The sequence below is a fragment of the Telluribacter sp. genome, from assembly GCF_035998675.1.
In the GTDB taxonomy this organism is placed as follows: Bacteria; Bacteroidota; Bacteroidia; order Cytophagales; family Spirosomataceae; genus Telluribacter.
In genome coordinates, this window is sequence record NZ_DASYHI010000016.1 from 1 (window position 1) to 57,319 (window position 57,319).

The 57,319-nt window shown below is 49.9% G+C and carries 55 protein-coding genes (1 of these 55 cut by a window edge); 24 read left to right on the forward strand and 31 right to left on the reverse strand.

All coding sequences use genetic code 11. From position 1 onward, the window contains the following. A partial coding sequence (locus tag VGN67_RS09700; protein WP_327486615.1) for a choice-of-anchor Q domain-containing protein occupies positions 1 to 628 on the forward strand: 628 nt, incomplete at its 5' end. A 33-nt stretch (positions 629 to 661) separates the two neighbouring features. Continuing rightward, entirely contained in the window at positions 662 to 994 is a 333-nt protein-coding gene (locus tag VGN67_RS09705; protein ID WP_327486616.1) for a LytTR family DNA-binding domain-containing protein, read from the forward strand. 562 nt (positions 995 to 1,556) lie between these two features. On the opposite strand, the gene VGN67_RS09710 is transcribed toward VGN67_RS09705, so the two are convergent. After that, a complete protein-coding gene (locus VGN67_RS09710) occupies positions 1,557 to 1,961 on the reverse strand; it encodes a PEGA domain-containing protein (protein ID WP_327486617.1) in 405 nt (134 codons plus the stop codon). A gap of 386 nt (positions 1,962 to 2,347) precedes the next feature. Here VGN67_RS09710 and VGN67_RS09715 point away from each other — a divergent pair, with 386 nt between their 5' ends. Continuing rightward, on the forward strand, positions 2,348 to 2,815 hold the full coding sequence (locus tag VGN67_RS09715; RefSeq protein WP_327486618.1) for a hypothetical protein: 468 nt from the start codon (positions 2,348 to 2,350) through the stop codon (positions 2,813 to 2,815). 83 nt (positions 2,816 to 2,898) lie between these two features. On the opposite strand, the gene VGN67_RS09720 is transcribed toward VGN67_RS09715, so the two are convergent. After that, on the reverse strand, positions 2,899 to 4,434 hold the full coding sequence (locus VGN67_RS09720; protein ID WP_327486619.1) for a malate:quinone oxidoreductase: 1,536 nt from the start codon (positions 4,432 to 4,434) through the stop codon (positions 2,899 to 2,901). Positions 4,435 to 4,715: 281 nt separating this feature from the next. Here VGN67_RS09720 and VGN67_RS09725 point away from each other — a divergent pair, with 281 nt between their 5' ends. Further along, complete coding sequence (locus tag VGN67_RS09725) at positions 4,716 to 5,195, forward strand: metal-dependent hydrolase (protein ID WP_327486620.1); 480 nt, start codon at positions 4,716 to 4,718, stop codon at positions 5,193 to 5,195. A gap of 318 nt (positions 5,196 to 5,513) precedes the next feature. On the opposite strand, the gene VGN67_RS09730 is transcribed toward VGN67_RS09725, so the two are convergent. Further along, the gene (locus VGN67_RS09730) at positions 5,514 to 5,750 is read right to left on the reverse strand and encodes a hypothetical protein (RefSeq protein WP_327486621.1); all 237 of its coding nucleotides are present in this window, start codon (positions 5,748 to 5,750) and stop codon (positions 5,514 to 5,516) included. Positions 5,751 to 6,069: 319 nt separating this feature from the next. Here VGN67_RS09730 and VGN67_RS09735 point away from each other — a divergent pair, with 319 nt between their 5' ends. Continuing rightward, entirely contained in the window at positions 6,070 to 6,384 is a 315-nt protein-coding gene (locus tag VGN67_RS09735) for a hypothetical protein (RefSeq protein WP_327486622.1), read from the forward strand. 259 nt (positions 6,385 to 6,643) lie between these two features. Here the strand turns inward: VGN67_RS09735 and VGN67_RS09740 are convergent, their stop codons facing one another. Continuing rightward, entirely contained in the window at positions 6,644 to 7,387 is a 744-nt protein-coding gene (locus VGN67_RS09740; protein WP_327486623.1) for a hypothetical protein, read from the reverse strand. 252 nt (positions 7,388 to 7,639) lie between these two features. Between VGN67_RS09740 and VGN67_RS09745 the strand changes: the two genes are divergently transcribed. Both VGN67_RS09745 and VGN67_RS09750 read left to right on the forward strand, forming a co-directional pair. Further along, the gene (locus VGN67_RS09745; RefSeq protein ID WP_327486624.1) at positions 7,640 to 8,605 is read left to right on the forward strand and encodes a nucleoside hydrolase; all 966 of its coding nucleotides are present in this window, start codon (positions 7,640 to 7,642) and stop codon (positions 8,603 to 8,605) included. A gap of 43 nt (positions 8,606 to 8,648) precedes the next feature. Further along, a complete protein-coding gene (locus VGN67_RS09750; RefSeq protein WP_327486625.1) occupies positions 8,649 to 9,848 on the forward strand; it encodes an AGE family epimerase/isomerase in 1,200 nt (399 codons plus the stop codon). Between the two features lie 52 nt (positions 9,849 to 9,900). Here the strand turns inward: VGN67_RS09750 and VGN67_RS09755 are convergent, their stop codons facing one another. From VGN67_RS09755 to VGN67_RS09770, 4 genes are all read right to left on the reverse strand, one after another. Beyond that, a complete protein-coding gene (locus VGN67_RS09755) occupies positions 9,901 to 12,102 on the reverse strand; it encodes a S9 family peptidase (RefSeq protein WP_327486626.1) in 2,202 nt (733 codons plus the stop codon). Positions 12,103 to 12,255: 153 nt separating this feature from the next. Then, a complete protein-coding gene (gene dinB, locus VGN67_RS09760; RefSeq protein WP_327486627.1) occupies positions 12,256 to 13,347 on the reverse strand; it encodes a DNA polymerase IV in 1,092 nt (363 codons plus the stop codon). A 9-nt stretch (positions 13,348 to 13,356) separates the two neighbouring features. Beyond that, positions 13,357 to 13,743, reverse strand: coding sequence for a VOC family protein (locus VGN67_RS09765; protein ID WP_327486628.1), 387 nt, complete (start codon positions 13,741 to 13,743; stop codon positions 13,357 to 13,359). Positions 13,744 to 13,804: 61 nt separating this feature from the next. Further along, positions 13,805 to 14,500, reverse strand: a complete 696-nt coding sequence (locus VGN67_RS09770) for a LexA family transcriptional regulator (RefSeq protein WP_327486629.1) — start codon at positions 14,498 to 14,500, stop codon at positions 13,805 to 13,807. A gap of 270 nt (positions 14,501 to 14,770) precedes the next feature. Between VGN67_RS09770 and VGN67_RS09775 the strand changes: the two genes are divergently transcribed. Together VGN67_RS09775 and VGN67_RS09780 are read left to right on the forward strand one after the other, a co-directional pair. Further along, complete coding sequence (locus VGN67_RS09775; protein ID WP_327486630.1) at positions 14,771 to 15,058, forward strand: hypothetical protein; 288 nt, start codon at positions 14,771 to 14,773, stop codon at positions 15,056 to 15,058. A gap of 74 nt (positions 15,059 to 15,132) precedes the next feature. Continuing rightward, the gene (locus VGN67_RS09780) at positions 15,133 to 15,540 is read left to right on the forward strand and encodes a DUF4890 domain-containing protein (RefSeq protein WP_327486631.1); all 408 of its coding nucleotides are present in this window, start codon (positions 15,133 to 15,135) and stop codon (positions 15,538 to 15,540) included. Positions 15,541 to 15,622: 82 nt separating this feature from the next. Here the strand turns inward: VGN67_RS09780 and VGN67_RS09785 are convergent, their stop codons facing one another. The 10 genes from VGN67_RS09785 to VGN67_RS09830 form a co-directional block, all read right to left on the reverse strand. Further along, a complete protein-coding gene (locus VGN67_RS09785) occupies positions 15,623 to 17,218 on the reverse strand; it encodes a peptide chain release factor 3 (RefSeq protein ID WP_327486632.1) in 1,596 nt (531 codons plus the stop codon). A 178-nt stretch (positions 17,219 to 17,396) separates the two neighbouring features. Next, positions 17,397 to 18,008, reverse strand: coding sequence for an inorganic pyrophosphatase (locus VGN67_RS09790; protein ID WP_327486633.1), 612 nt, complete (start codon positions 18,006 to 18,008; stop codon positions 17,397 to 17,399). 113 nt (positions 18,009 to 18,121) lie between these two features. After that, positions 18,122 to 19,903, reverse strand: coding sequence for a hypothetical protein (locus VGN67_RS09795; RefSeq protein ID WP_327486634.1), 1,782 nt, complete (start codon positions 19,901 to 19,903; stop codon positions 18,122 to 18,124). Positions 19,904 to 19,997: 94 nt separating this feature from the next. Next, positions 19,998 to 21,023, reverse strand: coding sequence for a substrate-binding domain-containing protein (locus VGN67_RS09800; RefSeq protein WP_327486635.1), 1,026 nt, complete (start codon positions 21,021 to 21,023; stop codon positions 19,998 to 20,000). Between the two features lie 244 nt (positions 21,024 to 21,267). Next, positions 21,268 to 22,296 (reverse strand): ABC transporter permease, encoded by a 1,029-nt coding sequence (locus VGN67_RS09805; RefSeq protein WP_327486636.1) that lies wholly within the window; start codon positions 22,294 to 22,296, stop codon positions 21,268 to 21,270. 5 nt (positions 22,297 to 22,301) lie between these two features. Continuing rightward, positions 22,302 to 23,768, reverse strand: coding sequence for a sugar ABC transporter ATP-binding protein (locus tag VGN67_RS09810; protein ID WP_327486637.1), 1,467 nt, complete (start codon positions 23,766 to 23,768; stop codon positions 22,302 to 22,304). A gap of 100 nt (positions 23,769 to 23,868) precedes the next feature. Beyond that, positions 23,869 to 24,885 carry a Gfo/Idh/MocA family oxidoreductase gene (locus tag VGN67_RS09815; RefSeq protein WP_327486638.1) on the reverse strand — a complete coding sequence of 339 codons (1,017 nt, stop codon included), beginning with the start codon at positions 24,883 to 24,885 and terminating at the stop codon, positions 23,869 to 23,871. A gap of 112 nt (positions 24,886 to 24,997) precedes the next feature. Continuing rightward, positions 24,998 to 26,368, reverse strand: a complete 1,371-nt coding sequence (locus VGN67_RS09820; protein WP_327486639.1) for a glycoside hydrolase family 140 protein — start codon at positions 26,366 to 26,368, stop codon at positions 24,998 to 25,000. Between the two features lie 154 nt (positions 26,369 to 26,522). Further along, a complete protein-coding gene (locus VGN67_RS09825) occupies positions 26,523 to 27,362 on the reverse strand; it encodes a phosphogluconate dehydrogenase C-terminal domain-containing protein (RefSeq protein ID WP_327486640.1) in 840 nt (279 codons plus the stop codon). A gap of 93 nt (positions 27,363 to 27,455) precedes the next feature. Further along, positions 27,456 to 28,268 (reverse strand): sugar phosphate isomerase/epimerase family protein, encoded by an 813-nt coding sequence (locus VGN67_RS09830; protein WP_327486641.1) that lies wholly within the window; start codon positions 28,266 to 28,268, stop codon positions 27,456 to 27,458. A 129-nt stretch (positions 28,269 to 28,397) separates the two neighbouring features. Here VGN67_RS09830 and VGN67_RS09835 point away from each other — a divergent pair, with 129 nt between their 5' ends. Next, positions 28,398 to 29,267 (forward strand): AraC family transcriptional regulator, encoded by an 870-nt coding sequence (locus VGN67_RS09835; RefSeq protein ID WP_327486642.1) that lies wholly within the window; start codon positions 28,398 to 28,400, stop codon positions 29,265 to 29,267. A gap of 124 nt (positions 29,268 to 29,391) precedes the next feature. Here VGN67_RS09835 and VGN67_RS09840 read toward each other — a convergent pair whose 3' ends face one another. The 5 genes from VGN67_RS09840 to VGN67_RS09860 form a co-directional block, all read right to left on the reverse strand. After that, positions 29,392 to 31,278, reverse strand: a complete 1,887-nt coding sequence (locus VGN67_RS09840) for a malate synthase (protein WP_327486643.1) — start codon at positions 31,276 to 31,278, stop codon at positions 29,392 to 29,394. Between the two features lie 261 nt (positions 31,279 to 31,539). Then, positions 31,540 to 32,124 (reverse strand): LutC/YkgG family protein, encoded by a 585-nt coding sequence (locus VGN67_RS09845; RefSeq protein WP_327486644.1) that lies wholly within the window; start codon positions 32,122 to 32,124, stop codon positions 31,540 to 31,542. Between the two features lie 4 nt (positions 32,125 to 32,128). Then, complete coding sequence (locus VGN67_RS09850; protein WP_327486645.1) at positions 32,129 to 33,517, reverse strand: lactate utilization protein B; 1,389 nt, start codon at positions 33,515 to 33,517, stop codon at positions 32,129 to 32,131. Continuing rightward, positions 33,514 to 34,251, reverse strand: coding sequence for a (Fe-S)-binding protein (locus VGN67_RS09855; RefSeq protein ID WP_327486646.1), 738 nt, complete (start codon positions 34,249 to 34,251; stop codon positions 33,514 to 33,516). Before VGN67_RS09855 ends, VGN67_RS09850 begins: the two co-directional genes overlap by 4 nt. Positions 34,252 to 34,327: 76 nt before the next feature. Continuing rightward, a complete protein-coding gene (locus VGN67_RS09860) occupies positions 34,328 to 36,091 on the reverse strand; it encodes a lactate permease LctP family transporter (protein WP_327486647.1) in 1,764 nt (587 codons plus the stop codon). A 254-nt stretch (positions 36,092 to 36,345) separates the two neighbouring features. Between VGN67_RS09860 and VGN67_RS09865 the strand changes: the two genes are divergently transcribed. The 5 genes from VGN67_RS09865 to VGN67_RS09885 all read left to right on the forward strand — a co-directional run bounded on the left by VGN67_RS09865 (position 36,346) and on the right by VGN67_RS09885 (position 39,708). After that, positions 36,346 to 36,927: a DUF2867 domain-containing protein gene (locus VGN67_RS09865; protein WP_327486648.1), complete on the forward strand. Its 582-nt coding sequence runs from the start codon at positions 36,346 to 36,348 to the stop codon at positions 36,925 to 36,927. 168 nt (positions 36,928 to 37,095) lie between these two features. Beyond that, on the forward strand, positions 37,096 to 38,064 hold the full coding sequence (locus tag VGN67_RS09870; protein ID WP_327486649.1) for a DUF1080 domain-containing protein: 969 nt from the start codon (positions 37,096 to 37,098) through the stop codon (positions 38,062 to 38,064). Between the two features lie 111 nt (positions 38,065 to 38,175). After that, positions 38,176 to 39,015, forward strand: coding sequence for a PDDEXK nuclease domain-containing protein (locus VGN67_RS09875; RefSeq protein WP_327486650.1), 840 nt, complete (start codon positions 38,176 to 38,178; stop codon positions 39,013 to 39,015). Continuing rightward, positions 39,008 to 39,229, forward strand: coding sequence for a PDDEXK nuclease domain-containing protein (locus VGN67_RS09880; protein ID WP_327486651.1), 222 nt, complete (start codon positions 39,008 to 39,010; stop codon positions 39,227 to 39,229). The genes VGN67_RS09875 and VGN67_RS09880 overlap by 8 nt, the downstream gene beginning before the upstream one ends. Positions 39,230 to 39,369: 140 nt before the next feature. Continuing rightward, entirely contained in the window at positions 39,370 to 39,708 is a 339-nt protein-coding gene (locus VGN67_RS09885; protein WP_327486652.1) for a hypothetical protein, read from the forward strand. Positions 39,709 to 39,861: 153 nt separating this feature from the next. On the opposite strand, the gene VGN67_RS09890 is transcribed toward VGN67_RS09885, so the two are convergent. Beyond that, complete coding sequence (locus VGN67_RS09890; protein ID WP_327486653.1) at positions 39,862 to 41,913, reverse strand: alginate lyase family protein; 2,052 nt, start codon at positions 41,911 to 41,913, stop codon at positions 39,862 to 39,864. A gap of 256 nt (positions 41,914 to 42,169) precedes the next feature. Here VGN67_RS09890 and VGN67_RS09895 point away from each other — a divergent pair, with 256 nt between their 5' ends. The 7 genes from VGN67_RS09895 (at position 42,170) to VGN67_RS09925 (ending at position 47,757) form a co-directional block, all read left to right on the forward strand. Continuing rightward, positions 42,170 to 42,631, forward strand: coding sequence for a hypothetical protein (locus tag VGN67_RS09895; protein ID WP_327486654.1), 462 nt, complete (start codon positions 42,170 to 42,172; stop codon positions 42,629 to 42,631). 130 nt (positions 42,632 to 42,761) lie between these two features. Continuing rightward, on the forward strand, positions 42,762 to 42,941 hold the full coding sequence (locus tag VGN67_RS09900) for a hypothetical protein (RefSeq protein ID WP_327486655.1): 180 nt from the start codon (positions 42,762 to 42,764) through the stop codon (positions 42,939 to 42,941). A gap of 57 nt (positions 42,942 to 42,998) precedes the next feature. Next, complete coding sequence (locus VGN67_RS09905; protein ID WP_327486656.1) at positions 42,999 to 44,186, forward strand: hypothetical protein; 1,188 nt, start codon at positions 42,999 to 43,001, stop codon at positions 44,184 to 44,186. 60 nt (positions 44,187 to 44,246) lie between these two features. After that, positions 44,247 to 44,783, forward strand: coding sequence for a dihydrofolate reductase family protein (locus VGN67_RS09910; RefSeq protein ID WP_327486657.1), 537 nt, complete (start codon positions 44,247 to 44,249; stop codon positions 44,781 to 44,783). A 296-nt stretch (positions 44,784 to 45,079) separates the two neighbouring features. Beyond that, positions 45,080 to 46,414, forward strand: a complete 1,335-nt coding sequence (locus VGN67_RS09915; RefSeq protein ID WP_327486658.1) for an SBBP repeat-containing protein — start codon at positions 45,080 to 45,082, stop codon at positions 46,412 to 46,414. Positions 46,415 to 46,801: 387 nt separating this feature from the next. Then, positions 46,802 to 47,227 (forward strand): SRPBCC domain-containing protein, encoded by a 426-nt coding sequence (locus VGN67_RS09920; RefSeq protein WP_327486659.1) that lies wholly within the window; start codon positions 46,802 to 46,804, stop codon positions 47,225 to 47,227. Between the two features lie 44 nt (positions 47,228 to 47,271). Continuing rightward, a complete protein-coding gene (locus VGN67_RS09925) occupies positions 47,272 to 47,757 on the forward strand; it encodes an SRPBCC domain-containing protein (RefSeq protein ID WP_327486660.1) in 486 nt (161 codons plus the stop codon). 61 nt (positions 47,758 to 47,818) lie between these two features. On the opposite strand, the gene VGN67_RS09930 is transcribed toward VGN67_RS09925, so the two are convergent. Continuing rightward, positions 47,819 to 50,593 (reverse strand): outer membrane beta-barrel protein, encoded by a 2,775-nt coding sequence (locus tag VGN67_RS09930; RefSeq protein ID WP_327486661.1) that lies wholly within the window; start codon positions 50,591 to 50,593, stop codon positions 47,819 to 47,821. Between the two features lie 324 nt (positions 50,594 to 50,917). On the opposite strand from VGN67_RS09930, the gene VGN67_RS09935 reads away from it, so the two are divergent. Continuing rightward, positions 50,918 to 51,865 carry an alpha/beta hydrolase family protein gene (locus tag VGN67_RS09935; RefSeq protein WP_327486662.1) on the forward strand — a complete coding sequence of 316 codons (948 nt, stop codon included), beginning with the start codon at positions 50,918 to 50,920 and terminating at the stop codon, positions 51,863 to 51,865. A 99-nt stretch (positions 51,866 to 51,964) separates the two neighbouring features. Here the strand turns inward: VGN67_RS09935 and VGN67_RS09940 are convergent, their stop codons facing one another. From VGN67_RS09940 to VGN67_RS09950, 3 genes are all read right to left on the reverse strand, one after another. Then, a complete protein-coding gene (locus VGN67_RS09940) occupies positions 51,965 to 52,939 on the reverse strand; it encodes a glycosyltransferase family 2 protein (protein WP_327486783.1) in 975 nt (324 codons plus the stop codon). A 67-nt stretch (positions 52,940 to 53,006) separates the two neighbouring features. Continuing rightward, positions 53,007 to 53,807: a tRNA1(Val) (adenine(37)-N6)-methyltransferase gene (locus VGN67_RS09945; RefSeq protein ID WP_327486784.1), complete on the reverse strand. Its 801-nt coding sequence runs from the start codon at positions 53,805 to 53,807 to the stop codon at positions 53,007 to 53,009. A gap of 131 nt (positions 53,808 to 53,938) precedes the next feature. Continuing rightward, positions 53,939 to 54,571 carry a ribonuclease H family protein gene (locus VGN67_RS09950; protein WP_327486663.1) on the reverse strand — a complete coding sequence of 211 codons (633 nt, stop codon included), beginning with the start codon at positions 54,569 to 54,571 and terminating at the stop codon, positions 53,939 to 53,941. Between the two features lie 90 nt (positions 54,572 to 54,661). On the opposite strand from VGN67_RS09950, the gene VGN67_RS09955 reads away from it, so the two are divergent. Next, positions 54,662 to 55,156, forward strand: coding sequence for a DUF4199 domain-containing protein (locus VGN67_RS09955; RefSeq protein WP_327486664.1), 495 nt, complete (start codon positions 54,662 to 54,664; stop codon positions 55,154 to 55,156). Between the two features lie 14 nt (positions 55,157 to 55,170). Here the strand turns inward: VGN67_RS09955 and pepT are convergent, their stop codons facing one another. The 3 genes from pepT to VGN67_RS09970 form a co-directional block, all read right to left on the reverse strand. Beyond that, the gene (gene pepT / locus VGN67_RS09960; RefSeq protein ID WP_327486665.1) at positions 55,171 to 56,409 is read right to left on the reverse strand and encodes a peptidase T; all 1,239 of its coding nucleotides are present in this window, start codon (positions 56,407 to 56,409) and stop codon (positions 55,171 to 55,173) included. 91 nt (positions 56,410 to 56,500) lie between these two features. Then, positions 56,501 to 56,983 carry a nucleoside triphosphate pyrophosphohydrolase family protein gene (locus VGN67_RS09965; protein WP_327486666.1) on the reverse strand — a complete coding sequence of 161 codons (483 nt, stop codon included), beginning with the start codon at positions 56,981 to 56,983 and terminating at the stop codon, positions 56,501 to 56,503. Between the two features lie 115 nt (positions 56,984 to 57,098). Then, positions 57,099 to 57,319, reverse strand: partial view of a MarC family protein gene (locus tag VGN67_RS09970; protein WP_327486667.1) — the final stretch only. The gene runs 346 nt beyond the window's last position; only the last 221 of its 567 coding nucleotides appear in the window; the start codon falls outside the window, past its right edge — the gene reads right to left on this strand; it ends in the stop codon at positions 57,099 to 57,101.

Genomic DNA, 57,319 nt, shown 5'->3' on the forward strand with positions numbered 1-57,319 from the left:
CGCCCTTTACAACAGCCAGAGTACGCCTACGCTCACCAACGTGACTATCGCAGGTAACGGCGGCGAGCGGGCGGCCAGCCTTAACACCCGCAACAGCCACCTGACCATCCGCAACTCGGTGATCTGGGCCAACCAGGGGCAAACCCTGGACCAGAACGCCACCATCAGCCACAGCATTGTGGAGGGCGGCTATGCCGGCGTAGGGAACCTGAATACGAATCCGCGCTTTGTGCAGCAGGCGCTCTACGAGCAGGCGCCTTCGCTGTTGGGCGACTACCGCCTGCAGGTGAACTCACCGGCCATCAACGCGGGCGATAACGCGCTGGTGGACTGGGAGCAGGACCTGGACGGCAAGGCCCGTAGGTACAGCGGCGGGACGGTGGATATGGGCGCCTACGAATTTGAAGGCAGCCTCAGTGGGGGCCTGATTATCAGCGTGAAGACCGGTAACTGGGAAGATGCCTCTACCTGGGATGCAGGTCGGGTGCCGCAAGCGGGCGATCAGGTAATTCTGGATGCCGGACACACCGTCAGCATCAATGCTGCCGCGACGGCCCTATCCATCGAGTACCGGCAGGACGCGAAGCTGCAGTTTGTGGGTACGGCCAGTACCCTTGCATTTGAGTGATAAAGTAAGACAAACTAGTCAGCGAAGTTTCCCATGATGACACAGCAGGAGCAGGAGGTCTTTGTTTCCATTGGAGCCTATACCCACGTAAATCCCAGGGAGGTAGTCAGGCTGGAAGCCCGGCGCAACTACACGGTGGTGCACCAGGTCAATGGCCGGCAAACAATAGTGTCACGGACGCTGAAATGGGTGGACCAGGATTTGCAGCCGCACGGAGAGTTCCTCCGGCTCAACCGGAAGGATGTGGTTAACCTCAGGTACGTGGTGAAGCACTGCCGGAACAACGACCTGCTGCTGTGCGACCAGACCCGGCTGACACCTTCCAGAAGGAAGCTCAGAAGGATGAAGGAGGCGGACCAGGTCTGACACTATTTGTGTAGGCAGCACCCTTCCCTGAACAAGATTAGCACGGGCAAAACATGAATTAGTACCCCAAGGGCAGGAGACAAATCTTCTGCCCTTATTTTTTAAGTTTGTGCATTTTCCTTAGCCCTATGTTTAAATAAACAGAGGGTTTAATACACAGAGTAATAGATAGTATCGTCCAAATTTTTAGTTGGCCAAAATAAATAGCGCCATCTATATTACTGCCTTGCTGTATAGTTGAGCAACTTAAGTCTAGTTCTAAGTACTATAAGCTGCAACCTAGTAATTAGGGCGTAATCGTGACTTCTTTTTTGCTTTTAATAGCTCAAATTTCTGAAGACATACCTTATCTTATTGAATTCCTCTGAACTTCAAAAACTGCTAACTATTTGAAATACAATGAATTTATAATTTAGCAGGATTAGGCAAAATACATAGGTCCGGGTCCTGTCCGGACCACCAGAAAGAGCAAATGCCTCCTATTATAAAAAAGCCTCCACAGAACCTGTGAAGGCCCAATAGGGGAGCGCGGTGTAGAGCGGTAATTTAACTCCAGCGTTATCTATTTATTAGTACCGCTCGAGCTGACCGCCTCGCTGACAGGCTCTAATTTGATCTGATAGTATGGAGAGTCGAATCGCATCATGGATCCGTTAACAGCATCAATAATAAAGCCTGGCCAAAAAAAGATATTGAGTATCCCAACCAGGTCGAATTCTTGGGAGGGCGAAAAGAGCTTGGTCTGGTAGCCTTCTTTGGTCAGAACGACTGAGGTGGCATTAAGGCTTTTTCTCATGCTGACCGTAGCTGGGGTAATCCCATGAGAAATTCCGTCAATTTCTATATTGGCACCCGGTGGATAGCTCTCAATGCGAACGGTCTGCCGCGAACCTGAAAAAATAGTCGCACAGCCATTGAGAAAAACAGTGACTAGCACTAAGCTGATCAAGAATAGTTGTTTTTTCATTACGATGAAAAGATAGAGGTAAGTAACTCGCACAAGTTTAGGGGGCCCGCGGAACATTACAAAATATTGTATAATAATATTATCGAATGGTAGCAGGCCCTACATAACTGCGCGCAGAAGGGTACCTGATCAACCTCCCCCCTCCTAACGGTCTTCCTCCCCATGCCAATAATTTGCTAACATTCAGCGTCTTTTTTATCCGGCATCCCCTGTCCAATTGAAAGTGCACGCTTGAGGAGACAGCTCCACCCTCCTGAATAAATGGAAGGAGGAGAAGTACAGGAGACGAAAACATTTGATTAGAAATATGGAAAACTGAAATTTTCTCGTTATATCGGTGAATATTTCTCCTCCGTATTTAGTAGGTTTGACCATTAAAAAGAAAAATGAAAAAACTGCTTTTACTCCTTCTCGTCGTTTCCTTTTTGGGCTGTAAAGAATCAGCCCCCGCTCCTGATCCTGACTTTGCAGCCAATTTTGTGGGTGAATACTGGACTATTACCACCGATGGCAATAGTTCCACGAATCAAACGTGGGTAGTAACCTCGCGGGATAAACGGTTAAACATTACCTACACAATTAACTACCTGTTTAAGAGCCAGGGGAAAGAAATCAGAAGTACTGATGTTTATACTCTGAAGGATGTTTTGGTACTTAATCCGACGGCATTCAAAATTGATCAGCAAGCCGATTTAAACGAGGATGGAAAAGTAAAAGTCCGGCGGGTGGAAGGTGAAGCCATTAAGTCCACCAAACCGGATGGTTCCGAAGTGATTGGTATCACCTTTAAGTTTACCGATCAGGGCTCAACCACTTCCGTTACGACCGATTATCTTGAATTTAAGAAGAAATAAATAGATTGTAGTGACTAAAAAAAAAGTCTGACAAGTACTTGTCAGACTTTTTTTGTAAAAATTCCGGCCAACTATAACCAATTTCAAGGCAAAGTCCTCTCGGGTCTCTGATTCACCGCTACGTCCAGGCCCAGCACCCGGCTGGTGTAGTCGCGGATATCCCGTAAAAGTTGGCCGTTGCTGCCCAGGGATTGACCATAGGACGGGATCATCTCCCGAAGTTTGCGCTGCCAGGCTTCGGACCGGAGTTGTTCGGGGAAGCAGCGTTCCAACAAGCTCAGCATAATTGATACCGCCGTGGAGGCACCCGGCGAGGCACCCAACAGGGCCGCCAGGCTGCCGTCGGCGGCGCTTACTACCTCCGTTCCAAACTCCAGTATGCCTCCTTCCTTCGCGTCTTTCTTGATAACCTGAACCCGCTGCCCGGCTATTTCTAGTTCCCAGTCGGCCATGTCGGCCTGGGGAAAGTAGTCGTTCAGGGCTGCAAAGCGCTCTTCGGGCGACTGCCGCACCTGGTCAATGAGGTACTTAGTAAGCGGGATGTTGTGCAAACCGGCCGCGATCATGGGCCTGATATTCTGCAGCTTCACCGACAGGGGCAGGTCAAAGAAGGAGCCTTTCTTTAAAAACTTGGTGGTAAAGCCGGCATAGGGGCCAAAGAGTAATTCCTGCTTTCCTTTGATCATGCGCGTATCCAGGTGCGGTACCGACATGGGCGGCGAGCCAACGGCCGCTTTACCGTATACCTTGGCAAAATGCCGCCTGATAACCTCCGGATTAGTACAACGAAGCCACTGACCACTCACGGGAAAACCGCCAAAGCCTTTGCCTTCGGGAATCCGGGATTTTAATAGAATCGGTAGAGAGCCGCCGCCCGCCCCGATAAACACAAATCTGGCCCGTATCTTTCGGTTATGGTGGGTCGCCAAATCTTTGATACTTACCTCCCAGGACGCGTCGCGTTGGCGATCGAGGTCTTTTACTTCCTGGTTAAAGTGTAAAGTAACGCCTTCCATTTCTTTCAGACAGTTAAACATGCAGCGGGTCAGGGCACCAAAATTGACGTCGGTACCAATGGGTACGTAGGTAGCGGCTACCCGCTCCGTCGGATCTCGTCCCTCCATTATCAGGGGCATCCATTCGGTGAGCTGGTGTGGGTCTTCCGAGTACTCCATTTCCCTGAAAAGGTGGCATTCCCGCAGGGCCTCGTACCGTTTTCGGAGAAAGTCTGTGTTTTCTTCGCCCCACACAAAACTGATATGGGGAATCCGCTGAATAAACGTGTCGGGCAGATCAACGCGGTCGTGCCGGGTAAGGTAAGCCCAGAACTGCTTCGATATTTCGTACGACTCAGCGATCTTGACCGCTTTGGAAGTATCTACCGAGCCGTCGGGCCTCTGGGGGGTATAGTTCAGTTCACAAAAAGCCGAGTGACCGGTACCGGCATTATTCCAGGCGTCGGAACTTTCGGCGGCGGCAACGTTGAGCCGTTCAATAATTTCAATGGTAAGGGTCGGGTCCAGTTCCTTGAGCAGCATACCGAGGGTAGCGCTCATGATACCAGCCCCAATCAAAACTACATCGGGTTGGGTACTTTCAGGTCTCACAGGTTGTATCATTCTACGTACATTTTTTATTTGATCACTAGTAGTAAAGCTCCCCCCAATAGGTACTTAGGGAAAAGCAGTCAGTATTCTAGCAAAAAACCTGTTCCTAACCCCGCTATTTTGCCTGAGTACTTCCCCGATTAGCCGCCTTTTGTCCCTGGTTCCTGCCGCTTCTTTCCGATGTTTCTCCGTTTCATCCACTTTTTTCTGCCGCTGCCAATTGTTGCTTCCTACCTTTGACCATCCATTCGTAAACCCAATTTTATCTAACAATCATTTAACACCTCTACATCATGTTCATTGGTCATTTCGCGGTGGGTTTTGGGGCTAAGGCAGCCCGGCCCGCTATTTCATTGGGTACATTGTTTCTGGCTTCGCAGCTACTGGACCTGCTGTGGCCAACGTTTCTGCTCTTGGGGCTCGAAGAAGTCTCCATCCAACCCGGTACTACTCAGGTAACGCCACTCGACTTCACACACTATCCCATTTCACACAGTCTTTTGGTCGTTATGGGCTGGAGTCTGCTGGCGGGCGGGCTGTACTGGTTGCTAAGAAAAAACCGGGCGGAGGCGATAGTGGTAGGTTTATGCGTACTCAGTCACTGGCTGCTGGATGTTATTATGCACCAACCTGACCTTCCACTCTACCCCGGCGATTCGCCCAGGATGGGTTTGGGTCTCTGGAATTCGTTGGTGGGCAGTATGGTGGTGGAAGTAAGTCTTTTTGTGGCGGGGGTGGTAGTATACGCCCGAAGTACTACAGCTACTGACTGAGTAGGGCAAATTGGTTTTTGGGCGCTGGTTGCCTTTTTGGGTCTGATTCACCTGGCCAATCTTTTCGGACCTCCCCCACCAGTACTACCGACATTGCCTGGGCCGGTCAACTACAGTGGATACTGGTACTATGGGCCTACTGGATTGACAAACACCGCCTGCCGGCCCGCGGCGGCCTACGGCTGATATGAAATTTAAAAAAGCGGGGGCGGCAAAGCAGCCAATGGGATTGATTGTATTTCCTACGCTAAAACACCCCGCCGAAAGGTCCGGCGGGGTGTTTTAGTAGTTTAAATCTTTTCCTTTAAAAGATTTTTATCAGGAAAGGGAATTATAACTGGCTTTGGGCTGTAGGGCTTTACCAATCACTTCAATAAGTTCGGGATTTATAAATTCTTCATCCACTACCTCCCAGTCGCCGTTTTTCTGTACCATAACAAACGAGTCTTTATTGGGGTAAACTATTCGTAAACACTGCTCCCCGTTATAATCTTCGGGTTCAACACCCAGCCTTAGTTCTACGTCGTTACTTGGGTCTTTTATGACAATTTCCATGTTAGCTACGTTTAGTTAAATAATCATTTTCCTCATTCATTGCCTTAGGTCCACTCCAATAATAATGGTGTACCTAAGCGTTACATCTCCCTATTGACCGCAAAAAAGTTATACCAGGTACTTACTAACTTCCTCTCTTTGTACTGGCAAATGAACTTGCATTTCCGCTACAACAATGGACCCTCAGCCTGGCTGAACAACAATCACTCTTTACGGCGCGGTTAAATTTCTATTAAAAACTTCTTTACTATGTAGTTAAAAAATTCTTTGTAATTATATTTACTACCTGTTACACACGCTAATCCCAGCCTCTATTACGATGAACAGTTTTCCGATGAATAATTTTAATGAATCCTTTGCCCTGGCGGAACATTTGGTTTCTCATTTGAATACTAAAAAGTCCTCCCTGTTAGAAGTACCGGTTATTCAGAATCAGATTGGTACAGTTGCCATTTACCTGTATCAGCAGGACTACCATACCATGGGCTTGTTCTTTGGTTTTGATTTTGTGGAGGAAGTTCTCCGCTTTTTTGAAGAAATTGAAGATTACGAACGCTGCGCAGTTATGGTTCAACAGCTCAGGATTCCGGCCCAGTCTTCCCGCAGCCACCAGGAGTTACTGGCCTGCTCCTGATTACTCCAGTTCCAACCAGACCGGCACCCCATTTTGGTACTTTCAGGCTGGCATGAAGGAGACTTCTCCCAGACTTCCTTATTCTATTATTGACTAAAAATAGAAACACCTGGCCGGGAACCCCAGCCAGGTGTTTGACACTATACACACACTATTTGGTTCAAAAGTAAGTTATCGGCACTGATTTTTTTTACCGCTTACGTAATTTCTAACATTTTTTTAACGGATAAATGCAATGCCTGGTCACTGCCAGCACCACTTACAATCTGCTGTTGTAAAACTCAAATACCCGAATCAGGTCGTTTTTGTTCTTTAAGTCCAGGTCATTGGATTTTAAGTACCTGCTCATCTCATCGGCCTGGTCGCCCATGGCCGTTAGCAGGCCTTTTTTATTGGGACTCAACTTGCTTAGCTTTCCGTTACGCACCAGGTAGTACTCATTGTTCATCGTAATGCGTTCGTGTTTATCGCCAATGTCCATTGCCGGATTATAGGTTGGCTTTCTGACACTGGTACGCTGGTTCAGTAGCAGTTGTACCTTGCCCGGTACCAGTACTTCGTAGAAACCCTTTGCCGGTTTTTCGGCTGCATATTCTTTGGTATTTACGAAAAGGACCGACTTTCCGTTCTTTTCTAATGTAAAGTTTTTAATGCGTGAGCTTTCCACCGCTTTTACATCCTTATAGGTGCCCAGCATTACTTCCAGCTCATCGAAATGTACATTGTACCGCAGCGCCAGCCCCACTATGCTATCCACCGGATTGCCGCCGATGGGCTGTACACTCGTATAAAATTTTACGTTTCCCTTCGCCCAGACGGTATCAAGGTAGGTTTCTCCAATGACCGAAGCCTTTTCGCCGGAGGCCACACTCCATATTATACCGGCGGGGTGAAGCGACATACCATTGGAGGAGATCCAGTCTTTGGTGGTGTTGGTCATCTGGGTTTGCGCCAGGGCGGCGGTAGCTCCCAGGAGACAGAAACTAAATAAAATTGATTTCATTCGACTTTGGATGTTTAGAATTTACGTGAAATGGCTATTGATTACTCTGTTGCAGCGAATATAATAAAAAGATAAAAGGTACCTGCAAACAACAAAGGCAAATCCAGCCCCTCCTAGCGCAGCTTTGCTTTTTTTGAATGATTCACCCCCCCACTCCTTTCAGTATTTTTGTCTCCTTTTCTCCTTTAACCTAAAAAACGATTTTAGGTACCGTTCCCCAAAGCGGTTCATATTCCCGACGTTCCCTTTACTATGAATAATTATCCTAAAATAGTTGCGCTTATTGCGCTGGTTCTTTTGAGTTTTAGTGCCCGCAGCCAGCAGTACAATGTAATTCTGGACGCGGATATTGACTCGGATGTGGATGATGTGGAGGCCCTGGCCATGGTGCACACGCTGGCGGATCAAAAAAAAATCAACTTCCTGGGTGTGGTGGTTACGAGTGATGACCCGTATGCGCCGCTCTGTACCAGCGCCATAAACCAGTACTTCGGGCGCCCCGCTTTGCCGATCGGCTATCTGAAAAATCAGCCTGCCTATAAGGTTCAGTCGAAGTACACCCGGCAAATCAGCGAAGAGTTTCCGCGTCGGCTGCGGTCCTACCAGGAGGCGGAGGAAGCGGCCACCCTGTACCGGAAGCTGCTGAGCGAAAGCCCCGATGGCTCGGTGGTCATTATTACCATCGGCCATTTGACCAGCCTTCAGAACCTACTTCAGTCGGGAGCTGACAAGTACTCACCCATGAGTGGTAAAGAGCTGGTCCGGAAAAAAGTAGCTAAGTGGCTTTGTATGGGAGGGAATTACCCGGAAGGCAAGGAAGCGAACTTTTACCGCCCCGACCCCGCCTCAACCGTGTACTGTCTGCAGGAATGGGAAAAGCCGGTTACTTTTGTGGGTTGGGATGTAGGGAATGTAATTAAAACCGGCGGGCCTTTTCTTAAAAGTAAGCTTTCGGCCGACAGCCCGGTTTACCGCGCCTATGAGCTGTACAACAATTTCCAGGGCCGGGCCAGTTGGGACCAGGTGGCGGTATATCTGCTGATGGAGGAGGCCGGGAAGTACTTTTCGACCGTCAGTCAGGGGTACTGCCATGTCAACGAAGACGGGAGCAACCAATGGCGGACGGATAAAGATAGCCTGCACGAGTACGTAGTACTTAAGCCGGACGCCGATGTAGAAGCAATAGCCCGCAGTATGGATAAAATGGCCATTCGATAGATAAATAATTGATCAGTTAAATCAAGTACTTAACCTCCTCCCTATGTTAGCCCCATTTACCGCCCGTGCCTTCCGACAGGAACTGGTCAATATTCTTGATTACTGGGAAAAATATACACCCGATGGCCGGGGCGGCTTCCACGGAAGGGTCAATAATGACAATCAGCCCGTGCCGGATGCGCCCCGGTCGGTGGTAGTAACCAGCCGGATTCTGTGGACCTATGCCATGGCTAATCAGTACCTCCACAAGCCTAAGTACCTTACCCTCGCCAAAAACGCCTATCAGTACCTGACCACCTACTTTACCGACAAACAGGAAGGTGGGGTGTACTGGTCCGTCAAAGCTGATGGTACGCCTCTGGACACCAAAAAACAGATATACGGGCAGGCCTTTGCTATATATGGCCTGAGCGAATACTATCTGGCGTCTAACCACGCCCCCGCTCTGGCGGAAGCCAGGAAGCTTTACGAGCTGGTGGAAAAGCACTCTTTTGACCCGCAAAACGGCGGCTACCGCGAAGCGTTTGCCCGCGACTGGGGCCCGACCGACGACTACATACTGAGCAAGGCCCCCTGGAACAAGAGTATGAACACGCACCTGCACCTGATTGAAGCCTACACCAACCTGTACCGCGCCTGGCCCGATGCCCGGCTCAAGGAACAGATAAAAGGGATGATGGACCAAATCCTGAACCACATAGTAAGTGACAAAACCCACCGGATGCGGCTTTTCTTCAATACCAACTGGCAAACCAAGGACGAGATTATTTCCTACGGACACGATATTGAAGCATCCTGGCTGCTGTACGAAACCGCCGAAGTACTTCATGACGAACCACTGACCGCCCGGGTACGGGACCGGACCATAAAAATGGCCGAAGCCGCCGCCACCGGACTCGGCAAAGACGGGGCTTTGCACTACGAATACGACCCCGCCACCAAACACACCCAGTACAACCGGAGCTGGTGGGTGGCAGCCGAACAGTTGGTTGGGTTTTATAATGCTTATCAGCTAACCCGGCAGGAGCATTTCCGGGACAAAGCCAAAAAGAGCTGGGACTATATTCAGGCCAGTTTCATTGACAAGGAAAAGGGAGAATGGCATACCACCGTTACCTACGACGAAACCTCCGGTAAGGGGGCTCCCGTCAAGGGTGATAAGGTTCACTTCTGGAAAGGCCCCTACCACAACGCCCGCGCCTGCGCCGAAATGTGGCGGCGCATGGGGGGAGCCGGTCATTGAAAATGGCTCATAACCAAGAAAGGAGCGATAAACCGCTCCTTTCTTGGTTATTTTATTTGGGACCATCTATAAGCCTTCCGCCCGGCGGGCAGTGTTCCTTTAAGAACTTGGTGAAGAGCGTATTCAGGTGCAGGCTGGTACCTTCTCCTTCCCGAATAGCGTGGGTGCGGTTGGGATAAGGCATAAACTGAAACTGCTTATTGTGTTTTACCAGCTCATTTATAAGTATCTCGGCATTCTGGTAGTGGACGTTATCGTCGCCGGTACCGTGGATGTACAACAGGTTACCGCGCAGGTTTTTGGCATAGGTTACCGGTGAGCCTTTTACAAAATCCTCCGGATTTTCCTGCGGTATTCCCATGTAGCGTTCCTGGTAAATATTATCGTAGGTAAGCTGATTGGTAATGGCCGCAACGGCAATTCCGGTTTTAAAAATCTCAGGGTACTGGAACATCAGGTTCAGGGTTGAGGCCCCTCCCCCGCTCCAACCGTGCACGGCTACCCGGCTGGTATCAATAAAAGGGTACTTCTGGAACATGGATTTGGCGCCTTCGGCCAGGTCATGAATATTAATAACTCCTATTTTACGGTAAATAGCCTTACGCCAGGCCCGGCCTTTGGGTGAGGGAGTACCCCGGTTATCAATGGAAGCATAGATGTACCCGTCGCTGGCCATACTGCCTACGTACAACCGGTTGCGTCCGGTACCATAGCGGTCAATAACCGTACTACCGGCGGGCTCTCCGTACACCGTATAAACGATAGGGTACTTCTTATTGGGATCAAAGTTATTGGGCTTTACCATCCAGCCGTCCAGCTCTATCCCATCGGCGGTTTTTACTTTAAAAAATTCAATATTCAGATCGGGGGCTCCCTGGTTGGCCAGGGCAGCACTTACTCCCGAATTGGGGTCCAGCGACTGGTGGTCAGGCAGGGTAATCCATTCGGTAATGGGGCGGGTCTGGGCATTAGAAAACTGATGACGGGCGTACCGGGCCTGGGGGGAAACATCGTAGGTATGGGTACCTTTTTGTGCTTCCGGACTGAGTCTTTCGGCCTGTCCTTTGCCATCCAGGCTGGTACGGTACAAATACGCCTGGGTAGCGTTGGTGGGGGAAGCCGTAAAATAATAGTAGCCTCCCTTTTCATCTACCCGAACCGGATTAATAATATCGTAATCGCCTTTGGTAATCAGGGTTTCTTTCTTGCCGTCCCGACCGATGCGGTAGGCGTGCCGCCAGCCGTCTTTCTCACTTACCCACAAAAATTCCTTACCGTTGTTGAGCCAGGTCCAGCCTTCGGGGTCATTGTCCCAGCGACTCTTGATATCAATCCAGGCGGCATCCGTTTCGGTAAATACCGTAGTGGCATTACCGGTTTTCACGTTCAGGTACATCAGCCGACTTTCGTTCTGCTTACGATTTAATTGCTGAATCACCAGTTCCTGCGCGTTACCGGCCCATTCCATCCGGGGTACGTAGGTATTTTTGGGATCACCGGGTATGTTCATCCATTTAGTTGAAGCCGTGGCCACATCCACTACTCCGATCTTATAGGGGGAAGGCGTTTCGCCCACTTTAGGGTACTCTACGGGTACGTTATAAGCGTAAATAGAATCCGTGTTGTTGATCATCAGAAAGTTGCGGATCTGGCGGGCGTCCAGCTGCCAGTACGCAACCGACCGGCTGTCGGGGCTCCACCGGAAACCATCACGGGCATCAAACTCTTCCTCATAAACCCAGTCAAAGGTACCGTTAATAACGCGGTCGGTGCCGTCGGTGGTGAGGGCTTTTATGGTTCCCGAGGTCAGGTCTTCAGCGTACACATTACGCTGGCTAACGTAGGCCACCTTAGTACCATCCGGCGAAAACTTGGCAAACATAAGCGAAGATTCCGGACGACCTTTGCCCAGTTTGGTGAGCGTATTATTGGTTAAATTATAAACCCAGTAGTCGCCGCGGGTGTCGTAGCGCCACACCCGGCGGGTATTGGTATAAATAAGTACCTTGTCGCCCTGCCCGGAAAAGGTGTAACTGCGGATTTCGAGGGGAGCCTGGCTGCCAACGGGAGTTAGCTGTCGACGAGTAACAAGGGTTCGCTGTGTACCTCCCGGCAGGGTAACTTCTACAATTTCATTATCGACGGCATCGCGAAAGCCATTCCCATCCGGTAGCCATTGAAAGGTATCCGGTATCTGGGCGAATAGCGGCACAGACAGAAAAAGTAATACTACAATTCTAAGGGTTTGCTTCATGTTGGGTTAAGACTTGGTTATGGTTGTTGATTGAATAGCAGCAAGTATACTCTAAAATAAACGCAGAATCTAAGATTTTGATTCAAGACAGCCCACGGCTTCCTTTTTTGACTAATGGCAGCCTCGAAATTAACAAAACCGGGGGAATCCTCCTTAAAAATTAATGGTGAGCTGCTTTCCTTCGTAGGGTTGGGTATCTTCCAGATTAGAAACCGATACGCCCAAAAGTCGCACGGGCCGCGGGGTAGGAAAGTTTTCTTCGAGCAGGTCGTAAGCTACCTGCTCCATGACGGAGTACTCCCGGATGGGGATAAGCGCCGAGCGACTGCGCGTCAGGCTTTGAAAATCGTTAAGTTTTATTTTGACCGTTACGGTACGCCCAAATATCCGGGTCCGTTCACACCACTTCCAGACATCGTCAATCAGCGGCGCCAGGCCCAGCTGCATTTCAGCCAGCGTTTCCAGGTCCCGCTCAAAGGTATTCTCCGAACCGACCGACTTCCGGATTCGGTCCGGCTCTACGGGGCGGTCGTCCTGGCCGCGGGAAATTTTGTAGTAGTGGCCACCGGCTTTTCCAAAGTACTTCCGCAGAAACTCTTCCGTTTTCCCGCGCAGGTCCAATCCGGTCTGTATCCCCAGCTGGTGCATTTTCTCGGCGGTAACCCGCCCTACCCCGTGAAACTGCTCCACCGGCAAATCCGCCACAAAGGCTTCCCCTTCGCCGGGTTTGATCACAAACAAACCGTCGGGCTTGCGGTAGTCCGAGGCGAGTTTAGCCAGAAATTTATTGTAGGAAACACCCGCCGAAGCGGTCAGTAAGGTAGTTTGCTTTATTTTTTGCTTGATCTCCTGGGCTATTCGGGTAGCCGAGCGCATGCCTTTCAGATTTTCGGTTACGTCCAGGTAGGCTTCGTCCAGCGAGAGCGGTTCAAAGAGAGGTGTATATTCGGCAAAGATGTCGCGGATTTGCCCTGATACATATTTATATACGTCAAACCGGGGTTTTACAAAAATCAGGTGGGGGCATTTGCGTTTGGCCAGGTGGGACGACATAGCTGATCGAACACCGTAGCGACGGGCCTCGTAGCTGGCTGCCGCCACTACCCCACGCTCACTGCCGCCGCCCACAGCTACGGGTTTGCCACGCAGGTCGGGATTATCGCGCTGCTCTACCGAAGCAAAAAAAGCATCCATGTCCACATGGATGATCTTCCGGTTGGTATCTGTGGCCGGTCCTGCCTCCATGGCCCTGCGTTACTCCCAGGTGGTAAGGTGCCAGTGGTTATTCCAGGGGTCCAGCAGCAGCGAGTCGCTGGCGCCGTTGGGCTGATGGCTGGGTTCGGTAACGGGACGCGCTCCGGCGGCTACCATTCGTATAAAATGCGCCTCCACATCCTGTACCTGAAGGTGCATAAATATAGAACGGGCCGGGTGCCGGGCGTTGGCGTCGCTGATTTCAACGAGCGTATCCTGCAGTAAAATAAGAGCACTGTCGATGGTACCATCTACCCGGTGCTCACAATACCCTACCTGCGCTGCGAATGCTTCTTCCAGAAAGCATATAAATTCGTCCGCTTCTTTTACCGTGAAGTACGGGGTAATGATACGAAAGTCCTGGAGTACTAAATCAACCTTTTTCATAACTGATCGTAATAAAAGAACCGTGTATAGTTAGTCGAATCAAAAAAATATGCGAACCATTTCAGGAAACCGGAAATTCGCGGTCGAAAAAACCGGCGAACAGCCACATTTCCAGAATATCCTCCCGCCGAACGGGATAGGGTGCATACCGCTCATTCAACGACTTCAAGACCAGCACCCCCTTCTCCTCCAGGTAATTAAAAATCTTTTTAAGTACTACCCCTTCGTCCTTGGTTACAACCAGACAGATAGTACCACTCTTAATTTTTTCCCAATACTCAATATACTCCCCGAATACTACCGCGCCTTCCCGCATGGGTGGCATAGAATCTCCCTCGTAGGGAAAGGCCCGGTACTTGCGGTCGTTGGACAAAAACGGCAGACTAATAACAGGTAGCTTAGCTACGTATTCTACGTCTCCGTACCCTTCGGGGTACCCACCTATTGCCTTCACCGGCACATACTCAATATTCTCGCGCTCGTCGTGGCCTACCGTCGTTACCAGTACCCTCAGGTTGTCTTCTTTTAACCAGGGCTTCGCCCGCCGCTCCGCCAGATTCTGCTTCAGCAGGTCGTCGGTCGAAACCTGGAAGTACTCCGCCAATCGGAGCAGGTCTTCAAAAGATGGCTTGGCCCGACCTGATTCCCACGCTGCCAGCGTTGATTTTTTAAAACCCAGGGTATCCGCCAGCTTTTGCTGGGAAGGACGCTCCTGATGCTGCGAACGTAGGAAGATGAGGTTTTGAGCAAAATACATAGACAGTATTTATTTTTTGCCTTGCTGATGAGTAAATATAATGCACGAAGTATAATAATTACAACCATTCTTCGAAAAAAAGTATTGTTTTTTTCGACGGTTGAAGTCTCCGGGCCTTTATCTTACTCAATTTCACTCCCTTACCTTCTGCTTTCAAAAATTGACAGGGATTAACCTAACTCCCAAGTAGTTGAATTGGTTTTCAATAGTTACTTTTATTTTTAGATATGATACCCCTACTTAGTAACCGTACTAACCTTTACCATATATATGACCTACGACCAGTTTGTAGCCTCCCTTGATAATCCGGCTCCGCCCAGCCAGGCTTCCGAAGTACTTGTCGCGCTCTGGCACGACGCCAAAGGCGAATGGCAGGCCGCCCACGAAATAGCCCAAAGCCGCGAAGGTACCCGCGACTACGACCGCCTGCACGCCTACCTGCACCGGGTGGAGGGTGACAACTGGAATGCTAACTACTGGTACCGCCGGGCGGGAGCGACCATGCCGGCTGGTACGCTAAAGGAAGAGTGGACCAACCTGGTGAAAGGCTGGTTATAAAGTTTTTTGGATGGTTGGTTAAACCCTGGGTCCTTACCTGTATCTAACCCAGGTAACTAAAACAAACCTACCCCATGAAGAAAGTATTGTTAGCCATGATGTTGCTTGTAGTAAGTATGACCGCTTTCGCCCAGCGGGGCGGTGGAGACAGAACTCCCGAGCAACGCGCCGAAAACCAGACCAAACTAATGACTGAAAAGTTGGGGCTGTCGGAAAAACAACAAAAGCAGGTATATACCCTGAATCTGAACCGTGGCCAGAAAATGCAGGCGCTACGCGAAAGCCAGAATCGCGAAGGCATGCGGGCCGAGCAGGAGAACTTCCGCAAAGAACTTTCCGCCATTCTGACCCCTGACCAACAGGAAAAATACAAAGCAATGCAGCAGGAAATGCGCCAGAGGGGCCGTCTGGATCGTGGTCCCAAAAGCGGTCAGAGAGGCATAAAAGAGCACAAGCATGGTGCTCACAAAACGAGGAAATAGTAAGTAAATTTAAGATGTGGCATAGTTAAAAAGCCGTAGGGAATTCTCCCTACGGCTTTTTTGGTTTAGTAGCTGGACAGCTTTACACCGCTGCCTCGGTCTTGAACTCGGACGTAAAGTGAAACTGAATGTCGGGATTATTATCGCGGTTCATGCGTATCATCCACTCCGACTCGGCCAGGAAAACCGGATTACGGTCTTTGTCAAAGGCGATCTGATTGCCTTTTAGCCGGATAAACTCGTCGAGTTTGCGCTTGTCGTCCGCCGTGAGCCAGCAGGCACGGGCAATGTTCATGGGTACCCAGCGGCATTTGGCGCCGTATTCGTGCTCAAGGCGGTACTGTATTACGTCAAACTGCAGCTCTCCCACGGTACCTACTATCTTTCGGTTACCCAGGTCGAGTGTAAACAGCTGCGCTACTCCCTCGTCGGTCAGCTGCTGAATCCCCTTGTCGAGCTGCTTGGATTTCATAGGGTCCAGGTTAATGAGTTCCTTGAATATTTCGGGAGAAAAGCTGGGTATACCCGAGAACATCAGGTTCTCGCCTTCGGTCAGGGTGTCGCCAATCTTGAAGTTGCCGGTATCGTACAAACCTACCACGTCGCCGGGGAAGCCTTCTTCCAGTATACTCTTATCGGAAGCCATAAAGCTGAACGGACTCGCGAAGCGAACGTCCTTGTTGAGCCGGACGTGGTGGTAAAATTTATTACGTTCAAACTTACCTGAGCAAATGCGCAAAAACGCGATGCGGTCGCGGTGGCGGGGGTCCAGGTTCGCGTGAATCTTGAAAACAAAACCGCTGAACTTGGGCTCGGTTGGCGCTACTTTCCGGGCGTCGGTTGGTCGGGGCTGCGGCGTGGGAGAAATCTGACAGAAGGTATCCAGCAGTTCTTTTACCCCAAAGTTATTGATGGCACTGCCAAAAAACACCGGAGCAAGGTCACCCGACTGGTAGGCATCTTCCGAGAAAACATCGTATACACCATCTACCAATTCTACGTCTTCGCGCAGCTGGTACGCGTCGCGCTCACCTATCATTGTTTCCAGGTTCTCGTCGTCCAAACTTACCTCGGCTACGTCGGTCTCCACTTTGGTCTTGTTGATTTTAAAGAAGTATAATTTCTCTTCGAACAGGCTGTAAACTCCTTTGAAATCGGAACCCATATTAATGGGCCAGGTCAACGGACGTACCCGGATGTTCAGCTTGGTTTCTAGCTCGTCGAGCAGGTCAAAAGGGTTTTGTCCTTCGCGGTCGAGTTTATTGATAAATATGATAACGGGTGTTTTGCGCATCCGGCACACTTCCATCAACCGCTCGGTTTGTTCCTCTACCCCTTTTACGCAGTCCACCACCAGAATTACGCTATCCACCGCCGTAAGGGTACGGTAGGTATCTTCGGCGAAATCCTTGTGACCGGGTGTATCCAGGATATTTATAAGTAAGTCTTTGTACTCAAAGGTCATGACCGAGGTGGCCACCGAGATACCCCGCTGCTTCTCAATTTCCATAAAATCGGAAGTGGCGGTCTTTTTGATCTTATTCGATTTTACGGCACCCGCAGTCTGGATAGCGCCCCCAAAAAGCAGCAGTTTTTCCGTCAGCGTAGTTTTGCCGGCATCGGGGTGACTGATAATCGCGAACGTACGCCGCTTCTTTATTTCCTGAATATTACTCATCTACCTTTTAAATGCGTGAATTGTGATGGAGTGGTTGAGAGAATGTGTTTTTTTAAATAAAAACCTGCAAACCCCTAACTACCTAACACCAGAATGCTACCTAAAATTTCTGCAAAGATACGCATAAAAAATGGCTCTGCCGTCGGCAGAGCCATTACAACCTAAGCGGTTGGCAATATCAATAAAACGACTGCTTATAATCTTCTACTGAAGTCCGGATTACCTCCAGCGCTTCCTCGCGGCCGTATACATTGGTAATTTCAATCTTGGCTTCTTCGCCCGGCAGATTTTTGTAGGTCAGGAAGTAGTGTTTCAGGCGTTCCACCACGTTGGCGGGTACTTCGCTCAGGTCATTGTAAGCACCGTATACTTCGTCACCTTTCAGTACCGCGATGATTTTATCATCGGCTTCGCCACCATCCAGCAGACGGATACCGCCAATGGGACGGGCTTCGCAGATAATATCGCCGTGCGAAATAATTTTCTCACACAACACACAAATATCCAGCGGATCACCGTCGCCTTCGGTAACTTCCCGACCCGAGCGCTCCTGCGCCAGTTCGGCAATAAGCTCACCGCAGTAGGTCTTAGGAATAAATCCGTAAAGAGCCGGCACAATGTTGGAGTACTTTTGCGGACGGTCAATTTTCAGGTAGCCCGTCTGCTTGTCAATTTCATACTTTACCGTATCGGTGGGGACAATTTCAATAAAAGCCGTGACAATTTCCGGAGCTTTTTCTCCAATCGGGATACCGTGCCACGGATGGGCTTTGTGTACGTTTGCGTTCATAGTTTCAGCTAAGTATAGGAGAACCTTTTTCTCCCACTACTTTTTCAGTGTTAGTTTTCCGGCCGAAAATTACGCAATCTGCCCGCAGCAACTCATTAAATTATTGTAAATTTTTATTCCGGTTCGAGTTTAAGTACCTTAATTGACATAGACGGAAGCGTAACGGCCGGTACATTTCCTTTAAAAATCAGGGTACTTTCTTTTTCTTCAAAATTCACCAGAAAGGCCATCCGCTCCCCCTCCGCATTTTCAAGTACCAGTCCATCCACCCGCAGCGGCTGGGTACTCTGACTCTTTATAATCCATTTAGGAGCAAAATCTTTAACCATTTTCAGGTAGTGGAATACGGCTGAGCCGGGGTCAGATTCTCCTGCCGGTTCGGCCGGAAGTACCCCCTTTACACCCACTGTTTCGTAGTAGGTAATCCGGGCTGCGCCACTCAGGTACCTAAGGCTAAGCAGCGTCCAGGCGGCAGCCAGCCCGGTAAACTGCCGGGCATCTGCCGAAGGAGGCAGCCCGTTAGTACCTATACTTTTTTCTTCATCCGGATAATGCCGCCATTTCAGAGTTACGGGCGAAACGTGCACGGGCCTATCGTTGGAAAAAGTGGCGGCAGTACTTAGAGTGTATTGCTGCGCCCCGGCATTTTCAATCAGCGTGCGGGTGTCCGAGGCGTGTACCTGCGGGTTAAGCGAATAACTTATAAAGTCAAAGGGTACTTCTGCCGAAGGTCGGTTGCGGTTGAGTTCGGTAAAAAACTTGTCGGTTCCGTAGCCAACGGGTACCTCCGCAAAGGTTTCTTTTATTAAAGGATATACTTGTTTTAGGAGACCTTCGGGCGTAGCGGGATAGTCGCGGTGAAGGACCAGGATGGACGCCAACGGGACCCCCAGGTACCTGAAGGTACTTATAGAGTGGGGAAGTTGCTCTTCGGTTTCCTCACCAAAAAACAAGATTACTTCCAAAGGTACTCCCAGCTGCCGGGCCTCGTTAGCAGCCAGACTTAATCCGGCTTCCCAGTCTTCGTACAGCTTTACCTCGACCCGATAGTGGTCAAAAGGCAACTGCCGAAGCCAATTCAGCTGCGGGTCGGTGAGTACTTCCCGGGTCGTAGAGCGGGCATAACCAAGTTGCGGAAACGGTACTTTTTCTCCCAATTCAAACCTTATTGTTTCATCCAACTCCCCCAAAGGTACCTCCCCGGCTACGACTATTTTCAGTTCAACTTCCTGCCGAATGGTATCCCCCATTTTTACCAGTACCGGTTTGGGTAGGTCCAGTGGCGTACTGTAGGTTTTGTAGGAATCGTCGGTCCAGTTGCGCTGGTCTTCGGTTTCAAACACATCACCGGCGAAAAGCAATTCCGCCTCCACGCCCTCCGTTACCGGCCACTCCATTTTCTGGATAGAAAAGAAAGGCTGGTGCGGGCTGATAGCGTCCGGAAAGTGGTGCTCCTCAGTAGTACCGTCGGGATGGGTAATCCGGACGGGCTTTCCCTGACATTCGGTTATGGGATGCAACACACAGATACCAATGCGGTTGCGCTGGAAATCACTCAGGGCTTCGCCTTCCAACCGGAACGTGAGGCTACTGTCGGCTTTTCCTTCGATCAGAAAGGTACCTTTATACTGTACTTCCCCCATCTCGTAGTGGGCCGTGTAGCTAATCCGGAAACTATCAGGATGCACTTCCACTACCTCGTTTTCAATCTGGTAAGGAGCCGTTTGCCAATCAGCGTCCCGTACTGCCGAGTAAATCATCCGTAGTACTTCGGTTTTTCCAATACGGATGTAGCGAAGATTTCCGTTTTCGTGCAGGCAGAAGAGTTCACCCGCTTTTAGGAGTCGGCTCGGGGGCAAAGGCTCGTTGGTACCAAAGTAGGGGGTATGCTCCATGTTTCAAGTATCAGGTATTAAACCCGTGGCACGGTTTGGAACCGTGCCACGGGTGCCTAAGTAAGGACATTTAGAAATCAATAGAAAATAAACTTTACTGAGGCGACAGCAGGAAAATATCCACGTTGTTTTTGTCAATCTCCACCGACCCGGTGGTGACGGTGGAGGGGATAGGTACCACGCCCGCCCGGGAATCATTGGCCGACAGCTGTACTGTTTTGTGACGCATATCAAACAGCATTTGAGCGCCCAGGTAGGTAAAAAGTTCGCGCTTCTGCCCCACCAGGTAATCAATCACGCCTTCCTTTACCAGTTGCAGGTGTTCCGGCTCGGCATCCACGGTAGTCAGTTTGATCTTACCTACTTTACCAGCCTCCTTCACTGCCAGCGCCATACCCGGGCCGGAGTTGGAGTCGAAGCCGCCCATACCCGCCAGGTCCGGATTGGCTGCAATGATATCGGCGGCTATTTTGGCGGCGGTTTCTACGTTTGCTTTGTCGTCGTACTTGCCCAGAAATTCGATGTTTGGGTACTTGGCAATGGCATCCTGAAACCCCTTGAATCCGGCTTCCATATTTTCCATACCCAATATTCCCATCACGGCTACTTTCCCTTTACCACCAATCAACTGAGCCATGCGTTCACCCTGTAGGCGGCCCATTTCGTACCAATTGCTACCAATAAAAGAGTGGCGTTTAGAATTGGAAATCTCCGAGTCGTATACCACCGTCGGGATGCCCGCTTCCACGGCTTTATTAATAGCCTGCGCAATGCCGGGGTCGGTACCATTGATGAGCAGACCGGCCGGTCTGGAAGGTATCACCTGTTCGATGGTCGCGATCTGCGCGGGCACGTCCCATTCCGACGGACCGAGGATAGTAGTACGTACCCCCATTTTTTTTCCCCATTCCAGAAAAGCCGCCTGATCGTGGTTGACAAACAGCGGCAGGTTAATGGCCGTCGTGACCATCACGTACTCCTCGTTAGGTGAAACCTCGTCGGCCGTATTAAATTTTTCCGCGCCCAGTGTATCCGACGATGCCACCGACCCCGCCCGCGGCGGTGGTTCGCAGCCGGTGAGGGTACTTAGTAGTAAGGCTATGGCAAGTAATCTTTTCATTTATATAAAGTAAAATAGCTATCAATGATTTTGAAGAAAAATGGTATCGCCCCGCTGGGGCTGAAAGGGTGGATGGTACTTTCTTGTTTGTGCTTCTACTAAGGTGTCGCCCGGCAGCGGCCGTCCGCCTACGGGGCTTTTTAATCATTTTTGTTGCGATTTCTACTAAAGTATCGCCCCGCTGGGGCTATTTAGAAGCCAATTGTAAGCGTTTAAATAATTTGACAATCTGCAATCGAAAATCCTACACTACTTTCCCCACCCGCTCCGACCGCCGGATCAGCCACTGATCAATCCCTACCGCAGCTATCAGAATAATTCCCAGGATTACCTCCTGCCAGTACCCGGATACCCGACCGATAATAAGGGCATTATTCACAATGGCCATGAACAGGGCCCCCAGAAAAGCGCCCCAGATCTTGCCGTGTCCACCCGACAGACTCGCGCCGCCCAGGATCACGGCGGTAATTACCCGCAGCTCCAGCCCCCGACCCGAAGTAGAAAGGGCCGCCCCCAGCCGCGAGGCCAGCAGGATGCCCGCTATACCCGCCAGCGTGGCCGAAATTACAAAGGCCCAGATTTTCATCTTATTCACATTAATACCCGAAAGTTCAGCCGCTTTTTCGTTGCCGCCGATGAAGTAGTATTTACGGAAGAAGGTAGTGCGATTGACCAGGAAGCTAAAAATAAGTACCGTCGCCAGCATGTACCAGATGGGGGCCTGAAGGCCCAGTAGCTTCGACTGCCCGATGTAGATAAATTCGTAGGGGAAGTTCTGGATACCGGCACCGCTCAGCATCAGGGCAAAGCCCCGTACGATACCCATCATGGCCAGGGTCTGAATCATGGGATTAATGCGCGCCTTGGCGATAAGTACCCCGTTGACAAACCCAATCACTAACGCCCCCGCCAGACCGGCCAGTATTGCGACCAGAAAATTGGTATGCTGGTAGTACATCAGGTACCCGGCCATGCCGCCCGAAAAAGCCACAACCGAACCTACCGATAAATCAAACATCCCCGCAATCATCAGCACCATCATACCCACGGCCACGATGGTATCAACGGAGAGGTTGAGCAGCAGCTGAGAAAGGTTTTCGACCCTTGGAAACTGGTCAGGAAATACTACCGACATGACAATACAAAGCAGCAGTGTAGTTACGCCCAGGGTAAAGACACGGTCCTGCAGGCGTTCGGCCATCAGGCTGTTTCCGGTACTTCCGGTTTGGCTGGGTTTATTCTTTGTGGATACGCTTGATTCCAGTTGTTCCATTCCTGTTATACGTTTTGCCCGGAGGCAATTTGAATGATTTTTTCTTCGGAGGCCTCTTCTTTATTTAGGATGGTCACCAGCCTGCCTTCGTGCATCACCGCTATCCGGTCCGCCATCGTCAGGAGTTCGGGTAGTTCGCTCGAAATCATGATGATGCTTTTACCTTCGGCGGTCAGCGTTTTGAGTATATCGTAAATCTCGCTCTTGGCCCCCACGTCCACCCCATGTGTGGGTTCATCTACCATCAGGATCTGGGGCTGGGTGTTCAGCCACTTGGCCAGTACTACCTTCTGCTGATTTCCGCCGCTGAGCTTCATGACCTTATTGCGGACCGAAGGCGTACGGATACCCAGTTGCTGTTGAAGTACCTGTGCAGTACTTACCGTAGCGTCCTCTTCGTAGAACAGGTCCTGCAGACGGGCCGAAGCAATGTTTTCGGCAATGGTTTTTTCCAGAAAAAGCCCTGATAGCTTACGGTCTTCGGGTACGTAGGCGATACCCAGGCCAATGGCCTCCGAAGGGTGATTTATCTGCACGGTTTCATCCCGCAGAATGACCTCTCCACTCAATATCGGATTAGCTCCGAATAGGGCCTTAGCTACCTCAGTCCGGCCCGCTCCCACCAGACCGGCAAAGCCCAGTATTTCTCCTTTGTTCAATTGAAAGTTTACATTCTGAAAACCGGCCCCCGAAAGATTTCGTACCGATAGCACCACTTCCCCGGCCGCATTGGAGGCATATACTTTATGGGTCATATCCCGTCCCACCATCAATCTGATAATAGTATCAATCGTCGTATCACGGCTGACGACAGTCCCCTGGTACTTCCCATCCTTCAGTACCGATACGCGGTCGGCAATCTCCCGGATTTCGGCCATGCGGTGGGAGATGTAGATAATAGCTACGCCCTCTTCTTTTAGCCGTTTGATAATCTCAAAGAGTAGTCTGGTTTCGCGCTCGGTGATGGAGGCGGTAGGTTCGTCCAGAATCAGGAGTTGTGGGTTCATAGCCAGCGCTTTGGCTATTTCTACCATCTGCTTCTGAGCAGGAGATAATGAACTCACTAATGTTTTTGGCGAGAATTCATTCAGTTGCAGCCGGTTGAGTAGCTGCTGAGTATTCTGATATAGAGCGGGATAGTTGATAATGCCCCACCGGTACTTTGGCTTGTTAATGGGATAAATATTCTCGGCAACACTTAACGAATCTACCAGGCTTCGTTCCTGGTATACGATACTGATACCCAGGCGCTGTCCGTGCTGCACATCCGGAATATGGATTTCCTCTCCGTTCCATACCAGCCGCCCTCCATCGGGCTGGTAGTTGCCGGTAATAATGTTCATCAGGGTACTTTTGCCGGCGCCATTCTCCCCGCATACGGCATGTACTTCTCCGGCTTTAAATTCCAGAGAAACACCATCCAGCGCCTTGACACCAGGAAAGCTTTTCGATATGTTCTCCAGATGAAGCATAGTAACTTTTTATCACCGAGTATTTAAGAGTACTGCACAGAGTTAGAACTCACTTTTACTCTGTGCCCTAACTCACGTACCTCAGCGGTTTATATTAATTTTATAGAATAAGTACCCTACCCTCCGCCGCCGACTGGTAGCTGCCCCATACGAGCTGCATAGTCCGGAAATTATCCTCGCCCGTTGTTTCGGAAGTGCCTCCGCGTAGTCCGTTCAGGATATCGCGGTTGCAGTCTACGATACTGGAATGGACCACGGCATAGTCCATATCCACCCAGGAATACAGGTCGGGCTTGATGAACTCTGAGGTAGTACCTTCACGTGTTGTTACCTTTAATTCAAAATCATTTGTCAGCCAGATGGAGCCCTTCTCCCCTTCTACCAATACCAGCGTCTGTGGGAAAGCTTCTTTTTCCAGAATGGATGCGTAGGACATTTCGGCATAGCAGTGCAGGCCGCTCTCCATTTCCATCAGCACGTTGGCGACGTCTTCTCCTTTTATTTTTGGATTCACCCTTTTGGCCAGACAGTATAAACTCTTGGCTTCCCCGAACAAAAAGCGGCACACATCCAGTACATGCGAACCAATGTCGGTCAGGATAAACTGTTCCAACTCGGCCAGGAAGGGTTGATTCTCAAACACCGGAAAGCCCGAGCAAAATGAAACGCGGGCCTTGAAAGGCCGACCAATCACTCCGGAGTCAATAGCCTTTTTTACCGCCCGGATGGGCGCCTGCCAGCGGAAATTTTCGTGAATAAATAACTTCACTCCGGCTTGCCGACAGCCATCCACCATAGCCTGGGCCTGATTCAACGAAGAAGCCATGGGTTTCTGGCAAATCACATCCAGTCCCCGCTCCGCCGCCAGCTTTACAAACACGGGATGCGTATCTACATCGGTAATGATATCGACGAAATCCAGTTCCTCTTGCTGTAGTAGTTCGGTCACATCGTCGTATACCCGGGGTACCCCGAAGCGTTTGGCGATGGTTTCGGCTTTGGAGCGGGTACGATTGTACACGGCCACCAACTCTACGCCTTCCAGTTCCTGCCAGGCGGGAATCTGGTAGTTAGCCCAGAACCCGGTACCCAATACCGCAAAGCGCAGTTTTTTCATGTTTGATTTTTATTCTCCTCAAAAAGTAGAGGTATTCAGAGTTGTAGTAAAAAAAAGGAAAAGGAGCGGATGGTTTACCCATGGAAAGTACCTTCCGCTCCTTTTCCTGCTTTCAGGGTTTAGGATAGTTTTTAGACACATCGTCAAGTACCAGTACCCAGTCTTGTCCGTAGCCGTTGCTGGGAGGGGTAAATTTCTTCTGACCCTTGTTTTCTACCGTCTCCCCCTCTTTGGTTTCGCCGTTCTTAGGATTATACCAGGTTGCTTTCAGGTTCTGGCCCGATATCTTACCCATATTTACGGTAAAGTCTTTCCCCTGCGTAGTATACACAAAGAGGTAATCCTTACCACGGGTAGCCTGTATGCGATCATGCGCCTCGCGGGCGTTTGTGAGAAGGCTCTGGTCGGGTACGCGGTCCAGTATGGGGCGCGACTCCATCAGGCGACGCACGTAGGTCATCTGCGCAGCTCCCGGCAAGTCCAGGGCATCGTACCAGTAGAAATGCGGGCTGTTGACAGCCTGACGACCAGGACCGTACATCTGCCAGATATCGTGGGACCCGTAGGTGTGTCCGAAGGCACCGGCAAACAGGTCCAGGTAGGCGTGCTTGCGAATGTCGTAGGCGCTGGAGGTACCCAGATCCTTGGCATTGAAACATACCGGGTGGTCTTCGTACAGCGTTTCGCCGTCTACTACGGGCTTGATGGGTGTTTTGTTGTAGGCTACCTGTACGCGGTCCCATACATTGTTCTCCCGGCAGTGGCCGGTCTGAAACATGTTGAAGTCCAGCCAGGCGTCGTTGTGAAACCACTTAGCCGAACCCGCGTCTTCTAAGCTGTTTGGCTGGGGGTGGTAGGACATCAGCGCCTGGTTATGTCCTCCTACTCCTTCGGCTACGCCGTCAGCCATAGCCCGCCATACCTCTACGTCCTGACTATTGTCGCGGGGATTGCGGTCACCGCCCATGATCCAGATAATATTCTTCCGGTTTTTGTAGCGGTTGCCCAGGTACTTCCCGTAGGCCTTGGCGTTGCTGGGCGTGAATATTTCGGGGCCTTTCCCCCAGGTACTTTTAAACAACTTGTCGCCCCAGGTAGGGAGCAGGGCAATGTGTAATCCCATCGAAGCCGCTTTGTCAATAACATAATCCACGTGCTGGAAGTATGCCTCGCGGGGTTTGGTAGGGTCATTGTTTTCCAGGGGTACTTCACCGTACGGATTGGGGGTGTTCAAACCATCCAGTTCGGCCAGCGCCACGGCCTGTATCACCGTAAAGCCTTTGTCGGCCCGGTTCTTCAGGTAGCGGTCGGCTTCCTCGCGGTTGAGGCGGTGGAACAGTTCCCAGGCGGTATCGCCCAGCCAGAAGAATGGCTTGCCGTCCTGAGTGACCAGGTACCGCTTATTATCACTTACTTTTAACTGAGCAAAGCATGGTAGGGCAAGCCAGCTGTAAAGGAGTATAAAAGCAATTTTACTTTTCATTTTTTGGAATAGTGGTTAAAACATTTACCTAAGTACCTGGCGTACATTTGAGCAAGTTCTCACTCGTTCATTCTAACGAAAGCACGACAACTATCAGATGAAAATAGCAATCAGAAAGCCTTTTAATGCTAGCCTAAAAACTAATAACTACCAGCTATTTATTGGTAATGTCCCGTACCTGCTCTTTGATATCATCCATCTCAAATATTTTCTGCCAGCCCTCGCGGAAAATGAGTGGCTTGGCCCGCTTGCTGATCTTGTAGGCGGCATCGGAGAACGTACCATTTACTTCCTTGAAAAGGACTGCGATCTGGATACGCAGGTGACCCAGTACAAAATCGCGGGCGGCGGCTTCAGGTAGACCCAGTTCTATAATGCGGTCGTAACCTTCTTTTACTACTTCCATGCAAGTCTGCGCCAGGGTTTCTACCATGGCCGGCTCGAGGATCGCCATCTGCTCCAGCGTAATGCGGTGCGTTTTATCGATGGGTGCGTACATATCCTGCGCTACTTTTTCACCCAGCTGGTAGTGTTCTTCGTTGCCGTGCATCAGGGCCACTACGATCGATTGCTTGGCCGAAATACCACCATAGAAGTCCCGGAAGGCCTGCTCGGTCGGCTCCCAGTTGAAGATAGATGGGTGACAGGGGTGCGCAATCACGTAGCCCAGGTCGTCGCGGTGCGCAATCACACCATCCAGCGGGGCGGCCGGGTCCAGCGTCATCACCAGGGCGTTAGCCTTCATCTGAGGGATAATCTGTTGGGAAATCTGCCCAATGGTCACGTCGGGTACCGCCAGGATCACCACGTCCGCTTCGGGTACCGTAACTTCGGCGTTGGCAGTTAATACACCCCGCTCGGCCAGGTTTTGAATACCCCGCTCGCCTATTTCCACACAGTCTACCGCGTACTGGTCGTACTTCAGGAAGTTGTCCACTAACCTGCATCCCATTTTACCTCCGGCACCGATCAGGGCCACTTTAGTCTTGCTCATAATTAATAGTTGTTAGGTATTAGCTGATAGCTGTTAGTTTTTTCTTTTTTTAAGGTCGCATAGTCCCGCAAGTCAATGAAAGCATATAGCCTACTACGTACAGCCTACTGCTTTTAAATACTCAATACTTTCCTCCACCATCCGGGCTTCCGTTTTCAAGGTACCGTCCAGGGTACTTTGCGGGTTAGACCAGAGTTCCAGCGTGACGGTCCGGCAGCGACTGTGTCGGCTGAGTTGCTCTATAATCCAGGGAATGGGTAGCATTCCCTTACCGGCCGCGCTGCCCTCCACCGTAAAGCCCATTTTGTGGCTGACCCGCCGGATAATAATATCCTTGATGTGCAGATTGACGGTATAGGGCGCCAGTACTTCTACTACTTCCCGTACCCCCTCTCCAGCACCCAGCGAGTTAGCCGTATCCAGACATACCCCCACCCATTCGGTACTGGTCGCTTTTATTATTTCTTCAATCTCGCGTACCGGAAAACGGTCGTGGTTTTCGATGGCAAGTACTACGTTGGATTCTTTGAGGTGGGGCAATAATTCGTTGATAATCCTGATTACCTCCTCCTTTTCCGGCTCGTAGCCGCCGTCGTCCATGACTACCCGCAGGAAAGGCGACCGGCAGCGCGCGGCTATGGTCAGGTACCGGGTTATGTTATCCACCGACAGCCGTCGGGTACCTACTTCCAGCTGTATTCCTGCGGCCTCCGCTCTCTGTATCAATTGCTCCAGATCCTCTTCCGAAAGCTGGTGGAGGGGCAGGTTGTCGCCGAACTGTAAGTACCTGAGTCCGTACGTAGCCGCCTGCTCCACCAGCTCAACCGGGGTCATCGGGTGCTCGGGTAAGGAACCGGGTACACCCACCGCCCAGGGAAATGAATAGGTACTTAGGCCTAAGTCCAAAATAATCTGAATTTTATTATGCAAATATCCACTCCTATTGACTCAGATGCTACGTCTTTTCTTACGAATAGTTGAAGTATTTTAGCAAGATTAGGTACTTTGGATTACTATATCGTTAGTATACTACCAATGCTCTCCCCTTCCTACCGACTTATTAACCCGCAGGCCAACCGCTCATTTATCTTTAAGTGGGAGCCCTTTGACCTGACAACCCGCTGGCACTACCACCCGGAACTGGAACTGATTTATTTCATCGAAGGGAAAGTAAGTGGCGTAATGGGCGACGGCTTCGGGGAGTTTGAGGAGGGCGAAGTAGTACTGCTGGGCGCTAACTTCCCGCACGTGCTGCAGCCGCACAGTGAGTACACGCAGCAGTACCCGGCTGCCCGTCCCTTCGGGCTTATCATCCAGTTTACGGAATGTTTTTTGGGCGAAGCATTTATCAACAGCCCGGAGCTACAGGGCCTGAAACAGCTCTTTGACCGGGCTCGGCGGGGTGTCCGGTTTGGCAGGCGGGCCTCCCATAAGGTTGCAGAAGTACTTAGGTGCACGCCAGACCAGCCCGACAGCCGCAAGTTGATGGAGTTGCTGAACGTACTCCTGACGCTTTCAGAAACGGCCGACTTTGACTACCTCACCCATCAGGGCTACTACTTTGACCACAGCCGCGACGAGGAGCGCATGTGGCAGATCAACCAGTACGTGTATCGCCACTTTACCGAGCGCATCACCATTGCCGACGTGGCCGCCATCGCCAACATGAGCGAAACGGCCTTCTGTAGGTACTTCAAGAGCCGCACCCTCAAACCCTTCACTCGCTACCTCAACGAAATCCGAATCGCCTACGCCTGCAAGCTCCTGCAGAAGCCCAACTACACCGTCACCGAAGCCTGCTTCGAGGCGGGTTTTAACAGCCTGTCGTATTTTAATCGTCAGTTTAAGGAAGTCATGCAGCTATCGCCGCAGAAGTACCGGCACTGGGTGGCGGCGAAGAAGTAACGGGCAAAAAGTACCGGGCCTGCATAATAAAACTTGTGCTGTTGTGCGTAGGACTACAAATCTTCCTCTCCACAGAAACAGATATAAGAAAATTGCTCTGAATCAAATAAACCTATAACACGCCCTACTCTACCACAAAATCCAAATTCTCCGTAACCCGTTCGCCCTCCTCAATAAACCGATTCCTGTACAAATCAATCCGACGTTTCGCCTCTTCCAGATCGGTATTATTAAGGTTAATATTCAAAAAATCAATAAACCAGGGGAATTTATGCTCACTCAACACATACGCCAGGACAATCTCTTTTGAAATGGGCAAGGTGGAAGTTTTTGAATCGTCAAATACATCTTTGTTTCCTGCTTTCAGCAGTTTTTCATATTCTTCCACAAATAATTTTTTGAATAATTCAGCTGTAAACGTATCGCCTGCCCTCGTTCCGGTAGGCGCGTCGGCTTCGGTCAGAGTGGCTCCTTTTTGTACCCATTCCCAAAGGATACTGAGCCGGATTTCGCCCGTAGCCATGTCTTCCATGAGGTAGAGAATATCGTCATTGCCAAAAAAGTCGGCGGCTTTGAGGGCCGCAGCCTGCATTCCCTGTCCAAAGGCGTTGCCGTACTGTAGGGCCACGCTCAGCAAGTTGCGGGCCCCGCGGATGGTAGTGGGGGCTTCCTCGATCAGAATCAGGCCATCGGCATCGGGTTGGGTATAGGTTAACTTCGGAAACTCCCGGCCGGCCTGATTGGCTTCGCCCACTTTTTCCCAGACAGGTCGTACGATATGAACCATTTTCCAGTGCGCTACCCACTTGCCACTCGCGCCTTCGCGCTGTTCGCGTTCGGCTCCAGCCACCGCTTTTTTCATACTTGCAGCTACTCCCTCCGTAGAGCCAACGGGTATGTTGGGCTCCATGCCGCCTTGCCAAAGGGCGAAGTTCCCATGGATGTCAGGCGTATTGACTGCGCAGCGAACCCGGTTTTCGTAGTTACGCATGTATCCGTAGGTCATGGTAATGGCCTCAATGTCCGGATTGATAAAGGTGTTGTCCCAAGCCATGGCGTCGGATACGCTGTTGATATAGTCCCAGCGACCGGTGTTATAGCCCACAAAATGCTTGCCTAGGGCGGCCCGGATTTCCATCAACTGATGGGTGGCTTCCAGTTGTTCGACCAGTACGTATACTTTAATGGTACCTACGGGCAGGCCAAGGTGCGTTTCCAGGGCTGCCAACAGGTCATTCCAAAGGGCCGCTTCCCCAGCGGTCTGGATTTTAGGCAAATACAACACCAGCGAAGACCCCTTCTTCTGGAGCTCCTGGTAATTATTAACTACGTACAGGGTGGCATCCACTACCGAGGCAGCCATAGCCACGCCATCGGCATCACGCAGGTGGCGGTCGTCGAGGTGCAGGCCCCGTGCCCGGAAAATGACGGTGGTAAAGTCCAGTTGTTTCTGCCAGTCTTCAATAAGCTTTTTTCCAAAGAAGCCCTGCGCCCACTGGTTTATTTCACCCGCCACTTTTTCGGCGGCCTGCAGAAATACGGAGTCTTTTTTAATCGCCAGTTTTAGATTCCGCTGGTTGTCCAGCGACATGGTCGCGATTTGGCCAAGCGCATCTTCGCCATCAAACATCCAGCCATCGGCTCCCGACAGCAAGGCATACGCCACGTTCCTGATGCTGCTTTCCAGCGGGGCATTGGGCTTGGCCGCGGGACCGGTACCCTGAATCCACTGCCGTTGCAAATCGGCCGGAATGGCCGCTCCCTCAAATTTTCCATCCCGCGCATCCTGTACTTTAATACTCGTTCGGGGTATGGTACTTTCAGGGTCTAAAAAAGTGATTCTCTGTTTCTGTTCCGCCCGTTGGGCCCGGCGCTCGATGCGGGCCGACATTGCTTCTTTTATTTCTTGGTTGAAGGGTGCTAACGCTTTTAGGGCGGCTAGTGCCTCGGGGGTATAGATGTCGCTGTACTCTTCCTGTAAATTTCCGTTAATGAGGATAGATTGGTTCATTCTTTGGGGAAATGGATGAAAGTTTATTTACCTGTTTTGCGTTTCTTTCAGCGTATATTTAGGGTTAGCTATCAGTCGGAGAGGAAACGGCCGGAGGAGCCACCGTGTCGGACCGACGAAGCGGCAACGGCCACCGTGGCAGCGGAGCCTCCCGCCTGGCGGTGGAAGACCTCTATAATGAACTGTCTTCGACTCCGCTCAGACGGACAATTGATTCTGCTTAGACTGACATTTTGCTAAAACCTAACAACCTAACAGCTATCAACCTATTACAAACACGGCCATAGACAGTGGCCCGTGGGCTCCCAGTACCAGGGCCTGCTCGATATCAGCCGTTTTGGAAGGTCCGCCAATAAACCCCCCGAACCCATAGGTACCTTCACCGATGATTTCGTAGGCTTCGTGCAGGGTGGGCACGATACTTTCGGCCCGGACCACTACGGCCAGGTGCTGACAGATGTACGGGATGATGCGCTGCCCCATCACTTCATCGGACAGCCACACAGCCCCGTTTTCGGCAACCGAAAAATGCGCGTTAATAATGGCCAGCTCAATATCTTCGTACGTATGGGGATCTACGTCCGGGGCAATCCATTCAAAATTTCCAGTGAGTTCCGGCAGGGTGGTTACGATGCGTTTTTCCAGGTCGTACTTCTCCTTGATAATGGCTTTAATGGCCTCTAAATCATCTACCAGATATACGTCACCCCCAATGCTTTCAAATACCGTCCTGTATTTTTGAACAACATCTTTCATTTCTCCCCTGAATACAGAGAGGTCCGGTAAAGGCAACGAAGGGGGTTGGTTTTGTAAAACTTCTCCCAGTATTTTTTCCCTGGTACTCATATCCTTATTTTGGTTTGTTCTTTTCGTTTTTAATGTACCACTCGCTGAAAGACTCTTTGGGGCCCTCCGGCATGTCGCGTTGTTTGTACCAGGGGTTGAGTTTGTTGTTCACAACGACGGGGATGTTTTGCATAAACCATCTACCCGCCCGGCCCGCTTTGTCTAATTTTTCGGGCGAAGACAAGGTCCAGGCCATGGCCTTCATCCCCAGGGCTTTGGTACTGGTGGCGTGGCCTTCTTTTACAATCACCTGCCGCCATTTGTACAACTGGTCGTGGATGTTGATTTTTACGGGACATACGTTGGAGCAAGACCCGCAAAGGGTGGAAGCAAAGGGTAGGTCCGCGTGCCGTTTCATATCCAGATTCGGCGCCAGTATAGCGCCAATCGGTCCGGAGATCGTATTGTGATAACTCAGCCCCCCGCTTTTCCGGTACACCGGGCAGGTGTTCATACAAGCCCCACACTTGATGCATTTCAGCGAATTTTGAAAATCCGGTCGGCCCAGTTGCCGCGTCCGGCCGGCATTCACCAGAATCAGGTGCATCTCCTGCCCTTGCCGTGGCTTTTTATAATGACTGGAATAAATGGTAATGGGCTGGCCGGTGGCACTTCGGGCCAGCAATCTGAGAAAAACACCGAGGTGTTTTTTCTGAGGGATGATCTTTTCGAGCCCCATAGAGGCAATCTGTACCTCCGATAAATGCGCCCCCATGTCGGCGTTACCTTCGTTGGTACATACTACGTATTCGCCGGTTTCGGCTACGGCGAAGTTTACCCCGGTCAGGGCGGCGCGGCGGGTCATAAAAACATTGCGCAGGTGTTTGCGGGCAACCCTCGTCAACTGGGTGGGGTCCGACAATCCTTTTTCAGTGCCCAGGTGTTCATGAAACAGCTCTCCTATTTCTTCTTTCCGCTTATGGATGCACGGCAGTACGATATGGCTCGGCGGTTCATTGTCAATTTGCTGTATATACTCTCCCAAATCCGAGTTGATAACGCCTATGCCCCGTTCTTCCAGGTACTCATTCAGGCCGCACTCTTCGGTAAGCATGGACTTACTTTTCACCATCTGAGTAATCTCTTTTGCTTTCAGAATGGCATACACAATTTCATTATGCTCTTCGGGAGTATCAGCCCAATGTACCACAATACCATTCTTTTTGAGATTGGCTTCAAACTGCAGCAGGTACTTATGCAGATTGGAAATAACGTTGCTTTTGATCTGGGACGCCGCCTCCCGAAGCTCCTCCCATTCCGGTATTGCTTTTGATGCGATATCCCGCTTCTCCCGGATGTACCATAGCGCACCGTCGTGCCAGTCCACCCGCTCTTCATCTTTTATGAAGGCTTCGGCTAATGCGGCATGATCTTTTGTTTTGGGCTGGCTCATATCGTTGCATTTAAGATTTCTGAAATGTGAATTACCTTCACCGCACTGTTTTTTCGGTGCAGGATACCTTCCAGGTGCATCAGGCAGGAAAGGTCAGACGAGGTAATGAATTCGGCGCCGTTACGGCTATGATCCGCCACCCGGTCTTTCCCCATTTTTACCGATACGGCTTCTTCCGAAACGGAGAAAACACCGCCAAATCCGCAACAGTCGTCGCACCGGTCCAGAGGTACCTGTTCCAATCCCTCCACCATCGCCAGTAGTTGTTCCGGCTTTGAAAAAGAAGGGGCGTTGAGTTCACTCATTTGGGCCAGATGCAGTCCGCGCAAACCGTGACAACTATGGTGCAATCCTACTTTATGGGGAAATACGGCATTGAGAGACTTAATTTTCAGGACATCCGTCAAAAACTCCACTAGCTCGTACAGCTTTCCCCGAACTTCGGTGGCTTTTTCTTCCTGACTATCCGAATGAAGATGGTCTTTGAGATGGAGAATACAACTGGCCGATGGACCAACGATGTAGTCGAATTGAGCAAAGTTTTCGATAAAGGTATTGTTGCAATCCTGGGCAAGATACTCAAAGCCCGAATTGGCCATGGGCTGGCCGCAACAAATTTGCCTGGTGGGGAACACCACATTCACACCCGTTTTTTTTAGCAGTTCCAACGTCGCCCTTGCGGCATTGGGATAAAACTGGTTGACGTAACACGGTATAAAAAGTCCGACGTTCATGGGGTTTAGGTTATTAGGATTTAGGCTAGTCTGATCTCAATTGTGAATGATGAAAGTCAGGCTGGCAGATTGTCTTTCAAGACATTTTCGGATATACTTTTTTCTTATTCATAAACCAGATACTGGCTACAAAAGCTACCAGCACCGTGGCCAGAATCATCAGGTACACATAACCCTGGGTAAAATCCGGGATAACCGAAGCCCTGCCCGCGACAATCATCTGGTACTGAGGAATTATCCAGCTAAATGTATAGGCCTGCGCCAATACAATGAGACAGATAAACAGGAGCATATAGAAACTATGTTTCACCGTAAACCGGAACAGTTCAGATTCTTTTCCTACCAGATCTCCGGCGGCAGCAGCCACGGCGATAGACTGCGGTGATATCATTTTCCCGATTACCCCACCCGATACATTGGCCGAAACAGTGACGACCGGATCAACGCCAATGGAGGTGGCAGTGGTAGCCTGTAATTTGCCAAACAAAGCATTGGCCGACGTATCCGACCCCGTAATAAAAACCCCCAGCCAACCCAGCATGGGAGCAAAGAAGGGAAATAACACGCCCGTATTGGCCAGGGCTGCGGCCATCGTGATGCTGATGCCCGAATCATTGACGATGTAGGCAAAGCCCAATACGGCGGCAATGGTAATAATCGGAAAGGTAAGCTGCCTGATGGTTTGTCCAAATACTTTGGCAGCCTCGTCGTATCTCATCCCTACCAGTGGAACAGAAATTAGAGCCGACAGCAAAATGGCCGTGCCGGTAGCCGATAAATAATTAAACTTAAACAGGTGGGGGATCGCATTGCCCGTAGTATCCAGAATGGCCTCATGAAGACCCGGAAACCCAAACTGAACCTGCCCGACGGCATTGAATACGTCCTTGATAGGTTTGGTTCCCCACGCAATGATCACGATGGTCAATAGTATAAACGGCGACCAGGCCCGGACAATCTGACCTGGTGTATAGTACACATCCGTATTGATGGTGGGAGCGGGCTCGCTGGGAAAACGCCAGGTACTTTTGGGTTTCCAGAATTTTAACAATACAATCAAACTGACAATAGAACCAATGCCGGCAATGACATCGGGCAGCGCGGGACCCAGGGTATTGGACGAAAACCATTGTAGAAATGCAAACGAAACGCCCGCTACGATAATGGCTGGCAGCACTTCTCTGGTTTTTCTGAACCCAGCCATAATAACGACCAGATAGAAGGGCAGAAAAACCGACAGAATCGGGAGCGTTCGCCCTACCATCTGAGAGATGGCCATTTCGGGTATAGCCGAAACCTGGGACGCTACCGTGATGGGTATCCCTACGGACCCGAAGGCCACGGGGGCAGTATTGGCAATCAGACAGATGCCGGCAGCGTACAGGGGATTGAATCCCAGACCCACCAACAGAGCTGCCGTAATGGCCACGGGGGCACCAAAACCTGCCATTCCTTCCAGAAAAGAACCAAACGAAAAGGCTATCAGCAGCGCCTGCAGCCGGCGGTCGGAGGTGATAGAGGCCATGTAGTGCTTGATGATCTCAAACTGACCGCTCTGTACGGTGATATTGAACAGAAAAACGGCGGTGATGATGATCCAGCATATGGGGAATAGCCCATACAGAGCGCCATTAAGGGTAGAAAGCAGGGCCAGCTTTACGGGCATACCGTAGGCCAGGATAGCAATGAGTATAGCGAGCCCCGTGGCGATCAGGCTCGCCTGATATCCTTTCATTTTCCTGATGATCAGGGCCCAGAAAATAAAAAGGATAGGTACCACAGCCAGCAACGCCGACAGGCCAATGTTGTTCAAAGGGTCAATTACCTGTTGCCAATTCATACGTATGTTTCCCCTGTGATTTGATTAGGCTGGTACCAGGTACCAGCGGATAGGTAGTTCAGTATTTTGAGTAGTGGGCGCTTCCAGGTAAAAATTGCCCCTCAGGCCCGGGGATTTTGCAAACAGTACTTCTGATAGGAAAAGAAAATCTTTAAACGGATTTACCTGCCTGTTTTCAATTCCCTTATATTTGGTAAAGGATACTCAGCAAAGTACCTTAGGAGTTTTAACGCGTATAGGCTTATCAGTTCCCTATGAAAATTCTCAGGACAATACTTCCCCCGGCTTCGGTACTTACCACAACCACCCGCAGCTACGACTATACCGATAGCTATACCGGTACATTTGAGGACAAGGACGATACCATTACCGCCGCTGATGCCTGTAAAGCTTTTTTTAGGAGTGGCCCCCAATGGGTAGGGAAGTTATTTATCCTCAGAAATAAAATCGTTGCTGTATTCGGACTAAAAACGGCTGAGGTACCTAAGAACAGGCAGCAACTACTCGACAACTTTACCTGCAGACCGGGTGAGCAGTTGGGGCTTTTCAAAGTATATAGCCGGACGGACAACGAGGTCATTCTGGGCGAAGACGACAAACACCTTGATTTTAGAATCTCTCTGTTTGTATCGCCCCACCCGCAGGACCAGAGCAGTAAAGTACTTACCTTATCCACCACAGTAGTGTTTCATAACTGGCTGGGGCGGCTCTATTTTTTACCGGTCAAACCCTTTCATAAACTCATAGTACCTGCTATGCTGAAAGGTATTGTGAAGCAACTGGAAAAGGAAGCGGGGAGTAAAGACTTCACCACAAAAGCTAACTCCTATTCATGAGGAGTCAGAAACGGCAGGATTAAAAATTATGGTGAAAGTACTTACTCAATAAAAAGTAAAGTCAGCCCGATTAAATTACTCAACAAGCTTCCATTATATAGGCTAAGTAGGTAAACAACTCTTATGATTTTTATAAGTAAATTGTGGCCTTTCCATATACAAATCCAGATGAACAACTTATTCCAAACCAAACCTCACTACTTTACCCGATCCCTACTGGTATCGGCTCTTACTTTGCTTTGTGCACTTTTGATTGGTAATGCCCAGGCCAATCCACTGGCTACTCCGCTGGAAGGCAGGTGGGATATTACGGTAGACATGAACGGCAAGCCAGCCCCTTCGTGGCTGGAAGTGACCCATTCAGGCAACAAGACCCTGGTAGGCCGGTTCGTATCGGTTTCGGGTAGCGCCCGTCCTATTTCGGAAGTACAATTCAAAGACGGCAAATTTGGGTTTACGATTCCTCCCCAGTGGGAAAGAGGCGAAGGAGACTTTTCGCTGGAAGGTACCCTGCAGGGCGAAAAGATAAGTGGTACGATTACCACGCCCGACGGAAAAACCTACAACTGGACCGGCGTTCGGGCTCCTTCCCTCCGAAAAACTACTCAGCCTGCCTGGGGTACGCCTATCAAACTGACCGAAGGCAATACCATCAAAGGCTGGCACACCGTAGGTACCAACCAGTGGACAATTCAAAACGGAGTATTGAAAAGTGAGAAATCCGGCGCGAACCTTATCACGGATCAAAAATTCAACGATTTTAAACTGCACGCGGAGTTTCGGATACCCAAAGGAAGCAACAGCGGCGTGTACCTGCGCGGCCGGTACGAGGTACAGGTGACCGACGGCAAAGGGCTTGAACCCTCCTTTGGTGAACTCGGCGGAGTGTACGGTTTTATTGCCCCCAGTGAAATGGTAGCCAAAGAGCCGGGCGAGTGGCAGAGCTTTGACGTTACGCTGGTTGGACGAATGATTACCCTGGATGTCAATGGCAAACGGGTCATTACCAATCAGGAGATACCAGGTATTACCGGGGGAGCCCTCGACAGCAACGAAGGAGAACCCGGCCCCATCTACATCCAGGGCGACCACGGCCCGGTGGAGTACCGCAACATTATCATTACGCCGGCGAAGTAAGCTATCTGGTTAGGAATTCAAACAAAACACCTGTCTCCGTTGGGGGCAGGTGTTTTGTTTTGGGTGTTGTATCTATTTTCTGCGTATCTTGCTTTTGCATAAACCACCCCAATGAACCTCTCTGACCCTGACTACAAAGCCTGGCTCCGCGAACTTAAATCGAAGATTCGATCTGTACAACTCAAAGCCGCCGTAGCGGTCAATTCCGCCCTGATTGAGTTCTATTGGGAATTGGGAAAAATGATTGACGAAAAGCACACGGGCTACGGCAATCAGTTTCTGGATAGGTTGTCTAAAGATCTGAAAGCTGAGTTCCCAGAGATGAAGGGGCTGTCCTATCGAAATCTCGCATTTTGCCGCCAATTTTACCAATTTTATTCATCGTCAATTTTGCAACAGCCTGTTGCCGAATTCATACAACAGGCGGTTGGACAAATTCCCTGGGGACATAATATATTGATTTTTAGCAAATCAGCTGATGTAAATGAGGCAAACTTCTATCTAAACCAAACGCTGGAAAACAACTGGAGTCGGGATGTACTGGCCTTACAGATTAAATCCCACCTCTACGAACGACAGGGTAAGGCTATTACGAATTTCAGGCATACGCTCCCCACGCCCCAGTCGGAGTTAGCCGAGCAAACCCTCAAAGACCCTTACATCTTTGAATTCCTGACCTTGGCGGGGCCGTACAAGGAGAAGGACATTGAAAACCAACTGGTAGCCCACGTGACAAAGTTTCTGCTGGAATTGGGCAAAGGCTTCGCGTTTCTGGGGCAGCAGTACCACCTCGAAGTAGCCGGAAATGACTACTACCTCGACCTGCTCTTTTACCACACCAAGCTAAAATGCCATGTGGTGATAGAACTGAAAAATACCCGATTCATTCCCGAATACGCTGGGAAACTTAATCGCTCCGGCGCCCCGGTTTTATTTGTCAGCAGTGGATAGTTTAGTAAAAGAACCGGACGACAAACCTACGATTGGCATCCTGCTGTGCCGCGACAAAAACAGCATTGAGGCCGAGTTCGCCCTACAGGATATTAACAAACCTATGGGGGTAAGTGAGTTTCAATTTACGGAAGTACTGCCAGACGAGCTAAAAAGTAGCCTGCCGACCGTGGAGGAAATTGAGCAGGAGTTGCGGGGGATTGGGAATGATTAAAAAGTCAAAGACTTGGATTGTGGTTTGCCACCGGCGGCCGACGCACGGTTACAAACCGGCGGTAGCGGGGGCATAAATGTAAAAATTAAACTTATTATTATTAACTATCATTAAAATTTAGTAACATTAATTTCTTAGTAATGGGAATTCATAGTCAATATAATCTTGAGTTTGGCAAGATTAAACATAACAATTGGGTTGAATATAGATGTTATACAAATAATATAGCATATAGGAGGCTGGCAGAAAAATTAAGAATAATGCATCCTGTTGAATGTGAGGGTTTAATAGAAGACATTGAACTGGCAGAATCTCAACAATATTTTGAAGAATATTTTTCCTTAAATAGAAGTGGTGCAAGTGATGATGAAGAAATCAAAATTGATCCACCTAATATAATTATCGATAAAGTCCTATCCATTCCATTTAATGATATGAAACTTCTATTGCAAGAATGGTTAGATTTTATTCGAAAATAATGATGCCCCTATCTTAATTATCTTTAAAAAGTTAAGCCAAACTTTCAGGTTGTGAATTCCCTCCGCTAACCCTGATTTGTAATCAGGACGGTCGGCCGCAGCCGTTGCATCAAATAGCGTTTTCAACGCAAATTCAGTAACTCACTCCAAAAATCACCTCCCCAAAACCACCTTATTACTATTCCGATAAGGTACCACCATTTTCCAGGTCTTACTATTAGCACTTACCTCCACCTCTACCCCCTCCTCATTTTCAGCAAGTACCCTGGCCTGTACCCGTGGCATCGCGCCTTCGGAAGGAAATAGTAGCCATACAAACGTCTGATCGCGGGTGATATTTGTGCTATAAATGGTGGCCGTATTGGGCATATACACATTGTATTCCGGGCTGTACCAACCTTGTATCTCCGGCTGCTCCTGCCCTTTTACAAAACGAATATCCATTTTCGGGTTGCCAACGGGTACCACCACCAGATTTCCTTTGGCGTTGTTGGTTTTGATGGCGTTCCCGTCCTGGGTTACCGTGCAGTCGGGATGCCAATGCCACAGGGTTTCTACTTTTCGGGGCTTGTCGGTCTGGATGCGGTCTACCACCACCCAAAACTCTCCCCGTACATACAGCAGCGCGCGGGTGTGGCTGGCGGTACCCTCCACATTTTTGAAGTCAGCAAAGCGGTTAGTCGCATAGTCAAATTCGGGGGTGATTTTTATATGGCTCTCATCCAGGGCTTCATCGGCCAGTTTGGGGCTGGGGTTTTGTCCGTTCCCATCAAGCAAAACCAAATTATGTCCGGCACTCCCGGTGGCGTAGGGTCGGAACTTTTGGGCTACCTCGCCGGTATAGGCAAACCGCCCGGCATCCACGAGCAGATCACGACCATAGGCGGAGACCGAAATATGTAACTTGTCGCTGTGCTGGTGCCCGCTTCCCCAGGGGCCAATATCAAAAAACGACCAGTGTGCCTGGGCATCGTAGCCAGACCGGGAAACTAACTGACCCGCCCACGGGAAAAAGTACGATGGTTCCTGTGCTGGTTTGGTACCGCTTTGCCCGTTGGAAGCCAGGTAGGCCCACTCGGGTTTGTTATATTTTTGGGCCGCCTTCATTAGCAATTCCCGGTCGCTGCCCCGGTCGCCGTCGTTGTTCAGAATACGGTACCCGTCGGGACGTACCGCCCGGGCTATGTAATCGTACATGCTCACGATGGTCTGATTGAAAAAGTCGGGCAGAGGGCGGTTGGCCCGGTCACAGATGTCTTTGAACAATTCGAAATTAGCCAACGCTACGTTGTGGTAGTGCGAGGTGAGCTCGGTCTGAATGCCGTCGGGATATACCTGTCCCTTCATGCTTTCGGTCATGGTGGCGATGGCGTAGGTGAGCCATTCGTCCGAATTTTTATATTCCGGAAAATTGGTGGCGGCGGTAGCCAGGGCCGAAATTTCCATCGTCAGCCAGTTATTGCCGGCGTGGAAGTACCGGTTATAATGGGCGTGGTCGGGCATACTACTCAACATTAAAAGCTGCGTGGCCGGGGAGAGATAGGGACTGTTGATAAGCCCGTAGAAGATACGTGACCAACCCTTTACCCGGGCGGCTACTTCCAGTCCGCGCCAAACCGAAGTACTACTTTTTGCGGCGGGATAAGGCATACTTTTAATAATAAAGTCCCGCAGGAAAGCATCAATGTACCGGGCATACTTGGGGTTACCGGTTTCCATATACGCGTTGTATACTTCCGCCAGTTGGGAGTGCCGGTTGGAGAGCCAGGCCCATTCCTTGTCGTTGTTTGGTCCTTTGTAGTACCAGTCTCGGTGCCCGTCGGCCAGGTAGGGTACTTGTCCGCGTACATTTTGTACGTAGAACACGTTTTTCAGGATCGTGTCCGCATCCGCCACAGTTCGGTTAGTGGCAGACGGTTGGGCTTTTCGGAGGTACGAAGCAGTATTGCCGTTCTTATAGTAGGCCAACAGGTGTTTACAGGCCTGCACCAAATCACCATTACTATGCGCCTGTTTCACCTTCTCCATGCCCGGCGTATCCAGATCAAACTGGTCCAGCATCGTCTTCATAGTTTCCGGCATGTAGGAACATAGATCCTCAACGGTAGTGAGCTCCTGCCACTTTTTCTGAGCAAAAGTATCTGCGGAGATCAGGACGAAAAAGATAAATAGCAGCAGGGGTTTGGAAGAGATTGTGGGCTTCATTGTAGTATGGTTCTGAGAATTTAAGCGGTATCTAATACTTTCCAGGAAAGACTGATAGAACGAATTGAGAGGTACTAAAAAAAGCAAAGCATGAGGCTATTCTACTTCCAGTACTACGTAGAGGAAGGAGCAAGGGTACCTCGAAGACTAGAAAAGAAAGCTCTCCTCTTAGTAGTGAATTGAACAAAGCAATTTCTCAAACAAAACTCCTACCTTGCTTTTCTGTAAACCATCCTATCCTAAAAACCCTTCGACAATGAATCGTACATCTACCTACTTTGCTCTTTTATTCACCGGCCTCTCCCTATCGTGCAGCACCAATTCCGATCAACTTCCCATTGAGGGTACCTGGGAGTTGATTTCGGCCACGACCATGGAAGGGGATACCGCTTTTTCGACCTTTGATTCCGGGCGCAGTATGATCAAGATCCTGAACCAAACCCACTTCGCTTTCCTGAATCACGCGTTGGATGCCAAAAAGGATTCTACCGCAGCTTACTCGGCCGGTGGGGGCGACTATACCCTGGTGGATAGTACCTATACGGAGCACTTGAATTACTACAGTGACCCCGCCTGGGAAAACCACACCTTCCAGTTTGTCGTCAAAATCCAGAATGATACTCTGATCCAGAAAGGCGTTGAAAAAGTAGAGGAACTGGGCATTGACCGGATTATTATAGAGAAGTACAAGCGTGTAAAAGCAGAGCCACAGCAGTGATCTAAGCTTGACTATTTCATTCCAAGCCGGTACCTAGCCCCACCAACTCCCTGATTTACCACTCATCCCGAAAGAGTTGGGGTCTTACCCCTATTGCTCTATTTTTGAGAAGAACCAGTCCTGCTACTCCATGAGAACGCTACCCCTCAACCGGGATTTTTACCTCTTTGCCAACATATTTCTGGGCGTGTCCGTAGGGGCCGGTTTACTGCAGGGGTTGCTGAGTCTGTGGGCGGGGCCTCATTTCTTGTCACTACCTACCCTGACGGTATGGCTATCGGGCATGTACATCCTAATGCTGGTGACCTAATTGCTCTTACTCAACTACTATTACGCCAGGGGGTATCGCTTCACTTTTACGTCGGGAATGTTTCTTCTACTGGCTATCACCTTTCAGGTTGGCGTTATACTCGCAGTTCGGCTACGGGGGGAGCTACGGAACTTGTTTGTACCGGCTACGCTGCTGGTCGTAGGGGCGGGTCTGCTGCATGGGGTCAGTCTGCTGGCGTCCCGGGCCAGGGAGAGAGGCTGGCTCAGGGCAGCCGGGATGGGTATCCTCTTTATGTATACTATCATAGTGGCATCTTTTATTGGGATGATCAGTACTCAGAATGTAGCCATGCAGGGTACCCTGCAAAAAATCGTAGAATGGGCTTCGCTGATAAATAGTATGGTTCCCATTCTGTTTATCCTGAATTTTCGGGAGGAGATCCGGCATCTGCCGACCCAAGAGGTACTACCACCTTTTCCAAAGGCAACAGGTGGTATGCTAGGCTTTCTGACTTTAGCCTCTATAGGATTTACGCTGTTTTTCGGACTTAGGCTAGCCTCCGCCACTTACCAGAATATGCACGCCTCGCCCGAAGGAAAAGCCCTGGCCCAAACCTTCGAAGCCCATACCTACGTAAACGCCCGGGGTGAAAAGCTACAGTATCGCCTGCTGAAACCGCTGGATTACGATTCGACGCAGAAGTACCCGCTGGTGGTATGCCTGCACGGGGGCGGTGGCTGGGGTACCGATAACATCCGGCAAATTGATGGTTCGTGGGAAGCGAAGACACTGTCCGAGCCGGGGAATCGGAAAAAGTACCCCGCCTTTCTGTTTGTACCGCAATGTCCGCCCAATGCCAGCTGGGGCGGCCTGCCCCGCCTGCCTGTCGTGGATTCTCTTGTTTTTGAAACGATAAGTTCACTTGAAGAAGAGTATTCCATTGATGAAAAAAGGCGGTACGTAGGGGGTGGCTCACTGGGTGGCTACGGTACCTGGCATTTTATTGGTACCCGTCCGGACTTGTTTGCCGCCGCTCTGCCCATTTGTGGCGAAGGCAATCCGGCCCTGGCCCCTAACATGGTGGAGGTACCGGTCTGGGCCTTCCACGGACGGCTGGATAAAAACGTTCCGGTCAGTGGCTCACGGGATGTGATTGAGGCCATCCGAAAAGCGGGAGGTACGCCCCGCTACACGGAATTTCCGGACCGGGGACACGACATCTGGAAGCAGGTCAATGATACACCGGGGGTACTGGACTGGCTCTTTGCCCAGCAACGGGAGTAGTAGAGTAAGTCCTGAATAATCCATATTTGCTATATTTTATCACTTTAACTGAATGAAAGAATGACAACTGGCAGAAAAGTAATAGTGTACATTGCGGCAAGTCTGGATGGCTATATTGCCAAACCAAACGACGATTTGAGCTTCCTGGGCGTAGTGGAAAAAGCCGGAGAAGACTACGGGTATATGGAATTCATAAATACCGTTGACACCGTTATTCTAGGCAGGAAAACCTATGATTGGGTCATGGAGCAGGTTTCCGATTTTCCCCACGCCGACAAAGTTACCTACGTAATTACCCGGACCGGACGACCCACCCTTGGAAAAACCACCTTTTACACGGACAGTCTGGAGGAACTTGTTACGCGACTTAAACAGGAGAAAGGTAAAAACATATTCGTGGATGGCGGCGCCGAAGTAGTAAATGAGTTGCTGAGAAGTCAGTTAATCGACGAGTTGATCATTTCGGTCATTCCCATTCTGGTGGGCAACGGTACGAGGCTTTTTCAGGATGACCGGCCCGAACAGAAATTGAAACTCCTTTCCTGCCGCCAATTCGACACCGGACTTACACAGCTCCACTACCAGGTGGCAGGGTAGCCAGGTACCTACTACAAGTACCTCACTCTCTTTAAAAAGGAACTCCTGCTCCTGTCGTAAACCACCCTAATTCTACATAATTCAGAGAAAGCTCAATATAAACAAACGGTCTTTCTCAACATAATGCAGGTGCTCACGTAGACTGCTTGTATATTTCTCCCGTATCCCACTGATATTCCTCCAATATCCCATATATTCGCTTCAAAATTTATTCAATTCATATTGCATAATGTATTTACCGTAAATCAACTCTGTTCAATTCTTTCACCATTAACACTTATCCATCTACATCTACTATGAAAAATGCTGCGACCTTACTGACCTTACTACTTATAGCCATTATTACTGGCTGTCGGGATCATAACCAGGAACCTCAGCCCGAAAACGTTCTGGCCTTGCAGGTTGGTTACCCACAATTTGATCAGGGCGAATATGTTAAATATGACAAATTCGGCAATATATATGTCGCCGGGTACTATTCGACCAACTCTACCAATGGTAATCCCACTATTTCTATTGCCAAATATAACCCAGCAGGAGAATTACAGTGGTTGCAACAGGCAAGAGCTAGCAACAATGCCTCTATCGGAGGGATGGCTGTTGATGACAATGGTAATGTGTATATAACTGGGAGCTTTCGGGGTGTAATCACCTTTGGTACTACAGTTCTTAATACCCTCAGCGGCGGTGGAGGTGGCGATGATGTTTTTACCTTAAAATTTAATACCCAGGGTGAGGTGCTGTGGGCCCACAATACAGGGGGCCCTTCGACCTCTAGTATTCATGGTGAAATCGGCCGCGGTATTGCCGTTGACAAGACAGGTAACGTATATGTAACAGGTACTTTTGAGAAAACAGGTATTTTCGGCTCCGCTTCATTCACTGCATCGGGTGAAACTGATGTTTTTGTTCTTAAATACACCAGCAGTGGAGACCTCCAATGGGCTAAGAGCTTTGGAGAAGCCAACAATGACCAGGCTAATGATATCGCTGTTGATACTCACGGAAATACCTATATCACTGGCTTCTTCATGGCCCCTGGTAATAATCATGATGTATTCATCACCAAATACGACAGCCATGGAACACTTCAGTGGAAGCAGAAGGTGGGGCTATCCGGTTACGACGCAGCCAGTGGAATTGCTGTAGATGGAGCCGGTAATGTATTTATTACTGGTTATTTCAATGATATGATCGCCTTTGGTGGCATTACCCTTACGTCCACCGGATCAGGGGATATATTTATTGCTAAGTACGACACCCACGGGGCTTTCCAGTGGGCAAAGCAGGCAGGTGGTACCCAATCCGATTTCGGGCATGACATTGCCATAGCTCCCAGCGGCCATGTATATATTATTGGAGACTTTCAAGGTACGGCTACATTTGGAAACGCCATATTAACTTCCAGTGGAAGTACGGATGTGGCCATAGCCAAATATACAAATAACGGTGATTTTCAATGGGTCCAGAAGCTGGGAGGCTCAGGTGCTGATCGGGGAAGAAGCATTGCAGTTGATGAAAGCGGCCATATGTATATAACAGGTAGTTTTCAGGACAGCGTTCTGATTGGTACTACCACGCTCACCTCCGTCGGACATTCTGATATCTTTATTGCCCGGTATAAGCAGTAGTGAAAAACCTGTTGGTTTGAGTTTAGTAGCCACCGGGTTTATTCTTTTTAAACTACATATTGTAATTACTATAATTTTATTGAGGACTTCGGGGTAGGAGTGTATCAATAAGTTATTCAGCCAGTTGTCGTTTATCCTCGAATTGCTGACTATTATTTATAGGGTACAGTCAATATCTCGTACAGATATGGATTTTAGGTTTATCATTTCTTCTTATTAGTCCTACTTTAAGATATAGCCATTCTAATTCAGCATTTACACATACCCCTACTACTAAGGAGCATGTGCCTGCCACTGTCGCAAACTACCCTTTAATTGTCGGCATTCTCCCCCGAATCCGATCCTGTTTCCATTACTTTTGCCACTGAACCTTTACCTAGTAGTTATATGAAAACAGTCAGATTTTCTGTTCAAATCCAGGCTCCCCGGGAAAAAGTGTGGGAGCAGTTGTGGAGTAATGAGGGGTACCGGCAGTGGACCTCCGCCTTTAGCGAAGGCTCCTACGCCGAAAGTAGTTGGGAAGAAGGAAGTCCAATTTTGTTTCTTTCGCCCAAAGGAGACGGTATGTTTGGGGTCATTGAGAAAAAAGTACCTTTGGAAGTGATGACCTTCAAACACCTGGGCGAATTAAAAAATGGTCGGCAGGAGACCAAAGACTGGGCCGGAGCCCGCGAAAGCTACGCCCTAACAGCATTGACTGACCAAACTACCGAAGTAGAGGTAGCGCTGGATGCTACGGATGAGTTTCAGGATTATTTCCAGGATACCTTTCCGAAGGCTTTACACATCCTGAAACAGATTTCAGAACAATAACCAGATAAACAAGTACTTACTCATCCAACCCCCAAAAACCAACCATGACCCAAACCCAATATACCAAAAGCCCCGACAGCAAGGTACTTGCTGTCAGCCGTGAGTTTGCAGCAGCGCCGGAGCAAGTCTGGCAGGCCTGGACCGACAGCCAACTCCTGGACCAGTGGTGGGCTCCCAAACCCTGGAAAGCCCAAACCAAAACGATGCAATTTGAAGAAGGAGGCTCCTGGCTGTACTGTATGGAAGGGCCGGACGGCGAAAAATCGTGGGCCCAGGCAGACTTTAAAAATATACAACCGCAAGCGAGTTACGAAGCTACCGATAGCTTTTGTGATGAGGAGGGCAACCTAAACCCCGATTTCCCAAGCACGCACTGGAAGACTACCTTTGCCCCAAGTCAAGTAGGTACCCGGGTAAACGTGGAGATTACCTTCCCAACCCGGGCCGACCTGGAAAAAATCGTTGAAATGGGCTTTGAAACCGGTTTTGCGGCTGCGCACGAAAACCTGGATACGTTACTCAAGTACTAATTGGGAACAAAAACGCCCGGCTTCGGCCGGGCGTCAACTAGTTGTTTACTACTCCACCTGGTTACCGCTGCTGTTCAAAATCTTTCTCGGTGGCTCCGCCGCTGAAATGCCGCAGGTTATAAGTAAAGGTCAGCATGAAGTACCGCTGCAGTACATTGGACTGTACATCCTCCACGAAGATATCCGTGACGTTCCGCCGGATGCTCACGTTCTGTTTCAGCAGGTCAAATACACTGAGGCTAAACTCCCCGCGCTGGTTGGCAAATACCTTTTTCCCGATGCTCATGTTCCAGATCATGTAGTTGGTATTGAAACCCGCCGACAGTCCGGTATTGAGCTGGTGAATGAGGTCGGTACGGTACACGAAGCCTTTCCAGGCCACCCAGGTCAGCCGCATCCGGGTACTTTGGTTGAAATAATTTTCGGTGGTCTTCCGGAGTGACCGCTCTACAATATTGTAGCCCGAGCGGGTACTTACGTAGAAATCCAGCGACTCGCTGATGTTGCTGCTCAGCGATACCCCTACCCGAAAGTTGGTCGTGGAGGTAAAGTTGGTCAGGGAGTCGATCAGGCTGGGAAGCCGGGTATGGTTAACAAAGCCAAACAGGCTGAGTTTTGATTTGACAAAATTGAGGGGCTGCCCGTAGTTAAAAAATGTACGGATGGTCCAGTAGCCATCCAGGTTAACGGGGCGCGATAGCTGCGAACCCACCTGCAGGGTATCAACGGCCGTCAGGGCGAGGGGGCGGCGGGCGGTGATGGTACTGGTACCAATGTAGTTGGGTACTACCGACGACTCCACCATGGCAAAAAACGTATGGTTGTTGGTGGGGTTCTGCGCCCGGTACCTACCCCGGAACCGGTTCTGTACTGCCTGCACCAGATTGGGATTACCGGTCCGGACGTACAAAGGATTAGAAACATTAAACACGCTCTGCAACTGGTTGATGGAGGGAGCGTCGGTCCAGGTACGGTAGTCCAGTTCTATATTGTTGGTTTTGGAGAAGCGATACTCAAACCGGGCGGAGGGCAACACGTTATTGAAAGTCCGGTTCAACTCAAACCGCCCCGGAAAAATCTGATTGTTTTCCAGCCTGGCCCGTTGGTATTCGCCCTCTATCTGTAAACGTACCTTTTCGGTGCGGTACTGGTAGCTGAGGCCTGTCTCCTCGGTAAAGTAATCACTTTTGAAGGAATTACTCAGTCCCGTATTCAGGTACGCGTAAGTACCCGTCAATTCATCAAAATCGTACAAGCGCCGGTCCGAATCATCATAGCGGTTGCCGCGCTCGTGTTCCAGTTCCAGGCGGCCATTCTTACCGACCGGCTCCGTGTAGGACAGTTCGCCTTCCCAGGAAAAACCATTCTGGTTGTAGTCCGTAAATTGATTAAGTACCCGGCTGCGCTCCGGCTCCCGAAAATAAATGTTGTCGGCCAGCCGAAAGCTTTCGCTGTTGTTGCTGTTGAAGCCGGAATTAAGCCTAATGGTAACGCTTCGCCCCGGCTTGGCAAACCGGTGGCTGTACAGCAGCGTATTTCGGAAATTAAAGCTGGCGTTATCGGAGTTGGAGGTATTTTCGGTCTGGTTGAGCGGACTGTTATCGTTTTCGGTGCGGCCCAGGAAATACCCGAAGTTATCCTCGGTCTGAACGGTCAGGTTGGGGCGAAACAGGATACGGTTATTTTCATTGATCTTATAGTCAATCCGCATATTGGCCCGGTGGGTGGCCTGCTTTTCAATACTCTGGTTGTTTTCGCGGTAAAAGCGTCCGGAATCGGCCGGGCTGACAAAATCCTGAAACCGAGACTGTACCCCGAAGTTCTGCTGATGGGTATAGGAATAACTACCGCTGGCTTCGATTTTTTTGGCCCACATATCCGAGTAGTTCAGCCCGAACAGGTTGGTATTGATAATACCGTTACGGGGCCGCTCGCCGCCCTGACTGCTCTGGTCCATGGTGAAATTGGTCGTATTAATATTATTGCTAAGCCCCGTGATGGTCAACCGCCGGTCTTCATTGAACAGGTTAACACTGGCACCCAGCAGGTAGCGGTCGCTGGTACCATAGCCCACCGTACCTTTCCCGAACTGGCCTTTCCGGCGGTTGGGCTTGGTTACAATATTGATGGTTTTGAGTTGCTCATTATCATCAAAGCCGCTCAGTTCGGCTTTGTCGCTCTTTTTATCGAATATCTGGATACTGGCAATAACTTCGGCCGGCAAACTTTGCAAAGCCGTAGCCACGTCGGTACCAAAGTAAGGCTTCCCGTCAATCAGTATTTGCTGGACATCTTCCCCCTGCGCCTGTACTTTGCCGTCTTCCATGGTCACTCCGGGTAGTTTCTGGATCAGTTCCTGCGCGCTGGCATCCGCGGCCGTTTTGAAGGCACCGGCGTTAAACTGGGTAGTGTCGCCTTTTTGCTCGCCGGTGGCTACCTGCCCAACTATCTGTACCTCCTGTAGGTTGTTTGCTTCTTCTATCAGCAACAAAATCCCCAAATCAACCGACTCGTTCTCCACGTCCACCGAGCGCGACAGCGGTTTAAAGCCCAGGTAATTGATTTTGACCAGGTATTCGCCGGGGGCAATCTTCTCAAACCTGAACTCTCCATTACCATCGGTCATTACCCCATTGGTAGCCTGTTCTTCCGTTGCTTTCTGAATAGTGACAATAGCACCCGGCATCATGGTCTTATCGGATGCATTCTGAACGGTACCCTGAATGGTAACACTTTGGGAAAAAGAGGTAAACGAAAAAAGACATAAACAAAAAAGCCAAAACAGGCTATTTTTTAGAACTTTTGTATTTTCAAAATTTTCCTGTTGAGTGAACATGCCGATACAACCAAAAGATTAATAAAACTAGTTACCTGATAATACAAAGGGTACTTTTGGGCAGTCATACCTAAAAAAATTCTTTTAGATTGGCGGGATGTCGGGAAGCAATGCCAGATAGTACTACCTACTTAACACTATTTTTGGATAAATGGCTAGGGAAAATTTACGAGGTAGTGCGACCGACTGGAAGGTTGTTCCTTTCGGCAAGAATCTGCACTACTATAAATACCTTTTTCTGGGCAGTAAGTAGCTAAAATACCTGTTTTGAGTACCCTAACTACATGGGTATAACTGTCCCATGTATGGATATAAAAAATCCCTATGAAATACTTTTTCTCATTCCTACTGGTACTGATCAGTATATCTGCCAAGTCCCAAAACAGGAAAATTATTGAACAGATACCCATCGCCCTACCTGACTCAACCATTCATGCTGTTGAAAAGGTAGTCCCTGGTATCAAGTCCATTATTGCCATGGTTAACTTCTACCGCATCACGTATAGCTCTGACGGATTGAATGTAAAGGGCTATTTAGCTATACCAAAAAAAAAGGGTAGTTATCCATGTATCATTTATAACCGGGGTGGGAATAAGGAGTTTGGTAAAATCACCGACGCAGGTTTTCTGCTAAGGGGTCTGGGCGAATTAAGCAGTCAGGGATATATCATAGTAGCCAGTCAGTACAGAGGCAATGATGGTGGCGAAGGGAAAGAAGAATTTGGTGGAAAAGACATAAATGACGTACTAAACTTAATCCCGGTACTTTCGGAGGTACCCAAAGCAGATACGTCCCGAATTGGCATGTTTGGGTGGAGCCGGGGGGGAATGATGACCTACCTGGCCTTAACAAAGACAACGAAGATCAAAGCAGCCGTAGTGGGTAGTGGCATCACGGACTTAACTAATTTGTTGGAAAGCCGTCCGGAGTTTGACGAAGTTTACAAGGATCTGATCCCTGGCTATGCAGATAACAAGGTCCGTCCCCTGAACGAACGCTCTGCTGTTCAGTTCGCAGAAAAAATAAACAAAACTACACCAATCCTTATCCTGCAGGGAACTGCCGACTGGCGTGTCCCTACCAATCAGGTGCTGGATCTTGCGAACAGATTTTATCAGATAAAGCAACCGTTTCGGTTCATTTTATATGAAGGAGGGGAGCATTCACTGATTGAGCACCGATCCGACTACCTCATTCAAACAGTAAACTGGTTTAACACCTACCTCCGTGACAGAAAAACCTGGCCAAGTCTGGAAACGCACGGCGGTTAAGAACAAATACAAGAGAACTTCTAACGAACTTACCAAATAAAAAACGCCTGACCAAAGCCAGGCGTTTTCACTCGTAATTTTTACAGTTTTTAGTACCAACTACTCCTCCCCGACCTCTTCTGCGATCAAGTAGTCGCCGGTGCGCTTAACGGATTGCTTCACGAGCAGCTCACCGATGAAACCTCCCAGAAAGAACTGCGTACCCAGGATTATCACCACCAGTGCCAGGAAAAAGAGCGGGTTATCGGTGACGTTCCGAAATGGCTGGTGCATGTAGATTTTCCAGATTTTTTCTGCGATTAGCCAGACGGTAATCATTGAGCCAACGAAAAACATCAGAATACCCATACTCCCAAAAAAGTGCATGGGCCGCCGGCCAAATTTGTTGACAAAGGCAATGGACAGCAGGTCCAGAAAACCGAAAATAAAACGCTCAAGACCAAACTTGGTCGTACCATATTTGCGGGCCCGGTGCTGTACCTCCTTCTCGCCGATTTTACTGAACCCGTTCCACTTGGCAATGACCGGAATGTACCGGTGCATTTCGCCATAGATGGTTATGTTTTTTACAACCTCGCGCCGGTAAGCTTTCAGTCCACAGTTGAAATCGTGCAGGTACACGTCGGAGATGGCCCGCGTAGCGGCGTTGAAAAGCTTGGTCGGCAGGGTCTTGCTCAGGGGGTCATACCGTTTCTTTTTCCAGCCCGACACCAGGTCATAGCCTTCTTCGGTGATCATACGGTACAGGTCGGGAATCTCGTCGGGACTATCCTGCATGTCGGCGTCCATGGTGATTACCACCTTCCCGTGCAGGGCCTGAAAACCGGTTTGCAAAGCGGCGGTTTTTCCGTAATTACGCGAAAAACGAATACCCCGTACGTTTGGATTCCGTTCGGAAAGCGCGGTAATTACCTCCCAGGACCGGTCGCGGCTGCCATCATCTATGAACAGTATTTCGTAGGTAAAATGATTCTCCTCCATGACCCGCACAATCCAGTCGTGCAGTTCGGGGAGTGATTCGTCTTCGTTGTATAAAGGTACTACTACGGATACCTGAATAGCCGACTCGTTGATAGGCAGCCGGGTACTGGTACGTTGCAGCGATATGGATTCTCTTTCAGACACGAAATTTATTTTTTTGTCAAAGTAATAAATAAAAATCTTCCAACAGCCCACGAAACGACGAACTGTACGTACGGCCGTCGGTTTCGTAAATAAACAACTCTTTTTCAGTATTAGTTACAGTCTCCTTTTCCCCATAAACATAAGTACTGAGCTTTCGGAAAGGTCGGCGGCCCGGCTGGTGGGTCAGCAGCAATTCCCGAAAAGGTACCCAGCCCTGCGCCCCGGCCAGGAGCCGCAGCTGTTCGCTTTCCTCTACCGGCAGCAGCACATTCCAAACGCCACTCTTTTTCAAGAGTCTGGTTACCGCATTCAGCAGGTCGGTGAAACCTAGTTCCTGCGCATGGTGCGCCTGGTTAATTCCCGCATCCGGCGACCGCAGGTCCGATTGGTAGAAGGGCGGATTGGTAATGAGACAGTCGTAGGGTACTTCCGGCTCAAAAGCCTGAATGGAGGTACTTAGTACCCTGACCCGCTCCGCAAACGGACTGGCCGCCACATTTTCCCGCGCCTGCGCCGCCGCCGCCGCATCCAGTTCAACGGCATCTACCCAAACCCGGGGGTACCTTTGGGCCACCATCAGGGAAAGCAGCCCGGTACCCGTCCCAATATCAAGAATTCGAGTTGAAGTACTTAAAGTACCAGCATTAACCTGACTATTTACCACCGCCCAGGCCCCCAGCACGCAGGCGTCGGTACATACTTTCATGGCGCAGCGGTCCTGCTGAATGGTAAACTGCTTAAACCGAAAAGAATGATTACGCGGCATTGGGTTCAGGTGATTCGTGGCACGGCTTTGAGCCGTGCCACGGGTTTTTATAAAACTTGTCCTTTACTAATTGCAAACTGCTTAAACCGAAAAGAGTGGTTACGCGGCATGGGCGGGAGTTGAATGGCACATCTGGTAACGGTGGCACGGCTTTGAGCCGTGCCACCGTTTGGCAGTTTTGTTTATTTGCGACCGAAATCGGCGGGATTTTCGCCCCAGTACTCGGTTTCCCATTTCAGAATCTTGTTGGAAAAGGTGTTGTCGGCCAGCCAGCGCTCGGCCCGTTGCAGCATTTCAAAAACCGGCTTGTTACGCGGGGTAAGTACCAATTTTGTATTGGCGTGTTTTTTTTTGACCCAGCTGATGGCCGTTCGGGAGTCGGAGTAAATGGGCAGGTCGGACTGGTGCTTCTGCAGGTAGGCCAGTCCGTGTACTATGGCCAGAAACTCCCCGATGTTATTGGTAGCGTCCGCAAAGGGCCCCTGTAAAAATATACGTTCGCCGGTACGTAGGTACACTCCCTGGTACTCCATATCGCCACTTGCGGTATTCCAGGCGGCATCTACAGCGATACTGTCTTTTATGGGCTGGCCCACACTGGCAGGTGCTTCATTGGTGGCAGGAGCGGTTTCTTTTTTACTTACAAACTCCCAGTAGTTGCGGTGTATGGCGGCCTCGGCTTCTTTCAGTGAATCAAAAGATTTATAGCGGGCTTCGGGAAAGCCTTTGATCTGGGCCTCGCATTCCTTCCAGTCGGTAAACACGCCCGTCTGACGCCCCTGCCAGACCACATAGTACTTTTGCTTCTTTGCCATTGTACCGCAAATAAAACACTCCTACGGGTTTTTTGGTAGTTTATACAGATATTTGCGATTCAAGCCTCAACCTTACTACCTGCGCTCCTCATGAAAACTGAGTTCAAATACGCTGCTATTCTGACTGGTATCCTGTTTTTCTGGTTGCTTCTGGAATTCTGGATTGGATTTCACGATGCCCTGGTTGATTACCTCCCCATCACCTCACTACTGACTATCCTGATTTGGGCGCTTGTACTTAACCGGGAAATAAAAGAGAAGAAAAACCTGCCCACCAGTACCCACTGGAACTACGGCCGGAGCTTCCGGACTGCCTTCCTGACTACCCTGCTGGCGCTCCCCCTGCTGCTGCTTTCCCGCTGGCTTTTTTATAACCTTATTAATCCTGATTTTTTTAACAATATCATGATCAAAGGCCGCGAGTGGATTTCGGTTTCAGCGCCTACGGAGGATAATTTCAACAGCTCCGTAAAAATGATGGAAGATTACTTCCAGATGAAGTCCTACCAGAGCGTTACCCTGGTTTTCAATGCGGTAACCGGCCTGGTGCTATCGTCTCTGCTGCCTTTATTTCACAAAAAATAAGAGGTACCTGCCAACTACCGGGTATTTTCCTCCCACACCTGCACCAGGTGTACGATTACATCCACGGCTTTTTCCATATCCTGCACCGACACCCACTCCAGACGGGAATGAAAGGCATGCTCCCCGGCGAAAATATTCGGACAGGGCAGCCCCATAAACGAAAGCCGGGAGCCATCGGTACCGCCCCTGATGCTGCGCCGCTCCGGCTGCAGACCGGCCCGCCGAATGGCTTCCAGCGCGTACTCTACTACGGCGGGGTGCTGGTCCAGAACTACCTTCATATTACGGTACTGCTCCTTTACTTCCAGGCGGGCTTTTGAGTTAGGGTACTGGAGCAGTACCTGGTCCAGTAATGTCTGTAGGTAGGCCTCCTTTTCCTGTAGTCCTTCTTCGCTAAAATCCCGGATAATAAAGTCAATAGTGGCTTTTTCCTGAATACCTTCCAGATGAACGGGGTGAATAAAGCCTTCCATTCCTTCCGTAGTCTCGGGCGACAGCTCGTCTTTGGGCAGGGCTGCCAGCAGGTCAGCGGCAATTTTCAGCGCATTTTCCAGTTTGCCTTTGGCAAAGCCCGGGTGCGTACTTACGCCTTCAATGGTAATAAGTACTCCATCGGCTGAAAAGGTTTCGTCCTCCAGGGTACCTACCGTTTCGCCATCCAGGGTGTACCCATAGTCGGCTCCGAGCTTTTCGAGGTCTACTTTTTCGGTGCCCCGACCTACCTCCTCGTCCGGCGTAAACAGAATTTTTATTACCCCATGTTTTACCTCGGGATGCTGGATAAGGTACTCGGCCGCGGCCATAATTTCGGCTATGCCAGCTTTGTTGTCCGCCCCCAGCAAGGTAGTACCGCTCGCGGTCACGATGTCGTTTCCAATCTGGTTTTCCAGATCCGGGTGTTCGGAGCGGCGTAGTACCTGATTTTTATCCTGAGGCAAAATAATATCACTACCGTCCCAATTACGATGAACAATAGGCTCTACCCCGGCTCCGGTCACGTCGGGTGAGGTGTCGACGTGGGAGCAAAGGCAGATAACCGGTACGTTGGTTTTGCTGCTCGTGGCCGGTAGGGTCGCGTATACGTAACCGTGTTCGTCCAGGTGCGCGTCTTCCACGCCCAGTTCCTGCAGCTCGGCTACCAGCAGCTGACTCAGGTTCCGCTGCTTTTCGGTGGAGGGAAAACTGGTCGAATGCGGGTCCGACTGGGTATCAATGGTGACGTATTTCAGGAAGCGCTCGAGTACGGTAGACATAGGCCTATTATTTTGTGATTGGGTGAATGAGAGATTGAGAGAATGTCCTAAACCAGCTATTCTCCCTGCGTACTCACGGACACTGCCCTGGTTATTTCTCTATTCCTTTCCTTTCTAGTATGCCAACCAGATTAGCCGGTGAGTAGTTAACGTTTTTAAGTGTTTTATTGTCAATGGTACGGTACACGAGGTACTTGCCGTTGTCTTCTTTGTAGTAGCACTCGGTACCCTGAGCGGTGTAGTGCGCTACGGTGCCTTCGGCTTCCTCCACCGAGTTGCAGGCTTTGGACATATTGGACCGCTGTACCTCATCAAACAGCTCCCGGAATTTCTCCCCCAGCCCAAACTCCAGCACCGCGCCGGAAAGTACGTACTGCAGGTCACAGAGCGCGTCGGCTACTTCGACAATATCCTTTTCCAGAATGGCTACTTCCAGCTCTTTCAGCTCTTCGGCCAGCAACGCCACCCGCAGACGACTACGCTCTTCGGCCGGTATTTGGGGGGAGTCCAGTATGGGGTGTTTAAATGTACGGTGAAATTCAGCTACCTGATTGAGGCTATCTAGTTGTTGCATGGTTGGTAAGTTATTAGCTATTAGTTGGTTAGGCATTAGCCTAAATTTAATATTTATTCACACAAAAGTTAAGGTTGAGCAGGATTAAACAGGCCAACTAGTCCCCTATTCCCTTTTACATAAAATTTTCTTTAAATATCTTGATAGAGATGGCCAGCAGGATAATTCCGAAAACCCGCCTCAGAATATCAGCACCGGCTTTTCCGAGCTTTCTTTCCAGCCAGGTTGACGATTTCAAGACCATAAACACCAGCACCAGGTTGAGCAGTATGCCAATCAGGATGTTCGGGATGTCGTAAGCGGCCCGCAGGGTAATGAGGGTAGTCATGGTACCGG

Coding starts and splice junctions, on each gene's coding strand:
- VGN67_RS09935 (WP_327486662.1), top strand. CDS start 50,918: ATGAAATACTTTTTCTCATTCCTACTGGTACTGATCAGTATATCTGCC.
- VGN67_RS09735 (WP_327486622.1), top strand. CDS start 6,070: ATGAACAGTTTTCCGATGAATAATTTTAATGAATCCTTTGCCCTGGCG.
- VGN67_RS09860 (WP_327486647.1), bottom strand. CDS start 36,091: ATGAATTGGCAACAGGTAATTGACCCTTTGAACAACATTGGCCTGTCG.
- VGN67_RS09795 (WP_327486634.1), bottom strand. CDS start 19,903: ATGGAGCATACCCCCTACTTTGGTACCAACGAGCCTTTGCCCCCGAGC.
- VGN67_RS09905 (WP_327486656.1), top strand. CDS start 42,999: ATGTTTCTTCTACTGGCTATCACCTTTCAGGTTGGCGTTATACTCGCA.
- VGN67_RS09900 (WP_327486655.1), top strand. CDS start 42,762: ATGAGAACGCTACCCCTCAACCGGGATTTTTACCTCTTTGCCAACATA.
- VGN67_RS09740 (WP_327486623.1), bottom strand. CDS start 7,387: ATGAAATCAATTTTATTTAGTTTCTGTCTCCTGGGAGCTACCGCCGCC.
- VGN67_RS09725 (WP_327486620.1), top strand. CDS start 4,716: ATGTTCATTGGTCATTTCGCGGTGGGTTTTGGGGCTAAGGCAGCCCGG.
- VGN67_RS09745 (WP_327486624.1), top strand. CDS start 7,640: ATGAATAATTATCCTAAAATAGTTGCGCTTATTGCGCTGGTTCTTTTG.
- VGN67_RS09790 (WP_327486633.1), bottom strand. CDS start 18,008: ATGAACGCAAACGTACACAAAGCCCATCCGTGGCACGGTATCCCGATT.
- VGN67_RS09755 (WP_327486626.1), bottom strand. CDS start 12,102: ATGAAGCAAACCCTTAGAATTGTAGTATTACTTTTTCTGTCTGTGCCG.
- VGN67_RS09835 (WP_327486642.1), top strand. CDS start 28,398: ATGCTCTCCCCTTCCTACCGACTTATTAACCCGCAGGCCAACCGCTCA.
- VGN67_RS09955 (WP_327486664.1), top strand. CDS start 54,662: ATGAAAACTGAGTTCAAATACGCTGCTATTCTGACTGGTATCCTGTTT.
- VGN67_RS09715 (WP_327486618.1), top strand. CDS start 2,348: ATGAAAAAACTGCTTTTACTCCTTCTCGTCGTTTCCTTTTTGGGCTGT.
- VGN67_RS09825 (WP_327486640.1), bottom strand. CDS start 27,362: ATGAGCAAGACTAAAGTGGCCCTGATCGGTGCCGGAGGTAAAATGGGA.
- VGN67_RS09950 (WP_327486663.1), bottom strand. CDS start 54,571: ATGGCAAAGAAGCAAAAGTACTATGTGGTCTGGCAGGGGCGTCAGACG.
- VGN67_RS09775 (WP_327486630.1), top strand. CDS start 14,771: ATGACCTACGACCAGTTTGTAGCCTCCCTTGATAATCCGGCTCCGCCC.
- VGN67_RS09780 (WP_327486631.1), top strand. CDS start 15,133: ATGAAGAAAGTATTGTTAGCCATGATGTTGCTTGTAGTAAGTATGACC.
- VGN67_RS09805 (WP_327486636.1), bottom strand. CDS start 22,296: ATGGAACAACTGGAATCAAGCGTATCCACAAAGAATAAACCCAGCCAA.
- VGN67_RS09840 (WP_327486643.1), bottom strand. CDS start 31,278: ATGAACCAATCTATCCTCATTAACGGAAATTTACAGGAAGAGTACAGC.
- dinB (WP_327486627.1), bottom strand. CDS start 13,347: ATGGAGGCAGGACCGGCCACAGATACCAACCGGAAGATCATCCATGTG.
- VGN67_RS09890 (WP_327486653.1), bottom strand. CDS start 41,913: ATGAAGCCCACAATCTCTTCCAAACCCCTGCTGCTATTTATCTTTTTC.
- VGN67_RS09920 (WP_327486659.1), top strand. CDS start 46,802: ATGAAAACAGTCAGATTTTCTGTTCAAATCCAGGCTCCCCGGGAAAAA.
- VGN67_RS09910 (WP_327486657.1), top strand. CDS start 44,247: ATGACAACTGGCAGAAAAGTAATAGTGTACATTGCGGCAAGTCTGGAT.
- VGN67_RS09720 (WP_327486619.1), bottom strand. CDS start 4,434: ATGATACAACCTGTGAGACCTGAAAGTACCCAACCCGATGTAGTTTTG.
- VGN67_RS09750 (WP_327486625.1), top strand. CDS start 8,649: ATGTTAGCCCCATTTACCGCCCGTGCCTTCCGACAGGAACTGGTCAAT.
- VGN67_RS09870 (WP_327486649.1), top strand. CDS start 37,096: ATGAACAACTTATTCCAAACCAAACCTCACTACTTTACCCGATCCCTA.
- pepT (WP_327486665.1), bottom strand. CDS start 56,409: ATGTCTACCGTACTCGAGCGCTTCCTGAAATACGTCACCATTGATACC.
- VGN67_RS09820 (WP_327486639.1), bottom strand. CDS start 26,368: ATGAAAAGTAAAATTGCTTTTATACTCCTTTACAGCTGGCTTGCCCTA.
- VGN67_RS09875 (WP_327486650.1), top strand. CDS start 38,176: ATGAACCTCTCTGACCCTGACTACAAAGCCTGGCTCCGCGAACTTAAA.
- VGN67_RS09785 (WP_327486632.1), bottom strand. CDS start 17,218: ATGAGTAATATTCAGGAAATAAAGAAGCGGCGTACGTTCGCGATTATC.
- VGN67_RS09810 (WP_327486637.1), bottom strand. CDS start 23,768: ATGCTTCATCTGGAGAACATATCGAAAAGCTTTCCTGGTGTCAAGGCG.
- VGN67_RS09850 (WP_327486645.1), bottom strand. CDS start 33,517: ATGAGCCAGCCCAAAACAAAAGATCATGCCGCATTAGCCGAAGCCTTC.
- VGN67_RS09930 (WP_327486661.1), bottom strand. CDS start 50,593: ATGTTCACTCAACAGGAAAATTTTGAAAATACAAAAGTTCTAAAAAAT.
- VGN67_RS09965 (WP_327486666.1), bottom strand. CDS start 56,983: ATGCAACAACTAGATAGCCTCAATCAGGTAGCTGAATTTCACCGTACA.
- VGN67_RS09845 (WP_327486644.1), bottom strand. CDS start 32,124: ATGAGTACCAGGGAAAAAATACTGGGAGAAGTTTTACAAAACCAACCC.
- VGN67_RS09915 (WP_327486658.1), top strand. CDS start 45,080: ATGAAAAATGCTGCGACCTTACTGACCTTACTACTTATAGCCATTATT.
- VGN67_RS09705 (WP_327486616.1), top strand. CDS start 662: ATGATGACACAGCAGGAGCAGGAGGTCTTTGTTTCCATTGGAGCCTAT.
- VGN67_RS09855 (WP_327486646.1), bottom strand. CDS start 34,251: ATGAACGTCGGACTTTTTATACCGTGTTACGTCAACCAGTTTTATCCC.
- VGN67_RS09770 (WP_327486629.1), bottom strand. CDS start 14,500: ATGTATTTTGCTCAAAACCTCATCTTCCTACGTTCGCAGCATCAGGAG.
- VGN67_RS09815 (WP_327486638.1), bottom strand. CDS start 24,885: ATGAAAAAACTGCGCTTTGCGGTATTGGGTACCGGGTTCTGGGCTAAC.
- VGN67_RS09895 (WP_327486654.1), top strand. CDS start 42,170: ATGAATCGTACATCTACCTACTTTGCTCTTTTATTCACCGGCCTCTCC.
- VGN67_RS09800 (WP_327486635.1), bottom strand. CDS start 21,023: ATGAAAAGATTACTTGCCATAGCCTTACTACTAAGTACCCTCACCGGC.
- VGN67_RS09885 (WP_327486652.1), top strand. CDS start 39,370: ATGGGAATTCATAGTCAATATAATCTTGAGTTTGGCAAGATTAAACAT.
- VGN67_RS09925 (WP_327486660.1), top strand. CDS start 47,272: ATGACCCAAACCCAATATACCAAAAGCCCCGACAGCAAGGTACTTGCT.
- VGN67_RS09865 (WP_327486648.1), top strand. CDS start 36,346: ATGAAAATTCTCAGGACAATACTTCCCCCGGCTTCGGTACTTACCACA.
- VGN67_RS09765 (WP_327486628.1), bottom strand. CDS start 13,743: ATGAAAAAGGTTGATTTAGTACTCCAGGACTTTCGTATCATTACCCCG.
- VGN67_RS09710 (WP_327486617.1), bottom strand. CDS start 1,961: ATGAAAAAACAACTATTCTTGATCAGCTTAGTGCTAGTCACTGTTTTT.
- VGN67_RS09730 (WP_327486621.1), bottom strand. CDS start 5,750: ATGGAAATTGTCATAAAAGACCCAAGTAACGACGTAGAACTAAGGCTG.